General features: G+C 67.9%; 53 protein-coding genes, 1 tRNA gene and 1 riboswitch (1 of these 55 cut by a window edge). Of the genes, 27 read left to right on the top strand and 27 right to left on the bottom strand.

Features of this window, described 5'->3' with window-relative positions; translation table 11 throughout:
* Positions 1-869, top strand: partial view of a fatty acid desaturase family protein gene (locus GD429_RS28335; RefSeq protein ID WP_321574935.1) — the 3' portion only. The gene continues 82 nt to the left of window position 1, outside the view; only the last 869 of its 951 coding nucleotides appear in the window; its start codon lies beyond the left edge, outside the window; it ends in the stop codon at positions 867-869.
* A gap of 187 nt (positions 870-1,056) precedes the next feature.
* On the opposite strand, the gene GD429_RS28330 is transcribed toward GD429_RS28335, so the two are convergent.
* From GD429_RS28330 to GD429_RS28290, 9 genes are all read right to left on the bottom strand, one after another.
* Positions 1,057-1,133 (bottom strand) — tRNA-Lys (locus GD429_RS28330).
* Between the two features lie 127 nt (positions 1,134-1,260).
* The gene (gene ybgF / locus GD429_RS28325) at positions 1,261-2,010 is read right to left on the bottom strand and encodes a tol-pal system protein YbgF (RefSeq protein WP_152861923.1); all 750 of its coding nucleotides are present in this window, start codon (positions 2,008-2,010) and stop codon (positions 1,261-1,263) included.
* A gap of 19 nt (positions 2,011-2,029) precedes the next feature.
* Complete coding sequence (gene pal, locus GD429_RS28320) at positions 2,030-2,539, bottom strand: peptidoglycan-associated lipoprotein Pal (protein ID WP_034182820.1); 510 nt, start codon at positions 2,537-2,539, stop codon at positions 2,030-2,032.
* A gap of 17 nt (positions 2,540-2,556) precedes the next feature.
* Positions 2,557-3,852, bottom strand: a complete 1,296-nt coding sequence (tolB, locus tag GD429_RS28315; RefSeq protein WP_152861921.1) for a Tol-Pal system beta propeller repeat protein TolB — start codon at positions 3,850-3,852, stop codon at positions 2,557-2,559.
* Between the two features lie 111 nt (positions 3,853-3,963).
* On the bottom strand, positions 3,964-5,013 hold the full coding sequence (gene tolA / locus GD429_RS28310) for a cell envelope integrity protein TolA (RefSeq protein WP_152861919.1): 1,050 nt from the start codon (positions 5,011-5,013) through the stop codon (positions 3,964-3,966).
* Positions 5,010-5,459 carry a protein TolR gene (tolR, locus tag GD429_RS28305; protein ID WP_057926179.1) on the bottom strand — a complete coding sequence of 150 codons (450 nt, stop codon included), beginning with the start codon at positions 5,457-5,459 and terminating at the stop codon, positions 5,010-5,012. The genes tolA and tolR overlap by 4 nt, the downstream gene beginning before the upstream one ends.
* Before the next feature lie 10 nt (positions 5,460-5,469).
* Positions 5,470-6,147: a protein TolQ gene (gene tolQ, locus GD429_RS28300; protein ID WP_047899916.1), complete on the bottom strand. Its 678-nt coding sequence runs from the start codon at positions 6,145-6,147 to the stop codon at positions 5,470-5,472.
* A 130-nt stretch (positions 6,148-6,277) separates the two neighbouring features.
* Positions 6,278-6,763, bottom strand: a complete 486-nt coding sequence (ybgC, locus tag GD429_RS28295; RefSeq protein WP_152861917.1) for a tol-pal system-associated acyl-CoA thioesterase — start codon at positions 6,761-6,763, stop codon at positions 6,278-6,280.
* Positions 6,764-6,870: 107 nt separating this feature from the next.
* Positions 6,871-7,617, bottom strand: coding sequence for an SDR family NAD(P)-dependent oxidoreductase (locus tag GD429_RS28290; RefSeq protein ID WP_152861915.1), 747 nt, complete (start codon positions 7,615-7,617; stop codon positions 6,871-6,873).
* A 180-nt stretch (positions 7,618-7,797) separates the two neighbouring features.
* Positions 7,798-7,898: riboswitch (ZMP/ZTP riboswitch) on the top strand.
* A 137-nt stretch (positions 7,899-8,035) separates the two neighbouring features.
* Here GD429_RS28290 and glyA point away from each other — a divergent pair.
* The 7 genes from glyA (at position 8,036) to GD429_RS28250 (ending at position 12,836) form a co-directional block, all read left to right on the top strand.
* Entirely contained in the window at positions 8,036-9,283 is a 1,248-nt protein-coding gene (gene glyA, locus GD429_RS28280; RefSeq protein ID WP_152861913.1) for a serine hydroxymethyltransferase, read from the top strand.
* Positions 9,284-9,289: 6 nt separating this feature from the next.
* The gene (gene nrdR / locus GD429_RS28275) at positions 9,290-9,769 is read left to right on the top strand and encodes a transcriptional regulator NrdR (protein WP_006476792.1); all 480 of its coding nucleotides are present in this window, start codon (positions 9,290-9,292) and stop codon (positions 9,767-9,769) included.
* A gap of 153 nt (positions 9,770-9,922) precedes the next feature.
* Positions 9,923-10,486: a GspH/FimT family pseudopilin gene (locus tag GD429_RS28270; RefSeq protein ID WP_152861911.1), complete on the top strand. Its 564-nt coding sequence runs from the start codon at positions 9,923-9,925 to the stop codon at positions 10,484-10,486.
* A 5-nt stretch (positions 10,487-10,491) separates the two neighbouring features.
* Positions 10,492-10,893: a hypothetical protein gene (locus GD429_RS28265; protein WP_375167718.1), complete on the top strand. Its 402-nt coding sequence runs from the start codon at positions 10,492-10,494 to the stop codon at positions 10,891-10,893.
* The gene (locus GD429_RS28260) at positions 10,883-11,728 is read left to right on the top strand and encodes a PilW family protein (protein WP_152861907.1); all 846 of its coding nucleotides are present in this window, start codon (positions 10,883-10,885) and stop codon (positions 11,726-11,728) included. The genes GD429_RS28265 and GD429_RS28260 overlap by 11 nt, the downstream gene beginning before the upstream one ends.
* A 203-nt stretch (positions 11,729-11,931) precedes the next feature.
* A complete protein-coding gene (locus GD429_RS28255; RefSeq protein ID WP_321574938.1) occupies positions 11,932-12,393 on the top strand; it encodes a hypothetical protein in 462 nt (153 codons plus the stop codon).
* Positions 12,390-12,836, top strand: a complete 447-nt coding sequence (locus tag GD429_RS28250) for a type IV pilin protein (RefSeq protein ID WP_152861903.1) — start codon at positions 12,390-12,392, stop codon at positions 12,834-12,836. The genes GD429_RS28255 and GD429_RS28250 overlap by 4 nt, the downstream gene beginning before the upstream one ends.
* Before the next feature lie 54 nt (positions 12,837-12,890).
* On the opposite strand, the gene GD429_RS28245 is transcribed toward GD429_RS28250, so the two are convergent.
* The 3 genes from GD429_RS28245 to GD429_RS28235 form a co-directional block, all read right to left on the bottom strand.
* Positions 12,891-13,334, bottom strand: coding sequence for a DUF3318 domain-containing protein (locus tag GD429_RS28245; protein ID WP_152861901.1), 444 nt, complete (start codon positions 13,332-13,334; stop codon positions 12,891-12,893).
* A 43-nt stretch (positions 13,335-13,377) separates the two neighbouring features.
* Positions 13,378-13,767, bottom strand: a complete 390-nt coding sequence (locus GD429_RS28240) for a phage holin family protein (protein ID WP_152861899.1) — start codon at positions 13,765-13,767, stop codon at positions 13,378-13,380.
* A gap of 123 nt (positions 13,768-13,890) precedes the next feature.
* Positions 13,891-14,193: a DUF883 family protein gene (locus GD429_RS28235; RefSeq protein ID WP_026044969.1), complete on the bottom strand. Its 303-nt coding sequence runs from the start codon at positions 14,191-14,193 to the stop codon at positions 13,891-13,893.
* Positions 14,194-14,512: 319 nt separating this feature from the next.
* Between GD429_RS28235 and GD429_RS28230 the strand changes: the two genes are divergently transcribed.
* Positions 14,513-15,151, top strand: coding sequence for a peroxiredoxin (locus GD429_RS28230; RefSeq protein ID WP_034182833.1), 639 nt, complete (start codon positions 14,513-14,515; stop codon positions 15,149-15,151).
* A gap of 154 nt (positions 15,152-15,305) precedes the next feature.
* Here GD429_RS28230 and GD429_RS28225 read toward each other — a convergent pair whose 3' ends face one another.
* A complete protein-coding gene (locus tag GD429_RS28225) occupies positions 15,306-16,493 on the bottom strand; it encodes an acyl-CoA dehydrogenase (protein ID WP_152861897.1) in 1,188 nt (395 codons plus the stop codon).
* A 211-nt stretch (positions 16,494-16,704) separates the two neighbouring features.
* Between GD429_RS28225 and GD429_RS28220 the strand changes: the two genes are divergently transcribed.
* Together GD429_RS28220 and GD429_RS28215 are read left to right on the top strand one after the other, a co-directional pair.
* Positions 16,705-17,496 carry an IclR family transcriptional regulator gene (locus tag GD429_RS28220; RefSeq protein WP_152861895.1) on the top strand — a complete coding sequence of 264 codons (792 nt, stop codon included), beginning with the start codon at positions 16,705-16,707 and terminating at the stop codon, positions 17,494-17,496.
* Positions 17,497-17,635: 139 nt separating this feature from the next.
* Positions 17,636-18,046, top strand: coding sequence for a GFA family protein (locus GD429_RS28215; protein WP_152861893.1), 411 nt, complete (start codon positions 17,636-17,638; stop codon positions 18,044-18,046).
* 199 nt (positions 18,047-18,245) lie between these two features.
* On the opposite strand, the gene GD429_RS28210 is transcribed toward GD429_RS28215, so the two are convergent.
* A complete protein-coding gene (locus GD429_RS28210) occupies positions 18,246-19,049 on the bottom strand; it encodes an EAL domain-containing protein (protein WP_152861891.1) in 804 nt (267 codons plus the stop codon).
* Positions 19,050-19,401: 352 nt separating this feature from the next.
* On the opposite strand from GD429_RS28210, the gene GD429_RS28200 reads away from it, so the two are divergent.
* From GD429_RS28200 to fahA, 5 genes are read left to right on the top strand one after another with little or no spacing between them, the layout of a single operon-like run.
* A complete protein-coding gene (locus GD429_RS28200) occupies positions 19,402-21,063 on the top strand; it encodes an FAD-dependent oxidoreductase (RefSeq protein ID WP_152861889.1) in 1,662 nt (553 codons plus the stop codon).
* A 40-nt stretch (positions 21,064-21,103) separates the two neighbouring features.
* A complete protein-coding gene (locus GD429_RS28195; protein ID WP_152861887.1) occupies positions 21,104-21,334 on the top strand; it encodes a DUF2783 domain-containing protein in 231 nt (76 codons plus the stop codon).
* Positions 21,331-22,692: an MFS transporter gene (locus tag GD429_RS28190; protein WP_152861885.1), complete on the top strand. Its 1,362-nt coding sequence runs from the start codon at positions 21,331-21,333 to the stop codon at positions 22,690-22,692. Before GD429_RS28195 ends, GD429_RS28190 begins: the two co-directional genes overlap by 4 nt.
* Before the next feature lie 15 nt (positions 22,693-22,707).
* Positions 22,708-24,042: a homogentisate 1,2-dioxygenase gene (gene hmgA / locus GD429_RS28185; protein ID WP_152861883.1), complete on the top strand. Its 1,335-nt coding sequence runs from the start codon at positions 22,708-22,710 to the stop codon at positions 24,040-24,042.
* Positions 24,039-25,343: a fumarylacetoacetase gene (gene fahA / locus GD429_RS28180; protein WP_152861881.1), complete on the top strand. Its 1,305-nt coding sequence runs from the start codon at positions 24,039-24,041 to the stop codon at positions 25,341-25,343. The genes hmgA and fahA overlap by 4 nt, the downstream gene beginning before the upstream one ends.
* Before the next feature lie 144 nt (positions 25,344-25,487).
* Here the strand turns inward: fahA and GD429_RS28175 are convergent, their stop codons facing one another.
* From GD429_RS28175 to GD429_RS28155, 5 genes are all read right to left on the bottom strand, one after another.
* The gene (locus GD429_RS28175; protein ID WP_152861879.1) at positions 25,488-26,648 is read right to left on the bottom strand and encodes an MFS transporter; all 1,161 of its coding nucleotides are present in this window, start codon (positions 26,646-26,648) and stop codon (positions 25,488-25,490) included.
* A 92-nt stretch (positions 26,649-26,740) separates the two neighbouring features.
* Positions 26,741-27,910 carry an MFS transporter gene (locus GD429_RS28170; protein ID WP_152861877.1) on the bottom strand — a complete coding sequence of 390 codons (1,170 nt, stop codon included), beginning with the start codon at positions 27,908-27,910 and terminating at the stop codon, positions 26,741-26,743.
* A 244-nt stretch (positions 27,911-28,154) separates the two neighbouring features.
* Positions 28,155-28,937, bottom strand: a complete 783-nt coding sequence (gene bluB / locus GD429_RS28165; RefSeq protein WP_152861875.1) for a 5,6-dimethylbenzimidazole synthase — start codon at positions 28,935-28,937, stop codon at positions 28,155-28,157.
* A gap of 236 nt (positions 28,938-29,173) precedes the next feature.
* Positions 29,174-30,172 carry a 2-hydroxyacid dehydrogenase gene (locus GD429_RS28160; RefSeq protein ID WP_321574933.1) on the bottom strand — a complete coding sequence of 333 codons (999 nt, stop codon included), beginning with the start codon at positions 30,170-30,172 and terminating at the stop codon, positions 29,174-29,176.
* A gap of 30 nt (positions 30,173-30,202) precedes the next feature.
* Entirely contained in the window at positions 30,203-31,186 is a 984-nt protein-coding gene (locus tag GD429_RS28155; RefSeq protein ID WP_152861873.1) for a LysR family transcriptional regulator, read from the bottom strand.
* A 740-nt stretch (positions 31,187-31,926) separates the two neighbouring features.
* On the opposite strand from GD429_RS28155, the gene GD429_RS28150 reads away from it, so the two are divergent.
* Positions 31,927-33,138 (top strand): pyridoxal-phosphate-dependent aminotransferase family protein, encoded by a 1,212-nt coding sequence (locus GD429_RS28150; protein WP_152861871.1) that lies wholly within the window; start codon positions 31,927-31,929, stop codon positions 33,136-33,138.
* Positions 33,139-33,195: 57 nt separating this feature from the next.
* Here GD429_RS28150 and GD429_RS28145 read toward each other — a convergent pair whose 3' ends face one another.
* Positions 33,196-34,131: an AraC family transcriptional regulator gene (locus GD429_RS28145; RefSeq protein WP_152861869.1), complete on the bottom strand. Its 936-nt coding sequence runs from the start codon at positions 34,129-34,131 to the stop codon at positions 33,196-33,198.
* Positions 34,132-34,267: 136 nt separating this feature from the next.
* Between GD429_RS28145 and GD429_RS28140 the strand changes: the two genes are divergently transcribed.
* The 3 genes from GD429_RS28140 (at position 34,268) to GD429_RS28130 (ending at position 36,549) form a co-directional block, all read left to right on the top strand.
* A complete protein-coding gene (locus GD429_RS28140) occupies positions 34,268-35,158 on the top strand; it encodes a DMT family transporter (RefSeq protein WP_152861867.1) in 891 nt (296 codons plus the stop codon).
* 84 nt (positions 35,159-35,242) lie between these two features.
* On the top strand, positions 35,243-35,944 hold the full coding sequence (locus GD429_RS28135) for a hypothetical protein (RefSeq protein ID WP_227791775.1): 702 nt from the start codon (positions 35,243-35,245) through the stop codon (positions 35,942-35,944).
* Between the two features lie 80 nt (positions 35,945-36,024).
* Positions 36,025-36,549 carry an RES family NAD+ phosphorylase gene (locus tag GD429_RS28130; RefSeq protein WP_152861865.1) on the top strand — a complete coding sequence of 175 codons (525 nt, stop codon included), beginning with the start codon at positions 36,025-36,027 and terminating at the stop codon, positions 36,547-36,549.
* Positions 36,550-36,647: 98 nt separating this feature from the next.
* On the opposite strand, the gene GD429_RS28125 is transcribed toward GD429_RS28130, so the two are convergent.
* Complete coding sequence (locus GD429_RS28125) at positions 36,648-37,862, bottom strand: MFS transporter (protein WP_152861863.1); 1,215 nt, start codon at positions 37,860-37,862, stop codon at positions 36,648-36,650.
* 349 nt (positions 37,863-38,211) lie between these two features.
* Between GD429_RS28125 and xdhA the strand changes: the two genes are divergently transcribed.
* From xdhA to GD429_RS28105, 4 genes are all read left to right on the top strand, one after another.
* Positions 38,212-39,756, top strand: a complete 1,545-nt coding sequence (gene xdhA, locus GD429_RS28120) for a xanthine dehydrogenase small subunit (protein ID WP_152861861.1) — start codon at positions 38,212-38,214, stop codon at positions 39,754-39,756.
* Positions 39,757-39,774: 18 nt separating this feature from the next.
* On the top strand, positions 39,775-42,138 hold the full coding sequence (gene xdhB, locus GD429_RS28115; RefSeq protein WP_152861859.1) for a xanthine dehydrogenase molybdopterin binding subunit: 2,364 nt from the start codon (positions 39,775-39,777) through the stop codon (positions 42,136-42,138).
* A gap of 167 nt (positions 42,139-42,305) precedes the next feature.
* On the top strand, positions 42,306-42,923 hold the full coding sequence (xdhC, locus tag GD429_RS28110; RefSeq protein ID WP_152861857.1) for a xanthine dehydrogenase accessory protein XdhC: 618 nt from the start codon (positions 42,306-42,308) through the stop codon (positions 42,921-42,923).
* Positions 42,924-43,129: 206 nt separating this feature from the next.
* Positions 43,130-43,531: a nuclear transport factor 2 family protein gene (locus GD429_RS28105; protein WP_152861855.1), complete on the top strand. Its 402-nt coding sequence runs from the start codon at positions 43,130-43,132 to the stop codon at positions 43,529-43,531.
* A gap of 16 nt (positions 43,532-43,547) precedes the next feature.
* Here GD429_RS28105 and GD429_RS28100 read toward each other — a convergent pair whose 3' ends face one another.
* The 3 genes from GD429_RS28100 to GD429_RS28090 form a co-directional block, all read right to left on the bottom strand.
* Entirely contained in the window at positions 43,548-44,495 is a 948-nt protein-coding gene (locus GD429_RS28100) for a LysR family transcriptional regulator (RefSeq protein ID WP_152861853.1), read from the bottom strand.
* Between the two features lie 69 nt (positions 44,496-44,564).
* Positions 44,565-45,203, bottom strand: a complete 639-nt coding sequence (locus tag GD429_RS28095) for a DsbA family protein (RefSeq protein WP_152861852.1) — start codon at positions 45,201-45,203, stop codon at positions 44,565-44,567.
* Positions 45,204-45,287: 84 nt separating this feature from the next.
* Positions 45,288-46,730 carry a TAXI family TRAP transporter solute-binding subunit gene (locus tag GD429_RS28090; RefSeq protein ID WP_152861850.1) on the bottom strand — a complete coding sequence of 481 codons (1,443 nt, stop codon included), beginning with the start codon at positions 46,728-46,730 and terminating at the stop codon, positions 45,288-45,290.
* A gap of 430 nt (positions 46,731-47,160) precedes the next feature.
* On the opposite strand from GD429_RS28090, the gene GD429_RS28085 reads away from it, so the two are divergent.
* The 3 genes from GD429_RS28085 to GD429_RS28070 all read left to right on the top strand — a co-directional run bounded on the left by GD429_RS28085 (position 47,161) and on the right by GD429_RS28070 (position 52,198).
* Positions 47,161-47,520, top strand: a complete 360-nt coding sequence (locus tag GD429_RS28085) for a BON domain-containing protein (RefSeq protein WP_152861848.1) — start codon at positions 47,161-47,163, stop codon at positions 47,518-47,520.
* 138 nt (positions 47,521-47,658) lie between these two features.
* Positions 47,659-49,749: a D-(-)-3-hydroxybutyrate oligomer hydrolase gene (locus GD429_RS28080; RefSeq protein ID WP_152861846.1), complete on the top strand. Its 2,091-nt coding sequence runs from the start codon at positions 47,659-47,661 to the stop codon at positions 49,747-49,749.
* A gap of 610 nt (positions 49,750-50,359) precedes the next feature.
* Entirely contained in the window at positions 50,360-52,198 is a 1,839-nt protein-coding gene (locus tag GD429_RS28070; RefSeq protein WP_152861844.1) for a S10 family peptidase, read from the top strand.
* A gap of 389 nt (positions 52,199-52,587) precedes the next feature.
* Here GD429_RS28070 and GD429_RS28065 read toward each other — a convergent pair whose 3' ends face one another.
* From GD429_RS28065 to GD429_RS28055, 3 genes are all read right to left on the bottom strand, one after another.
* Positions 52,588-53,376: a sulfite exporter TauE/SafE family protein gene (locus GD429_RS28065; RefSeq protein WP_152861842.1), complete on the bottom strand. Its 789-nt coding sequence runs from the start codon at positions 53,374-53,376 to the stop codon at positions 52,588-52,590.
* Positions 53,377-53,682: 306 nt separating this feature from the next.
* Positions 53,683-55,122: a DHA2 family efflux MFS transporter permease subunit gene (locus GD429_RS28060; protein WP_152861840.1), complete on the bottom strand. Its 1,440-nt coding sequence runs from the start codon at positions 55,120-55,122 to the stop codon at positions 53,683-53,685.
* 136 nt (positions 55,123-55,258) lie between these two features.
* On the bottom strand, positions 55,259-55,966 hold a 708-nt coding region (locus GD429_RS28055; protein ID WP_152861838.1), incomplete at its 5' end, for a DsbA family oxidoreductase.

Genomic DNA, 55,966 nt, shown 5'->3' with positions numbered 1-55,966 from the left:
TGAACGCGTTGCGTGTCGGCGCGGCACTGGCCGGCGACTGGCTGATGATCGCCGCTGCGTTCGCGGTGGCGATCGCGTTCCCGCATCCGCTCGTGTACGCGTTTGCCGCGATCGTGATCGCGCGCAGCCAGCTTGCGCTCGCGGTCATGATGCACGAGGGCGCGCACGGGTTGCTGGCACGGAACCGGCGCGTCAACGACGTACTGGGCCAGTTGTTCGCGGCCGGCCCGCTGTGGCTGTCGCTGCGCACGTATCGTGCGGGCCATCTGAAGCACCATCGCGCGCCGATGCAGCCGGACGATCCCGTCGCGCTGCTGTTCGGCGTTCACGACTATCCGGTGACGCGTGGGCGGCTGATCGGCCGCCTGCTCGCGTACGCGTGCGGGATCGGCTACGTGACGAGCGTCGTGAAGCTCGGGCGCGGCGAATTTGCGCATGCGTTACCGAAGGTCCGGAAATCGCGTGCGTATGCGGCGTGGGAAATCGCGTCGATGCTGGCCGGCAACGGCCTGCTGTTCGGCGCGCTTGTGCTGGCCGGACATCCGCTGCTGTACATCGGGTTGTGGATCGTGCCGTCCGTTACGCTGTTGCCGCTCGCCGGGCAGGTGCGCGCGATCTTCGAGCACGCGGGGCTGCCGGCTTGCGAGGACCAGAGCTGCAACGCGCGCACGATCGTCCGGCGTTCGTGGCAGACGTTCCTGTTCGGCCCGCACGCGATCCATTTCCATATCGAACATCATCTGTACACGCGGATGCCGTTCCATAACCTACCGGTCGTGCATCGGCAACTCGCGCAGCAGCAGTTGTTGCCCGACGGCAATCTGTACGCGGGATACGGTGCGGTGCTGCGCGACGTGAGCGTGCGTTGACTTGCGAGCGGGGATGATGCGGTTGTATGCGCAGGGGCGACGGAGGAGGAGGCAAGGATGCCGGATGCTTGCGCACGCAATCGGATACGAAGTGGAAAATTCGATCCCGACACGGCGACACGGCAACAGGCAGACGCAAAAAAGCCTCCACGCGGGAGGCTTCAATTGCAACTATCGAAAAGATAGATGGTAGGGTGGGAGGGACTCGAACCCTCGACTCTCTGATTAAAAGTCAGATACTCTAACCAACTGAGTTACCACCCCACGTTCTCAAAACTGCTCGAGAACAAAAAACGGCTTCAGGTTGTAGCTGATGCGGCTTGGCTAGCGACCCAAAGAGCAAAAGATTATAGCGACGGATTTTCGGTGAGTCAACAATCCGCCACGATAATTATTTGATCGTTTCGAGCTTGCCCTGCGCCGTCTGCGCCGCGTTCGACCCGGCGTACTGCGACACCACCTGTTCGAACGTTTTCTTCGCGGCCGCCTTCTGGCCTTGTTCGAGCTGGTTCGTGCCGATCGCCACGAGGGCGTCGGCCGCACGCGGATGCTGCGGGTACTTGCTGACGATCCCTTGCCACGTCGCCGTCGAGCCGCGGTAGTCGCGCAGCGCGTATTGCGCATTGCCGAGCCAGTACTGCGCGGTCGGCTGGTAGGGGCTCTGCGGATACTTCGCGATGAAGCTGCGGAACGAAGCCGCCGCCGCCTTGAAGTTGCCGTTGCGGAACTGCTGCTGCGCCGCACTGAGCGCATCCGTTTCACCCGGCTGCACGGTACCTTCGACACCGTCGATCGTCGCCTGCTGCGGCTCGAACTTCTTGAGCCGCGTGTCGAGATCCTGGTAGTACTCCTTCTGCTGCCGCTCGAGCGTCGTCAGCCGGTTCGTCAGGTCCTCGTTCTCGCCGCGCAGCGTCGCGACCTGCTGGTTCAGCTGGTCGAGACGGCCGGATTGATCGAGGATCGTACGCTGGGCGGCGGACAACTGGCTCGCCAGGTTGTCGGTCTTGCTGCGCAGGTCGAGCACGGCGCGGCGCGCTTCGTTGTCGTCGAACACGCCGGCGTGCGCCGGCGCGGCCGACCACGCCGCGCCGACGACGCAGATAGCTGCGGCTGCGCGCAGCCAGGTTGAACGATGCGTCATACGGCGATTCTTCCGTTACTTACTGTTGGTAGACGAGGTCGGCGCGACGGTTCTGCGCCCACGATGCTTCGTCATGACCCGTTGCCTGCGGCTTTTCCTTGCCGAGGCTCACGGCTTCCATCTGCGAATCGTTCACGCCGAGCAGCGCCATCGCGCGGCGGACGGCTTCCGCACGCTTCTGGCCCAGCGCGAGGTTGTACTCGCTCGTGCCGCGTTCGTCGGTGTTGCCCTGGATCAGCACGTGGCGCTGCGGGTGGCTCTTCAGGTACTGCGCGTGCTGCTGCATCAGCGGCTGGTACTCGTCCTTCACCGAATAGCTGTCGAAGTCGAAGTAGATGCTGCGCTTTGCGAGCGGGCTGTTCGGGTCGTTCAGCGGATCGACGTTCACTTGCGCGACATTGTCGGCGCTCGGTTGCGTGCTGACCGCACCCGCGTTCGCCTTGTCGTCGAGCTTCACGCCCGACTTGCACGCTGCGAGTGCGCTGATCATCATCACGGCCAGGGCCAGACGAGCCTTATTCGACATCATGGTTACTCTCCTTGTGGTCATTGCATGAAGGGCCCCCACGACGGCTCACGAACTGAGCCGCCCTGGACGGACAGGATTTGCGGCGGCGCGCTGCCGTCGGAGGGCACTGCAGCCAGAACGTTGCGACCACCCGACTGGGTAGCGTACAGAAGGTACTGGCCGTTTGCCGCGAAGCTCGGCGATTCGTCGCGATTCGTATTCGTGATGGCGTTCGCCGCGCCGGATTGCAGATCCTGAACGTACAGCTTGAAGCCCCCACCGGTGCGGGAGATGTAGGCGAGCAGCTTGCCGTCCGGGCTCACACGCGGGCTCGTGTTGTAGCTGCCGGTGAAGGTCACGCGCTGCGCGGCACCGGCGCTTTCGCCCTGTGCGGGCATCCGGTAGATCTGCGGCGCACCGCCGCGATCGCTCGTGAAGTAGATCCAGCGGCCGTCCGGCGAGTAGAACGGCTCGGTGTCGATCGAGCTGCTCTGCGTGAGACGGCGCAGGCCGCCGCCGGTCGAATTGACCGTATAGATTTGCGTATTGCCCGTCAGCGACAGCGCGACGGCGAGCGTGTTGCTGTCCGGCGACCAGGCCGGCGCGCTGTTGTTGCCCTTCTGGTCGGAGACGATGTAGCGGCGGCCGGTCGGCAGGTCATGGATGTAGACGATCGGCTTCTTGCGCTCGAACGACACGTACGCGACCTTCGTGCCGTTCGGCGACCAGGCCGGCGAGATGATCGGCTCGGTGCTCGACAGCGCGATGCGCGCGTTCTGGCCGTCCGAATCCGAGATCTGCAGCTGGTAGCGGTTCCCGGTCTTGATCACGTACGACAGGCGCGTGGCGAACACGCCGCGCACGCCGAGCAGCTTCTGGTAGATGTAGTCGGCGATCTTGTGGCCGGCCGTGCGCAGCGTGGTGTCGGTGGCCGTCAGCGACAGGCCGCCGAGGCTTTGCTGCTTCACGGTGTCGTACAGGATGAAGTTGACCTTGTACTGGCCGTTCGCGTCGCGGTTCACGCTGCCGGCGACGAACGCATTCGCGCCCTTGGCCTTCCATGCGCCGAGATCGACCGATGCGGTCTCGGGCACGGGCGTGCTGCCCGCGTCGATGTTGGTGAATTTGCCGCTGCGGGCGAGGTCGGCACGCACGATCGACGTGACCTGCTGCGGCAGGCCTGCCTCGTTCGCGAAATTCGCGGTGGCAATGGGGAACTGGGTCGAACCGACACCGGTGATCAGCACGTTGACCTGGGCGTTAGCGGCGCCGCCCGCCGCAATCAGACACGAGGCCACGAGTGCCCTGAAACCTAGTTTTGTCATCAAACTCATGCTTCTTGCTTCCCGTATGACTTGGATCGCTGCGCAACCGCAGAGAGACAGTAAAAATACCCGATTCGTTCCCGTCTGACAGCGACGCCCGGAGTGTAAGCGTATTTCCTTTCACTCCGCCGCCTTGAAGGTAATCGTAATGTCCGACGGGGTACGACCGTTAGAATCGGGCGGCAACGGGACCGATGCGTGGATCGCATTGACCACGGCTTGATCCCACCCCGAATTCCCGCTTGAGCGGGAGACCGATGCGCTCAATACGTCACCGGACGGCGTGCACCGAATCTTGACGACGGTGGTCAGGCCTGCACGCTCGCCGCCCCAAACGATGTTCGGCTTGACGCGGCGGCGCACCTTGTCGGCATAGCCGGGCGACGCGGCATTGCCGCCGGAGCCCGTGCCCGTGCCGCTCTTCGCGAGGCCTTCGCCGCCGCCTTCGCCGGCGCCGGACAGGCCCTGCATCTGCGCGAGACGCGCGCTGCGTTCGCGGTCGAGCTTCGCGTTCGCCGCCGCCTCGGCCTTCGCGCGCGCCGAGGCTTCGGCCTTCGCCTTGGCCTGGGCTTCCGCCTTCGCCTTCGCGGCCGCGTCGGACTTCGCCTTCGCCGCCTGCTGCGCTTCGAGCTGCGCCTGCTTCTGCTGCTGGAGTTTCTGCTGTTCGAGCTTCTGCTGCTCGGCGAGCTGCTGTTGCTTGAGCTTGTCGGCCTGCTTCTGCCTGTCGCGTTCCGCGGCCTTCTGCGCGGCGAGCGCGGCGGCCTGCTGAGCTGCGAGTTGCGCGCGCCGGGCGTCCTCTTCCTGCTGGGCCTTCAGTTGCTGCGCGCGGCGCTGCTGCTCGAGCTGTGCTTCGCGCGCGGCCGCTTCCTGCTGCCGCTTCTTCTGCTGCAACGCGATGTCGGCCTGCTCGTCGCGCACCGGGGGAGGGGGCGGCGCGACCTTCGCGGGCGGCGTCACGACGGGCCGCGGCGCGGCGACGTCGGGCACCTCGGTCCACAGCTCGGCTTCGGCGCCGGCCGGCGTGCTGTTCTGCCACTGCACGCCGTGATAGAGAAACAGCGCGAGCAGTACGTGCATCAGCGCGGCGAGCGCGAATGCACGCCAGGTGCCGCGCTCGCGAGGAGGCTGAGACGGGTAGCCGGTGCCGCGCGTGGATTGCTGCCGGTTCATTGCGATTTGACGAGGAGGCCGACGCGCTTGACGCCGCGCGCCTTCAGATCCGACATCACGGTCATGACCGCATCGTACTGCACGGTCTTGTCGGCCGCGATCACGACCGGCTGGTCGGGATGATCGGCCTGTCGGGCCGAGATGAAGCTGTCGAGCTCGGCCTTCGTCATCGTGTCTTCCTGGGTCGCGCCCGCGTCGCCCTTGTACTTGACGCTCATCGTGCGGTCGGCCTTGATGTTGACGACGACGGGCGGTGTCTGCTCCTGCGGCGCGGCATTGCCGACGGTCGGCAGGTTGATGATCGACGGGGCGACGAGCGGTGCGGTGACCATGAAGATCACGAGCAGCACCAGCATCACGTCGATGTACGGCACGACGTTGATGTCGGCCATTGCGCGGCGCGAGCGGCCGCCGCGCATGCTGGATCGGATGGGACTTCCTGCCATGGCGCGCTCCTTACTGGGCCTGACGCTGCAGGATGTTCGAGAACTCTTCGATGAAGGTCTCGAAGCGGATCGCGAGGCGGTCGATGTCGTGCGCGTAGCGGTTGTACGCGACCACCGCCGGAATCGCGGCGAACAGGCCGATCGCGGTGGCGACGAGCGCCTCGGCGATGCCCGGCGCGACGTTCGCGAGCGTGGCCTGCTGCACGTTCGCGAGGCCGCGGAACGAGTTCATGATCCCCCAGACCGTGCCGAACAGGCCGATGTACGGGCTGACCGAACCGACCGATGCGAGGAACGCGAGGTTCGCTTCGAGCACGTCCATTTCACGCTGGAACGACGCGCGCATCGCGCGGCGTGCGCCGTCGAGCACGAGGCCCGGATCGCTGAGGCGCTTTTCCTTCGCCTTCAGGAATTCACGCATCCCCGATTCGAAGATGCGCTCGAGCGCGCCGATCGTGTGGCGGTTGTTGGCCGCACTCTGGTACAGCGCCTGCAGGTCGCCGCCCGACCAGAAGTCCCTCTCGAAGCGTTCGGTCTGCGCGCGTGCGCGGCGGATCGCAAACCACTTGCGGAAGATGAAGGTCCACGACATCACGGACAGCAGCAGCAGCAGCCCCATCACGGCCTGGGCCAGCACGCTCGCGTTGAGGACGAGGGAAATGATCGACAGGTCTTGAGAAGTGTTCATAGAGGTTTGAGTAACGTCCCTTCGGGGCGCCCGGTATGCGTGCGGCGCGGCGCGCCGGCCATGCCTGGCGCCGAACCTTGCTTAGTATCGAATCAGGAAGGCAAGTTCATAGGCTTTGTCTAAACGGTGCTCACGCGAGCTTCGTTGACAGTACAGTCTGCCCGGCGTCGATGACGGGCCCGCGGTGCAGCGCGTCGAGCACGGCCTGCGGGATGGCCGCGGGCCGGATACCGTTACGGTCGACGCAGCCGAGGCGGATATGTCCGGCCACCAGCAGCGTGTCGCCACACCAGGCTTCCTGCGTGAATTCCACCGATGCACGGCCGATGCGCCCCGGCCGGCTCGTGATCGCCAGCGTGTCGTCGAGTCGCGCCGGCGCGCGGTAGTCGAGCGACGTGCTGCGGACGATGAAGATCGCGCCGGTATCGTCGGCGAGCTGGCGCTGGTCGATGCCGCATGCGCGAAGCCACTCGGTGCGGGCGCGCTCGAAGAACTTCAGGTAGTTGGCATAGAAGACGATGCCGCCTGCATCGGTATCCTCGTAGTACACGCGCACCGGCCAGGTAAAGCCGGAACGCGCTTCCGGGGAGCGGGTAGGCTGAGTCATGGCGCGCATTCTACCGGAACGCAGGAGCCTGATTCGTAACCGTTTCGTAACGGAATGTAGTACGACGCGGCACACCGCGGGCCGGCCGGAGGCCGGCCGCGGCTGTGCGCGATGGGTCAGCCGCGATGGATCGTGAGGCCGGCCGGCGCCTGGGCGACCGGCATCATCTCGATCGTGTTGATGTTCACGTGTGCCGGGCGCGTCGCGATCCAGTAGATCGTGTCGGCGATGTCCTCGGGCGTGAGCGGCTGGACGTTCTGGTAGACGTTCGCCGCCTTCGCGTCGTCGCCGCGGAAACGGACGTTCGAGAATTCCGTGCCGCCGCACAGGCCCGGCTCGATGTCGGTCACGCGCAACGGCGTGCCGATCAGGTCGGCGCGCAGGTTCAGGCTGAATTGCCGGACAAAGGCCTTGGTTGCGCCGTATACGTTCCCGCCCGGATACGGATAGGTGCCGGCAACCGAACCGAGATTGAAGATATGGCCGCGGCCCCGCGCGATCATGCCGGGCAGCAGCGCGTGCGTGACGGTCACGAGGCCCGAGCAGTTCGTATCGATCATGGTCTGCCATTCGTCGAGGCTGGCCTTGTGGGCCGGCTCAACGCCGAGCGCGAGGCCGGCGTTGTTGACGAGCACGTCGAGCGCCGCGAATTCGGCGGGAAGGGCGGCCGGCGCGGCTTCGACGGCGGCGCGGTCGCGCACGTCGAGCTCGAACGGCAGAAGGGCATCGCCGAGTTCGGCGGCGAGCGCATCGAGACGATCCTTGCGGCGCGCGGTGGCGACTACGCGGTGGCCTCCGTTGACGAAGGCACGGGCGATGGCGGCGCCGAAGCCGGCGGACGCGCCTGTGACGAACACGATCATTGCTGCTCCTGGTCGATGACAAAATAGCGGGTGGTATCCCGCAAGCCTACTGAGATTGCCGCACCGCGGCAAGGCGGCAAAGCGTTTCGGCACGGGCACGTAGAGTCCGGCCCCAATTGCTTCCGGCGCACTGCCGTGCGGTTGCCTATTCATGACGCATCCAATACACTAATGCGCTCATCACCCCTGCGTGACTGGCGATAGAACCCTTCGGGTTCAAGGTGGAGCATCCCACCGTGAAGCGCGGGGCGCCGTTTTTGCCGTTCGCCTGGGCAGCCGTTGTGCGCCGTCGCGTGCATCGCCGGTGGCTGTCCTGCCTCGCGTCATACGGATTCTTCCGCCACGTCGAGCTGGTCCCTCCAGCAGCGCACCGTACTCGGCCACTCCGGTCAACCTGTACACACTTAACGGAAACCGTATGTTTGACAGAGCCCAAAGCACCATCGCGAACGTCGATCCCGAAGTCTTTGCAGCGATCGAGCAGGAAAACCGCCGCCAGGAAGATCACATCGAGCTGATCGCGTCGGAAAACTACACGAGCCCGGCCGTGATGGCCGCGCAGGGCTCGCAGCTCACGAACAAGTACGCGGAAGGTTATCCGGGCAAGCGCTACTACGGCGGTTGCGAGTACGTCGACGTCGTCGAGCAACTGGCGATCAACCGCGTGAAGCAGCTGTTCGGTGCGGAAGCCGCGAACGTGCAGCCGAACTCGGGTTCGCAGGCGAACCAGGGCGTGTTCTTCGCGATGCTCAAGCCGGGCGACACGATCATGGGCATGAGCCTCGCGCACGGTGGCCACCTGACGCACGGCTCGCCGGTGAACATGTCGGGCAAGTGGTTCAACGTGGTGAGCTACGGCCTGAACGAAAACGAAGACATCGACTACGAAGCGGCCGAGAAGCTCGCGCAGGAACACAAGCCGAAGCTGATCATCGCGGGCGCGTCGGCGTTCTCGCTGAAGATCGATTTCGAACGCCTGGCGAAGATCGCGAAGTCGGTGGGCGCGTACCTGATGGTCGACATGGCGCACTACGCAGGCCTGATCGCGGCCGGCGTGTACCCGAACCCGGTGCCGCACGCGGATTTCGTGACGACGACGACGCACAAGAGCCTGCGCGGCCCGCGCGGCGGCGTGATCCTGATGAAGTCCGAGTACGAGAAGCCGATCAACTCGGCGATCTTCCCGGGCATCCAGGGCGGCCCGCTGATGCACGTGATCGCGGCGAAGGCGGTGGCGTTCAAGGAAGCGCTGTCGCCGGAGTTCAAGGCATACCAGGAAAAGGTGGTCGAGAACGCACGCGTGCTGGCTGAAACGCTGGTGAAGCGCGGGCTGCGGATCGTGTCGGGCCGCACCGAAAGCCACGTGATGCTGGTCGACCTGCGCGCGAAGAACATCACGGGCAAGGCAGCGGAAGCGGCGCTCGGCGCGGCGCACATCACGGTGAACAAGAACGCGATCCCGAACGATCCGGAAAAGCCGTTCGTGACGAGCGGCGTGCGCCTGGGTTCGCCGGCGATGACGACGCGCGGTTTCGGCCCGGCGGAAGCGGAGCAGGTGGGCAACCTGATCGCCGACGTGCTGGAGAACCCGGAAGATGCCGCGACGATCGAGCGCGTGCGCGTGCAGGTCGCCGAGCTGACCAAGCGTTTCCCGGTCTATCGCTGATCGACGATGCGCTGCCCGTTCTGCCGGCATGACGACACGCAGGTCGTTGACTCGCGCGTGTCCGAAGATGGCGCCGCGATTCGGCGGCGCCGTCGCTGCTCGGCTTGCGACAAGCGCTTCACGACGTACGAGCGGGTCGAGCTGTCCCTGCCGTTCGTCGTGAAGAAGGACGGCAGCCGCACGGAATTCGACCGTCGCAAGATCGTCGCCAGCATGCAACTCGCGCTGCGCAAGCGGCCGGTTGCCGCCGACGCGATCGACGCGGCGGTCGCCCGCATCGAATATCAATTGCTCGCGACAGGCGAGCGTGAAGTGCGTAGCGAGAAGCTCGGCGAACTCGTGATGAACGAGTTGCGCGGCCTCGATACGATTGCCTATGTCCGCTTCGCATCGGTGTATCGCCGGTTCGAGGACGTTTCCGAATTTGCCGACGTGATCGAAGAGTTCCGTCGCGCCTCTCCCGCCAAGACTCCGCGTAAGCGCTGACGCGCTGCGTCCGTTCATCGTCTTCTCCGTTGGTTCAGTTCGCGTCGATTGTGTCGGTTGCGATCGCATGTCGCCAGTCGGCCGTTCGGCAAATGGCGTGCGTCCGCACGTGTCGCTACAGTCGTCGCATCACCTTGGCGGAGGACGACTGCGATGGGACTGCGTTATCCATCCTTGAAAAACGTGGTGCGACGCTCGGGCGGGTTCACGCTCGTCGAGCTGATGGTCGCAATCGCGCTGGCGGCCGGGCTTGCACTCCATGCGGCACCCGCGTTCGACCAGTGGCGCATGCGCGAACGCGTGGATGCGCGCTCGCTTGCGCTGCTCGGGGCGCTGTCGTTTGCGCGTACCGAGGCGGCGCGTCTCGGCGTGCGCGTCACGCTGTGCCGGGCCGGAAACGACGGCGTTTGCCTGCGTGCCGGCGAGCGGTGCGATCCGGCTGAATGGTCGTGCGACTGGCTCGTCAGCGGGCAATTCGACGGGCAGTCGCGCGTGCTGCGGCGCTATCCGCGCGATACCGAAGTGGCTGTCGCGGGCGCTGCGCACGATCTGGCTTTTGCGCCGCCGGTCGGTCAGGCGATCGGCGGAATCCGGCGTTTCGAATTGCGTCCGCGACGCGGCCCGTCCGGGGCTGACGACGCACGTGCGTCGCGTTGCGTGCGGATTGCGGCGGGCGGCCGCGCGCGCGTTGCCGCCGGCCGTTGCGACGCGGCGTGATGGCCATGCGCGACGCAATGCGCGGCACGTCGCTGATCGAGGCAATGCTGGCCATCGCGCTGCTCGCGACCGTGATGCTGGCGGTGGCCGGCAGCCAGCTCGCGATGGCACGCACGCAGCGCGCGACGATCTGGCGTGAACGCGCGCTGTGGCTGGCCGATGCGCGTATCGAGCGCTCGCGCGCTGTCGCAGGGGCCGACGACGGTCTCGCGGCGCTGGCGGCCGCTTCGTTGCCCGGCGGAGCGATGACGCTCGACGACGGGCCGGGCGGCGTCCGGTACGCGATGGTCGGCTGGCGTGGCGGCAATGCGGCGGTTTCGTCGCGATGCGAAGCCGCAGGTACGTCGGCTCAGCCGCCGTCGTGTGTCCGGATTCCATTTCGGGAGGCTGCCGCCGATGAACGCTGATCGCCGCATGCGTGCGCATACGCTGCTCGAGGTGCTGATCGCGATGACCGTCGGTCTCCTCGTGCTCGCGGCGGCCGCTGCGCTGTACCACGCACAGCGCGTCGCGCAGCGGCGTGCGGAGGACGGGTTCCGGATGCGCGATGCGGCCGGCACCGCGCTGATGCTGATCGGCCAGCAGCTCCAGTTGGCAGGATTCCGGCCGCTCGATGCCGAAGGCGCGTCATCGTTGCCGCCGGTGTTCGGTTGTTCGATGGCGCGCGTGCGAGGCGACGGTGCGCAGGCGCGGTGCGAGCCCATACGCGCTTCATCGGACGCGTTGTTGATCCGGTATGTCGGCGATGCCGTGTCGACATGGCCGACGGCGAGCGGCCAGGTGTCGGATTGTCTCGGGCAGGGTGTCGGCGTGTCGGGTGAACGGGCGCAGGTGGAGAGTCGCTTCGATGCGCACGTCAGCCCGTCGACGGGCGAGCCCGAACTGTACTGCGAAGGAAACGGCCGCCCGGGTACGCCACAGCCGGTCGTGTCGGGAATCGATCAATTGCGTGCGCGCTATCTTCGCCGCGGCGGCATGCAGTTCGTCGATGCCGATGCGATGCGTGTCGACGACTGGCGCGATGTCGTGGCCGTGCATGTCTGCGTGCGGGCGCGCGGCGAACCGATGCGTGAACCGATGCGAGATCCGGCTCGCCACGTCGACTGCGATGGTCGCGCCGCGGTTGCACAGGACGGCCGTGCACGTTTGACGCTGCATCGCGTCGTCGCGTTGAGGAATTCCGCGATCGCATTCGACGATTCGTCGCGCGACGCAACGCGCGCGCGCGAGGTGATGCGATGAGCGGAGCAGGACAGTGCGCGCGGGAGATATCGCGATGCGTTGCGGCAGGCGACATGCATGGGCGCATTGTGGCGAACGGTGACGAACCGAGGCAGGCTGCGCGCACGGGAGCCGTGGCAATGAGCCGGCGCGAGCCGCGCATACGTTCCCGGCCAGCCGGCCGCGATTGGCGTCGCGACGCGGGCCTTGCATTGCCCGCGGTGATCGCGGTCGGTGCGGCCGTCGCGGCACTGACAGGCACGTGGTTCGAATCCGCGCTGACGGAATCGCGCCGCACGCGTGCGTTGTCGGATCGGCTGATCGCGTTCCACGCGGCCGATGCCGCGCTTGCGGCGTGCACCGCGCGATTGCTCCGTGGCTCGGCACCCTACGTGAACGAAGGCGAATCGCGCGCGGAGCCCGATGCGTGGCGGCGCACGCCGGCGATGGCGGCCGCCGAAGCGTTCGCGCCGTTTGCCGGATGGCCGATGGCCGCGCAGCCGCCGCGATGCCTGATCGAGGTGTGGCGCGGGGCAGGGCCGGCCGGCGGCCGCGCTTACCTCGTCACCGCACGTGGCGTCGGCGCGCACACGTCGAGCGCCGTCTGGCTGCAACACCAGGTCGCAATACTCGACGGACACATCGTCGCGTTGCGCTGGCGGCGCGTCGCGGCGGTGTTTCGATGAACGGTCGCGCGTCCGCGTACCGATCGGCGGGATTCACGTTGCTCGAGCTGATGATTGTGCTCGCGATCGTCGCGGTGCTGGCTGGATGGGGCATCCCGTCGTACCGCGAGCATGTCGTGCGTGTCCATCGCGCGTCGGCGGTGTCCGCGCTGTACCGGGCGGCCCAATATCTCGAAACGCTGGACGGTGAGCCGCCGCCGGCATTGCCGGACGCGCTCGCGCAGGCGCCGCCGGACGGGCGGGCGATTTATCGATTGACGCTCAGGCGGCCGGACGGCGACGATTCGCCGGTCACCTACGAGCTGGAAGCAATCCCGCTCGACACGGGCGCGATGCACGACGATGCCTGCGGCGCCTTCACGCTGCGTTCGGACGGGACGAAGGGCAATACGCGGCGGGATGGCGCCGACGAACAGGGTGCTGCTTGCTGGGGCGTGCGTTGAACGCGCACGAAAGGCGCGCAACGGCGCATGGCCGTGCGCGCAGGTCGCCGGGTATCAGTCGTCGTGCGCGTCGAGTCCGCGCTCGTCGCGCGATTCCTTCCAGATCCGGTAGACCTCCCATGCGGCGAAGCCGAGCGTGCCCCACTTCAGCGCGGGGCCCGCGCTCGCGCGCAGCAGCGAGCGAACGGGTTTCGCCAGCACGAGCGACGCGAGCGAACTCAGCATCGGATACTGGTTGACGAGGTGGCCGAGGCTCGCGTTCAGGTTCTTTGCGGACTGGCTGAACTTGTTGCTGGAAAGGCCGGGGATGAATACCTTGAGCCAGCTGAAGCGCGTGACGGCCTGGCGCATTTCGCCGGCGGCTTCCGCGAGTTCGAGCCGCTCGACTTCGGATCGCAGGATCAGCAATTCCTTGCGGAGCGCGCGATGCTGCGACGCGCTCCAGTTCGATCGCGACGAATGGGGGCGGTGTGCATTGCCCGTGACGTTCTGGCTCATGGCGCGTCGGCGAAGTAGGTGGGAGGAGGGAACACGACTGCGTTCACGGCTTGCCGCGGAACAGCTCGCGGTCTTTCTCGAGTTCGGCGAGCGTCGCCTCGAACACGGTCGGCGCGGCGCGCAGGCCCGAGCGCGCCTTCAGCGCGCACACGATACCGCCTACGGCATACAGCGCGGTGATCGCTGCGAGCGACTGCCAGCGATAGGTGTCCCAGAACGCGATCGTGACGAGCACGGTCAGGCTGATGAGCGCCATGGTCGCGAGCATCATGGCGGCGAGCCCGAGGAACAGCACGCCCATCAGGCGTTCCTTCTCCTCGGCAAGCTCGATGCCCACCAGTTCGAGGCGCGTTTGCAGAAGCCCGATCGCGGAGCCGACGAGGCGGCGCAGCGGTCCTTGGCCGGACGGCTGCGAGGTGGTGTCTGTCGTCATGGGTGAGGTGCTTGCGCGTGCAGTGAGCAGCTAGGACAAAGCCGGCCGGCGGCAGCCGCCGGCCGGCTTCGACGCCCGCGGGCCGCGCGACGCGGCCCGCGGGACGGAATGGCGCAGCGCGCGTTACTTGCGGTTGATCAGCAGGCCGATCAGCACGCCGACGCCGGCTGCAACGCCGATCGACGTCCACGGATGCTCGTGCACGTAGTCGTCGGTCGCGCGAGCGGCCTTCTTGCCTTTCTCGACGACCACGACCTGGACGTCGGCTGCCTTGTCCTTGGCCTGCTTCAGGCGCGACATGGCTTTCTCGCGCAGCTCGGCCGCACGGTCACCCGTGCTGCTGGCGGCTTGCTTGAGCAGGTCTTCGGCGTCTGCGAGAACGGTTTTGATATCCGACATCAGTTTCTCCTTGTTGATTTCCGACATTGCAACTCCCTTCGTGCTGTCATGCTGCAGGTTCACATCGTAGCGAAACGCCTGCCTGCTGGCGAGCCGGGAAGACACACGGCGGCAGTGCAAAATCGCATGGTAAACGATTTGTAATCGTCAACAGAGCGGCAAACGGGGTGGAAAGTTTCCGTCCTGACCGTTCGTCCTGCCCTGACAGCAGGCAAAAATGACAAAAAAGTATGAATATCAAACGGAATAATCGTTCGCACGGCCCCTTGCTTCCCGTAAGCTGATGGACTGTCCCCGCGCTGTCCAGCGCGCGGTTTCAACCAGCATCGTTCGAGGAGGGAACATCATGAGTCTGCGTCTTGGCGACATCGCACCGGATTTCGAGCAGGAATCGAGCCTGGGGCCCATCAAGTTTCACGAGTGGCTCGGCGACAGCTGGGGCGTCCTGTTCTCCCACCCGGCCGACTACACGCCGGTGTGCACGACGGAACTCGGACTGACCTCGAAACTGAAGGGCGAATTCGAGAAACGCAACGTGAAGGTGATCGCGCTGTCGGTCGACGGCGTCGAATCGCACAAGGGCTGGATCAACGACATCAACGAAACGCAGTCGACCGTCGTCGGCTTTCCGATCATCGCCGATGCGGACCGCAAGGTTTCGCAGTTGTACGACATGATCCATCCGAACGCGAACGAAACGCTGACGGTGCGTTCGCTGTTCGTGATCGACCCGAACAAGAAGGTGCGGCTCACCATCACCTATCCGGCCAGCACGGGTCGCAACTTCGACGAAGTGCTGCGCGTGATCGACTCGCTGCAACTGACCGACAACTACAAGGTTGCGACGCCCGGCAACTGGAAGGACGGTGACGACGTCGTGATCGTGCCGTCGCTGCAGGATCCGGAAGAGCTGAAGAAGCGTTTCCCGAAGGGCTTCAACGCGGTGCGTCCGTATCTGCGCCTCACGCCGCAGCCGAACAAGTAAGCATCGGCGGCGCGTGAACGCGGTACCGGGCCGGCGGCCCGGATCGCGAATCCGATATCCGATGAAAAAACGGCTCGCCCGGCAGTCATGCCGGGCGAGCCGTATCTTTTTGCGCGTGCGCGGCACCGCTGCCGGGCGCGCCGCATCCGGACGATCAGAAGAATGCCTGGATGCCCGTCTGCGCGCGGCCGAGAATCAGCGCGTGGATGTCGTGCGTTCCTTCGTACGTGTTGACCACTTCGAGGTTCACGAGGTGGCGCGCGACGCCGAATTCGTCGGAGATGCCGTTGCCGCCGAGCATGTCGCGCGCGAGCCGGGCGATGTCGAGCGACTTGCCGCACGAATTGCGCTTCATGATCGACGTGATCTCGACGGCCGCCGTGCCTTCGTCCTTCATCCGGCCGAGGCGCAGCACGCCTTGCAGGCCGAGCGTGATTTCGGTCTGCATGTCGGCGAGCTTCTTCTGGATCAACTGGTTCGCGGCGAGCGGCCGGCCGAACTGCTGGCGATCGAGCACGTACTGGCGCGCGGTGTGCCAGCACGATTCGGCGGCGCCGAGCGCGCCCCATGCGATCCCGTAGCGCGCCGAGTTCAGGCAGGTGAACGGGCCGCGCAGGCCGCTCACGTTCGGCATCAGGTTCTCTTCGGGCACGAACACCTCGTCGAGGACGATCTCGCCGGTGATCGATGCGCGCAGCCCGACCTTGCCGTGGATCGCGGGCGCCGACAGGCCCTTCCAGCCCTTCTCGAGAATGAAGCCGCGGATCGCGTCCTTGCCGTTCTCTTCCAGCTTCGCCCACACGACGAACACGTCGGCGATCGGCGAATTCGTGATCCACATCTTCGTGCCGGACAGCGAGTAGCCGCCGGGCACCTTCTTCGCGCGCGTGACCATGCTGCCCGGATCGGAGCCGTGGTTCGGCTCGGTCAGCCCGAAGCAGCCGATCCATTCGCCGGTCGCGAGCTTCGGCAGGTATTTCTGCTTCTGCGCGTCCGAGCCGAATTCGTGAATCGGCACCATCACGAGCGACGACTGCACGGACATCATCGACCGGTAGCCCGAATCGACGCGCTCGACTTCGCGCGCGATCAGGCCGTAGCTCACGTAATTGAGGCCGGGGCCGCCGTATTCCTCCGGAATCGTCGGGCCGAGCAGGCCGACTTCGCCCATCTCGCGGAAGATGGCTGCGTCGGTGCGTTCGTGGCGGAACGCTTCGGTGACGCGCGGCGCGAGCTTGTCCTGCGCGTAAGCCTGCGCGGCATCGCGCACCATCCGCTCTTCCTCGGTCAGTTGCTGGTCGAGCAGCAGCGGATCGTCCCAATGAAAAGTTGCAGCACTCATCGTCTCATCTCCTGTCGGTCAGCGTTAGCGCTTCAGCGCTTACGCGGACCCCATGCTTTGCGGTCGGTCAGCGTTAGCGCTTCAGCACTTACTCTGTGATCCATGCTTTGCGGTCGTCCCCGGTCTGGCCGGGCTCATGCCAAATGATCGCTTGACTGAAGTTCCGCTGTGCGGAACAATGTTTTGCAAATCGAACCCAGTGTAGCACCAGATGACACTTTCAACCATCGACGAAACCACGATCGACGAACGCAAGTTCGTCGTCGCGCTCGCGCGCGGGCTCGACCTGCTGCGCGTCTTCCGACCCGGTGAGACGATGCTCGGCAACCGCGACTTCGCGGAGCGCACGGGGCTGCCGAAGGCGACCGTGAACCGGCTGGCCTATACGCTGACCGTGCTCGGCTACCTGCGCTACGACGAGACGCTCGGAAAGTATGCGCTCGACGCCGGCGTGCTGTCGCTCGGCTACGCGCTGCTGTCGGGCTCGGGGACGATCGACCTCGCGCGGCCGCACATGCAGGCGCTCGCGCGCGAGATCGGCGCGGCCGTGTCGCTCGGCTGCCGCGACGGGCTCGACATGATCTATCTGGAGACGATCCGCAGCGAGACCGCGCTGACGCTCGGGCTCGCGCCCGGTTCGCGGCTGTCGATGCTGACGAGCTCGATGGGGCGTGCGTACCTGGCCGTGCAGCCGGAGGACGTGCGTCGCGCGCTTTATGCGGAACTGCATCGCGCGGCCGGCGGCGCGGCCGACGCCGACGCGCTCGTCGCCGCCGCGCAGCAAGCGGTGGCCGAATTCTCGGCGGGCGGTTGCTGCTATTCGTTTCGCGCGTGGCACATGGACGTGAACGCGGCGGCCGTGCCGTTTCGCGAGCCGCGCGAGGGGCGCTGGCTGATCCTGAGCTGCAGCGGCCCCGCATCGTCGATGGACGAGGACGTGTTCCGCACGCAGGTCGGGCCGAAGCTGAAGGCGCTCGCGCAGCGGCTCGGGCAAACGGCGTGAGCTACGCGGCGCGCCGCCATCGCCGTCGCGCCGCAACCGCTTCGTCTCCGGGGGTGGCGACGGCGCTGCCGCGGTCTCTTGTGCTGCGGTCGAACCGCGCTCATCATCGTTCGCCAGCTTCCCGACGACGAGGTTTGCGATGTCCCACCCGGAATCAATGGAAGGCGGATGCGCGTGCGGCGCGATCCGCTACCGTGTCGCCCACGTTCCGACCGACGCCGGCTTCTGCCACTGTCGGCTCTGTCAGCGCACGACCGGCGCGGCGGTCGTCGCATCGGCATCGGTGCCGATCGACGCGTTCGAATACCTGCAGGGCGAGCCGACCGTCTACGCGTCGAGCGCGTGGGGCGAGCGGCGCTTCTGCGGCCATTGCGGCGCGCAGCTCGAATACCGGCTTGGTGACGCGCCGAAGACGGTCGAAATCAATTATGCGACGCTCGACGAGCCGGCGCGGCTGCGTCCGGCATGGCACGTCTGGTATGGGGATCGTTTCCCGGGCATCGAGATCGGTGACGATCTGCCCAAGTACGACGATGGCGGACGAGCGTAAGCGGTAACCATCGGCGCAGACGCGCAGACGCGCAGACGCGCAGACGCACCAGACGCACCAGACGCACCAGACGGGCCGACGCGCAAACTTCGGGCAGCGGGTCGCGCCACGCGACCCGATCTCGCTATTCCGCAATCAGCACAACACCCGCAACAGGCATCCGGCGCGCAACCCTCCGCGCGCGCCTGCCCCCATCCGCTCAGGCCGTCACGACCTTCGCGAACGCAGGCCCCTGCATGAACCGCACGTCGTGTTGGCGCAGCAGCTCGCACTGCGTCTCGTCGACGACGCCGTCGAAGATCAGCGGAATCCGCACGCGCTGCGCATACGCGACGAGCGCCTTGACCATCCCGTCGCGCAACGCGATGCCCGCATCCATCTTGATGTAGTCGGGTCGCGCCATGTCCGATTCGACCGCGAGGATGCGGCCCGGATCGGGCAGCTTGTCCGCGACCTTGAAGCCGTGATGCTGGTAGCTGCGCGTCAGGTAGCCGAGGAAGGTCTTGTGCGCGACCGCGACCGCCGGCAGCTCGATCACGATCCGCTCGGTCGGCAGCCCGAAGCGCTGCAGCACCGACGAGAAATGCTTGCCGTGGTCGTACTTCACGCTCTTGAGCAGCCGTTCGTGAACGCGCAGGAACAGCAGCCCGTGGCGCTGCGCGCCGAAGAAGTTGATCGCGTGCAGCGCGCGCGACAGGCGGTCGATCGCGACGAGCGTCTGGTCGTCGACGGCCGAGTCGACCGGATCGTGCGTGGCGCCCGTGACGACCGTAACGGCCTGGAAGCCGAGTTCGTCGCCGTAGCGCTCGATCGCGTCGGTGAACGACGTCGATTGCGGCGCGCCGGGCATCGTCACGTCGTAGATCGGTTCGTAGGCACTGCCGAGCGTGCGCTCGGGCAGATTCGCGCTCGCGGTGCCGCCTTCGGCAAGCGCGAGGTGATCCCGCAGATACGGCAGTTGCCCGGCACGGGCGACCAGCTCGGGAATGGTGGGCGGAATCATCGGCGTAAGAAGGAAAAACGGCGGCCGAACGGGCCGCCTCGTATCTGGATATTAGCAGCGCGCGCCACGCTCGGCTCGGCGTTTCGCTCATATGGTTATCCCGTTCTCGAGCCCGCGCCTAGGGTTTACGTTGATTTCACTATTCGTAATTGGTTTTACTATTCGTAAATCCAGGATTTGTCGCCGATCAAGAAATGCGGCATTCGGGCGCCGCTCGACGGCGCCGTTCGCGAATCAACAGGAAGCAAGGAGCGAGACGTGGCGGTTGACAGGAAAGGCGGGCGGGAGCGCCGGCAGGCGACGGGCGGGACGACAGGTGCGCCGGCGCGCTCACGGCAGGGTTGAGGAGCGGATGGCGACCATGAGCATCGATTACCAGACGCTGAAGTTCGAGTACCGTCCGCGCGCGCATGACGCGGCCGTCCACCCGGTGATCGTCGTCGGCGCGGGCCCGGTGGGCCTGTCGGCCGCGATCGATCTCGCGCAGCAGGGCGTGCCCGTCGTGCTGCTCGACGACGACGACACGCTGTCCACCGGCTCGCGCGCGATCTGCTTCGCGAAGCGCACGCTCGAGATCTTCGACCGGCTCGGCTGCGGCGAGCGCTTCGTCGACAAGGGCGTGAGCTGGCACGTCGGCAAGGTGTTCCTGCAGGACGAACAGCTCTACGCATTCGACCTGCTGCCCGAGGAAGGGCATGCACGCCCCGCGTTCATCAACCTGCAGCAGTACTACGTCGAAGGCTATCTGGCCGACCGCGCGTTCGAGCTGCCGAACATCGACATCCGCTGGAAGCACAAGGTGACGGGCATCGAGCAGTCGGCCGAGCATGCGGTGCTGACGATCGAGACGCCGGACGGTGCAGCGACGCTGCGTGCGCAATACGTGATCGCGGCCGACGGCTCGCGCAGCCCGATGCGCGCGATGATGGGCCTCGAAAGCCGCGGCCGCACGTTCAAGGACCGCTTCCTGATCGCCGACGTGAAGATGAAGGCGGAGTTTCCGACCGAACGCTGGTTCTGGTTCGATCCGCCGTTCCACCCGAACCAGTCGGTGCTGCTGCACCGCCAGCCCGACAACGTGTGGCGCATCGATTTCCAGCTCGGCTGGGACGCCGATCCCGTCGCCGAGAAGCAGCCGGAGCGCGTGATTCCGCGCGTGCGCGCGTTGCTCGGGCCGGACGTCGAGTTCGAGCTCGAATGGGTGAGCGTCTACACGTTCCGCTGCCAGCGGATGGACACGTTCCGTCACGGCCGCGTGCTGTTCGCGGGCGACTCCGCGCACGGCGTGTCGCCGTTCGGCGCGCGCGGCGCGAACAGCGGCGTGCAGGACGCGGACAACCTCGCATGGAAGCTGAAGCTCGTGCTCGACGGCCGCTCGACCGACCGCCTGCTCGATACGTACGCGAGCGAGCGCGAGTTCGCGGCCGACGAGAACATCCGCAACTCGACGCGCTCGACCGACTTCATCACGCCGAAAAGCCCGGTGTCGCGCGTGTTCCGCGACGCGACGCTGAAGCTCGCGCGCGACTGCGAATTCGCGCGCAAGCTGGTGAACAGCGGCCGCCTGTCGGTGCCGGCCGTGCTGGCCGATTCGCCGCTGAACACGCCGGACCGCGGCGGCGACGCATTCGCGTGCGCGATGCGGCCGGGCGCGGCGGCAGCCGATGCGCCGGTGCGTGTGCAGGGCGCGGCGGGCTGGCTGCTGCAGCACCTGCGCGGCGGCTTCACCGGCGTGCTGTTCGGGTTGCCGGGCGACGCGGCCGCGCTTGCGCAGGCCGTCGACGGCCTCGCGCTGCCGGTGCGGCCGGTGCTCGTCGTGCCGGCCGGGCACGCGCAGCCGGTGGCCGGCATCGACGTCGTGGAGGACGTCGACGGTCTCGCCGCGCAACGCTACGACGCGAAGCCCGGCACGTTCTATCTGCTGCGTCCCGACCAGCATGTCTGCGCACGGATGCGCACGCTCGACCGTCAGGCGATTGCCGACGCACTGGCGCGCGCGACCTGCGCACGCTGAATACCGCATTGGACACGATAAAGACACCGGAGACCCCGTCATGCCCTCACTCGACACCCGCCCGCGCCTGGCCGATCCGGACGCGTTCTACGAAGCGCTGATCGACATGCATCGCGACCTGTCCGACGCCGACAGCCAGCTCGTCAACGCGAAGCTGATCCTGCTGCTCGCGAACCAGATCGGCGATACCGACGTGCTGCGCGAAGCGATGGCGCTCGCGCGCCAGGGCGTGACGCCGCCCGTGCATCCGGCCGCCGAGGTGGCGCAATGAGCGCGGCGCCGGCCGACGCACGCGTGCTCGAAGTCGAGCGCGTGATCGACGAGACCCATCGACCGGGCTTTCACTGGATGCTGCTCGTGTTGTGCGGGCTGTGCCTCGTGATCGACGGTTTCGATGCGCAGGCGATGGGCTATGTCGCGCCGAGCGTGATCGCCGAATGGGGCGTGCCGAAGCAGGCGCTCGGCCCGGTGTTCAGCGCGAGCCTGTTCGGGATGCTGCTCGGTGCGCTCGGGCTGTCGGTGCTGGCCGACCGGATCGGGCGGCGCCCGGTGCTGATCGGCTCGACGCTGTTCTTCGCGGTGACGATGCTCGCGACGCCGTTCGCGGGCTCGATTCCCGCGCTGATGGCGCTGCGCTTCGTCACGGGCCTCGGCCTCGGCTGCATCATGCCGAACGCGATGGCGCTGGTCGGCGAGTTCAGTCCGGCCGCGCATCGCGTGAAGCGGATGATGATGGTGTCGTGCGGCTTCACGCTCGGCGCGGCGATCGGCGGCTTCATCAGCGCCGCGCTGATTCCGGCGCTCGGCTGGCGGTCGGTGTTCTTCGTCGGCGGCGCGGTGCCGCTCGTGCTCACCGTCGCGATGGTCGCGCGGCTGCCCGAGTCGCTGCAGTTCCTGGTGCTGAAAGGGCGCGTCGCGCAGGCGCGCGACTGGCTCGCGCGCTTCGCGCCGCAGGCCGGCATCGATGCGAACACGCGGCTCGTCGTGCGCGAGCGCGCGGCGACCGGCGCGCCGGTGGCCGAGCTGTTCAGCCACGGCCGCCTGCCGGTCACGCTGCTGTTGTGGGCGATCAGCTTCATGAACCTGATCGATCTGTACTTCCTGTCGAACTGGCTGCCGACCGTGATGCGCGACGCGGGTTATTCGCCGGGCACGGCGGTGATCGTCGGCACAGTGCTGCAGACGGGCGGCGTGATCGGCACGCTGTCGCTCGGCTGGTTCATCGAACGCTACGGCTTCGTGCGCGTGCTGTTCGCCTGCTTCGCGTGCGCGGCCGTGTCGGTGGGGCTGATCGGCTCGGTCGCGCATGCGCTGCCGTGGCTGCTGGTCGTCGTGTTCGCGGGCGGGTTCTGCGTGGTCGGCGGGCAGCCGGCCGTGAACGCGCTCGCGGGCCAGTATTACCCGACGTCGCTGCGCTCGACGGGCATCGGCTGGAGCCTCGGCATCGGCCGGATCGGCTCGGTGCTCGGGCCGCTCGTCGGCGGACAACTGATTGCGCTCGACTGGTCGAACGGTGCGCTGTTCCACGCGGCCGCGGTGCCCGTGCTGTGCTCGGCGCTGTTCGTTCTTGGCCTGGCGGGCGTGACGCGGCGCAACGGTGCGCACGCGCCGAACGCCGCGATGAATTGATGGAGAAAGGAAACGATGACGCTTGACCTGTCAAAACCGGCGACCGCCGGCTACCTGAGCGGTTTCGCGAACGAATTCGCGACCGAGGCACTGCCCGGCGCGCTGCCGCACGGCCGCAACTCGCCGCAGCGCGCGCCGTACGGGCTGTATGCGGAGCAGTTGTCGGGCACCGCGTTTACCGCGCCGCGCGGCCACAACCGCCGCTCATGGCTGTACCGCATCCGCCCGGCGGCCGTGCATCGGCCGTTCGAGCCGTATGCGGGCCCGCAGCGGCTCGTGTCGGAATTCGGCGACTCGGCCGACGTGCCGCCGACGTCGCCGAACCAGCTGCGCTGGGATCCGCTGCCGATGCCGGTCGAGCCGACCGATTTCGTCGATGGGCTGGTGACGATGGCCGGCAACGGCTCGGCGGCCGCGATGAACGGCTGCGCGATCCACCTGTACGCGGCGAACCGTTCGATGCAGGACCGCTTCTTCTACAGCGCGGACGGCGAACTGCTGATCGTGCCGCAGCAGGGGCGGCTGTTCATCGCAACCGAATTCGGCCGGCTCGACGTCGAACCGTTCGAGATCGCGGTGATCCCGCGCGGCGTGCGCTTTTCCGTCGCGCTGCCGGACGGCGACGCGCGCGGCTACATCTGCGAAAACTTCGGCGCGCAACTGCGGCTGCCGGATCTCGGCCCGATCGGCTCGAACGGTCTCGCGAACCCGCGCGACTTCCTGACGCCGCAGGCCGCTTACGAGGATCGCGAAGGCGCGTTCGAGCTGATCGCGAAGCTGAACGGCCGCCTGTGGCGCGCGGACATCGGCCATTCGCCGCTCGACGTCGTCGCGTGGCACGGGAACTACGCGCCGTACAAATACGACCTGCGCTTGTTCAACACGATCGGCTCGATCAGCTACGACCATCCCGATCCGTCGATCTTCCTCGTGCTGCAGTCGCAGAGCGATACGCCGGGCGTCGACACGATCGACTTCGTGATCTTCCCGCCGCGCTGGCTCGCGGCCGAGGATACGTTCCGCCCGCCCTGGTTCCACCGCAACGTCGCGAGCGAGTTCATGGGGCTCGTGCACGGCGCGTACGACGCGAAGGCGGAAGGCTTCGTGCCGGGCGGCGCGAGCCTGCACAACTGCATGTCGGGCCACGGGCCCGACGCGGACACGTTCGAGAAGGCGTCCGCGATCGACACGACGAAGCCGCACAAGGTCGATGCGACGATGGCGTTCATGTTCGAGACCCGCACGCTGATCCGGCCGACGCGCTATGCGCTCGACACCGCGCAATTGCAGGCGGACTACTTCGAATGCTGGCAAGGCATCAAGAAACACTTCAACCCGGAGCAACGATGAGCGACACCCAAGACTGGCGCGCGACGCTCGACCCGGCCCGCAAGAGCTGGGTCGACACGGCGAACGATCCCGCCTGCGATTTCCCGATCCAGAACCTGCCGTTCGGGATCTTCAGCGATGCGAAGCAGGCGGCGCGTCGTGCCGGCGTGGCGCTGGGCGACCAGATCGTCGATCTCGCGGCGCTCGCGCGCGCGGGCCTCGTGACGCTGCCGGCCGGCGCCGATGCGTTCGCCGCGCCGACGCTGAACGCATTCATTGCGCTCGGCCGCGATGCATGGCGCAGCGTGCGCGTGCAACTGTCGGACCTGTTCTCGCGCGACAACCCGCGGCTGCGTGACGATGCGGCGCTGCGTGCGCAGGTGCTCGTCGCGCAGCGCGACGCGACGCTGCATCTGCCGGTCGAGATTCCTGGCTACACCGATTTCTATTCGTCGAAGGAGCATGCGACCAACGTCGGCTCGATGTTCCGCGATCCGAAGAATGCGCTGCTGCCGAACTGGTCGGAGATGCCGATCGGCTACAACGGCCGCGCGTCGTCGGTGGTCGTGAGCGGCACGCCGGTGCGGCGCCCGAACGGGCAGTTGAAGCTGCCCGACCAGGAGCGTCCGGTGTTCGGTGCGTGCCGCAAGCTCGACATCGAGCTGGAGACGGGCTTCATCGTCGGCAAGGGCAACGCGCTCGGCGAGCCGATCGCGTGCGAGGACGCGGAAGCGCATATCTTCGGGATGGTGCTGCTGAACGACTGGAGCGCGCGCGACATCCAGCAGTGGGAATACGTGCCGCTCGGCCCGTTCAACGCGAAGACGTTCGCGACGACGATCTCGCCGTGGATCGTCACGCTCGACGCGCTCGAACCGTTCCGCACCGCGCAGCCGGAGCAGGCGCCGCAGCCGCTCGCGTATCTGCGGCACGCGGGCAGGCATGCGTTCGACATCGCGCTCGAAGTGACGCTGCGCGCCGAGGGCGCGGCAGAAGCGACGTCGATCTGCCGCACCAACTTCAAGCACATGTACTGGACCATGGCGCAGCAGCTCGCGCACCACACGGTCGCGGGCTGCAACACGCGGGTCGGCGACCTGATGGGCTCGGGCACGATCAGCGGGCCGACGAAGGATTCGTTCGGCAGCCTGCTCGAACTGACGTGGAACGGCAAGGAGCCGGTTGCGCTGGATGGCGGCGGCAGCCGCGCATTCATCGAGGACGGCGACGAGCTCACGCTCGCCGGATGGTGCCAGGGCGACGGCTATCGCGTCGGCTTCGGCACCTGCGCCGGCAAGATCCTGCCGGCGCGGGGTGCGTGACGGATCGCAGCGTGACACGTAACGCGTAGTCCGGCAGGACAGGGCGGCCCGCTTTGCGCGGGCCGTTTTCGTCTTGCCGGCGCGTGGCGGTGCGCGTGCGCCGATGTGTGACGCCGCGCACGAGTGTCTGTGCCAGCGTCTGCGTCAGACCGCGCGTTGCAACGCGGCGCGGCGCTCCCACAGCGCGGCCGCGACGAACGCCGCGACGCAGACGACCAGCACGCCGACCAGCGCGTTGCTGCCCAGTTGCTCCATCAATGCGCCCGCAACGAGCGGGCCGCCGAAGCTCGCGGCGCTCCACGACGCCGACACGAGCGAGCTCGCGGTGACGAGCGCCGCGCCGCGGAAGCGTTCGCCGCACGCGACGAGCGACAGCGTGTAGATGCTGCCGGCCGCCGCGCCGAGCACGAACAGCAGCGGCCAGCACAGCCACGGGTTCGCGATCACGAGCGGCAGCAGCGGCAGGCCGGCCAGCACGATCCAGCCCGCGCCGAGGTGCACGCGTTCGCGGCCGAGCTTGTCCGCGAGCCAGCCGATCGGGAACTGCATCGCGGTATCGCCGAACAGCATGATCGACGCGAGCAGCACGGCAGTCGCGCTCGCGACGCCGTGATCCATCGCATAGAGCGGCAGCAGCGACAGCGCGAGCGTATCGAACAGCGCGAAGAACCCGGTGCCGATGATCAGCGCGGGCATGCGCGGCAGCACGTCGAGCCAGCGACCGTGTGCCTCGTGATGCGCGTCGTCGCCCGCGAGCGGCGCGCGCCGGATCGTCGCGAGCGTCGGCAGCGCGAGCAGGAACAGTGCGCCGCACAGCGCGAAGCGGATGCTCGTCGCACCGGCGATCTGGCTCACGAGCACGGGGCCCGCCATCTGGAACAGCGTGAAATTGGTCGCATAGATCGCGACGACGCGGCCGCGCGTCGAATCGTCGGCGAGCTGGTTGACCCAGGCCTCGCCGATCGTGAACAGCAGCATCAGCGCGGCGCCGCACAGCACGCGCAGCACGCCCCACAGGATCAGGTTCGACGTGAACTGCATCAGCGCGGTGGCTGTCGCGAGCAGCACGACCGACACGACGATCGCGCGGCGCGAGCCGATGTGCCGCGCGAGCGCGGTGACGAACGGAACGATCGCGAGGCCGCCGAGCGCCTGCGCGGCCGTCAGCATGCCGACGACGTTGGTGCCGTGTCCGGCTTCGGTCAGTGCGAGTGCGGTGAGCGGCAGCGTGGCGCCGGTCCCGAGGCCGACGACCGCGACGCTCAGGATGAGCGCGAGGAAATCACGATTGAGAATGGCTTTCATCGGCCGGGATGCTACACCGCGGACCTTGAAAGGTCCATGAAGGCCGTCAGGTTCGAATGGTGTTGCGCGCGCAACGAATGCGCGCCGTTGCGTTACACGTATTCGGTCGGCGCGGCCAGCGGGCGGCGTTCGAGCGACGCCGACCACAGCGTGAGCGCCAGCGCCGCGACGGCCATCGCGACGCCGACCCACGGCAGGTTCACGAGCGACACGCCGGAGCCGATCGCCATCCCGCCGAGCCACGCGCCCGTCGCGTTGCCGAGGTTGAATGCGCCCTGGTTCAGCGTCGACGCGAGGTTCGGCGCGTCGCTCGCGCGATCGACGATCAGGATCTGCAGCGGCGGCACGATCGCGAACGCGAGGATGCCCCACACGAAGATCGTCGCGAGCGCGGCGAACGGCAAATGCATCGTGCCCGCGAACAGCGCGAGGACGATGCCGATCAGCGCGAGCGTCGCGATCAGCGACGGCATCCGGCGCCAGTCGGCGAGCCTGCCGCCGAGCGTACCGCCGACCGTCAGGCCGAGGCCGAACAGCAGCAGCACATAGGTGACCTGACGCGGCGAGAAGCCCGTCACGTCCTCGAGGATCGGCGTGATGTACGTGAACACGCTGAACAGGCTCGCGGACGCGAGCACGCTGATGCCGAGCACCATCAGCACCTGCGGGTGCTTCAGCACGCTGAATTCGCGCATGATGCTCGTGTCGGGCATCGCGAGGTTCTTCGGCAGGCAGACCGCGAGCGCGGCGGCCGCGGCGATGCCGATGCCGGTGACGGCCCAGAACGTCGCGCGCCAGCCGAATGCCTGGCCGAGCGCGGTGCCGAGCGGCACGCCGAGCACGTTCGCGAGCGTGAGGCCCGTGAACATCAGCGCGATCGCCTGCGCGCGACGGTTCGGCGCGACGAGGTTGCTCGCGACTACCGAGCCGATCCCGAAGAACGCGCCGTGGCAGAACGCGGTGACCACGCGCGCGGCCATCAGCACCGCATAGCCCGGTGCGATCGCGCAGAACAGGTTGCCGGCGATGAACAGCCCGATCAGGCCCATCAGCGCGCGCTTGCGCGGCATTTTCGCGGTGACGATCGCGAGGATCGGCGCGCCGATCGTCACGCCGAGCGCGTAGCCCGACACGAGCATTCCGGCGGCCGGAATCGACACGCCGAGGTCGCGCGCGACGTTGGGCAGCAGCCCCATGATCACGAATTCGGTGGTACCGATTCCAAATGCGGCGACGGCGAGGGCGAAAAGAGGCAAGGGCATCGCGGTAGGCTCGGGGAAAGCCGCCGCTCGGGCGGGCGCAGGATGCGCGGGACGGGCGGACGGGAAGGCGAACGACAGCGCGATTCTACTTCAGTGAAAACCCTTATGCTCGGGGCCAAAACGGATGTTGCCGGCGTGCGACGGCGCAGCCGGCGGGAAGCTCACAATGTGGGATTTGGCGGCGGTTTGTCTGCGGCGTGTGACCGTGCCGGGGTCGGAACGATGGTGGCTACCGCGCCGTGTTTCAGGCCAGCCGTTCGGGTGAACCGTCGGGGAGCGCGACGGATTGTGCGGGTTCGGCGATCGCGTCCGATGCGTGTCGCGCGTTCGGGTCCGCTGCGGCGTTCGTGTTTGCGGGCGACGCAGGCGATCCGGCGGCGTCGAGCGCGGCCGGATCGTCCCAGCCGTTTTCGAACAGACACGCTTCGATCGGCATCCGCGCGGCCCAGCGCTCCTGCTCGAGCATCGGCTTCGCATAGAACGCGTCGACGTGCCCGACGCACAGCACGGCGATCGGCTTCGCGCCGTCGGGCATCCGCAGCAGCGTGCGCAGCGCATCGACGTCGAACAGCGACACCCAGCCCATCCCGAGCCCTTCCGCACGCGCCGCGAGCCACATGTTCTGGATCGCGCACGCGGCGGACGCGAGATCCATCTCCGGCAGCGTGCGGCGGCCGAACACGTGGCGCTCGCGGCCGTCGGCGAGCGCGACGACCAGCAGCTCGCCGCATTCGCGCACGCCTTCGACCTTCAGCCGCATGAATTCGTCCTGGCGCTCGCCGAGCGCGTCGGCGGTCGCGCGGCGCTCGGCCTCGACCAGCGCGTGGATCGCGGTGCGCAGCGCGGGATCGGTGATGCGGATGAAGCGCCACGGCTGCATGAAGCCGACGCTCGGCGCGTGGTGCGCCGCGCGCAGCAAGCGCGCGAGCACGACCGGATCGACGGGCGCCGGCGTGAAGTGGCGCATGTCGCGCCGTTCGAAAATGGCGCGGTAGACGGCGGCGATGTCGGAGTCGTCGAAACGCATGAGCGGCAAAAGCAGGAGATGCAGGGGATGACGTCGGCGCAACGATAGCAGACCGCGCGCGGGCCGCGTTACATCAGTCGAAACAAAACCCGGAATTATTGATGGCGCGCGGATGCGGCGCCCGGACGCGATATCGGCCGGCAAGCGAGCGGCGCGCGGCGGGTGACCTTACCCCGTCGAGTACACCATTCGCAAGTTAGTGGGCTCGCCGGTCGAGGCTGGCCGCGCGCCAGGCGTCAGCGATTCGGGCTCACCACGTTTGCGGGCGTGCCCGCGTGCCAGGCCTCGATGTTCAGCAGCGTCGTGTGCGCGATCTCTGCCAGCGCCTCGCGCGTGAAGAACGCCTGGTGCGACGTGACGATCACGTTCGGGAACGTCAGCAGGCGCGCGAGCACGTCGTCCTGCAGCGGCAGGTCGGAGTGATCCTCGAAGAAGAGCCCGCTTTCCTCCTCGTACACGTCGAGCCCGAGATGGCCGAGCTGGCCGCTCTTGAGCGCGTCGATCAGCGCCTGCGCATCGACAAGGCCGCCGCGGCCGGTGTTGATCAGCATCGCGCCGTGCTTCATCCGCGCGAGCGTCTGCGCGTTGATCAGATGGTGCGTCGACGGCAACAGCGGACAGTGCAGGCTGACGATGTCGGCCTGGTGCAGCAACGCGTCGAGCTCGACATATCGCGCGCCGAACGCGATCAGCTCGTCGTTGTACGGCGGCACCGAGTGCGCGAGCACATGCATCCCGAAGCCCATCATGATCTTCGCGAACACGCTGCCGATGATGCCGGTGCCGATCACGCCGACGGTCTTGCCGTGCAGGTCGAAGCCGAGCAGGCCGTTCAGCGAGAAGTCGCCTTCGCGGGTGCGCGCGACGGCGCGCGGCAGGCGGCGGTTGAGCGCGAGGATCAGCGCGACCGCGTGCTCGGCGACCGCGTGCGGCGAATACGCGGGCACGCGCACGACCGCGATGCCGAGCCGCTCGGCGGCCGCCAGGTCGACGTGGTTGAAGCCCGCCGAGCGCAGCGCGATCAGGCGCGTGCCGCCGTCCGCCAGCCGCTCGAGCACGGCCGCGTCGACCGTGTCGTTGACGAACGGGCAGACGACGTCATAGCCGTGCGCGAGGATCGCCGTCTCCGCGTCGAGGTGCGACGGCTGGAAGTGCAGCCGATAGCCGAACTGCCGGTTGGCGGCGGTAAACGAATCGTCGTCGTACTGCCGGCTGCTGAACAGGATCACGCGCACGCTGCACCTCCGATGGCTGACGCGCGCAGTTTACTGCAGGCCCGTGACGATGTCGGAGCGGTCGGGCCCGCGCGACGGGCGCAGGAAGCCGTAATCTTTCCGCTCGTGGGCCGTCTGCGCGCTGAAGTGGTCGAGCGCGTGCTCGACGAAGCTGCGCGTGCGGGCCGGCACGTACTGGCGGTTCGGATAGACGAGCGACAGTTGCGCGTCCGGGTCGTCGATCCGGTAGCCGGGCAGCAGCCGCACGAGCGTGCCGTTGTTGAGCGCATCGGCGACGCACGGCTCGGGCAGCACCGCGATACCGGCGCCGGCAATGGCGGCCGCCTGCACGAGCGCGAGCTGGTTGACCGTGCAGGCCGGGCGCACCGTGACCGAATGCGCGACGCCGTCGTGGCCGACCAGCTGCCACGCGGGCGCATGCTGGTGCGGCGCGAGCGTGACCCAGTCGTGGCCCGGCAGGTCGTCGGGCGCGCGCGGCTCGCCGCGCCGGTTGAGATAGGCCGGCGCCGCGCAGGCGACGAACGGGTTCGGTGCGAGCGCATGGCCGATCAGCGCCGGGTTGCCGTCGAGCCGGTTGCCCGTGACGATGCCCACGTCGTAGCCCGAATCAAGCACGTCGAGCGGCCCTTCGGCGACGGTCAGCTGCACGCGCAGCTCCGGGTAGCGGAGCCGGAAGCTGCTGACGAGCGGCGTCAGCGCGAGCGGCGACAGCAGGCCCGACGCGACGACGCGCAGCGTGCCGGCCGGTTCGCGCACGGCATGCGCGACGGACGACTCGAGGTGGTCGAATTCCTCGAGCAGCGCGCGGCAACCGTCGAGGTAGCGCACGCCGGCCTCGGTGAGCGACAGGTTGCGCGTGGTGCGGTGGATCAGCCGTGTGTTCAGGTGGCCCTCGAGCATCGCGATCGAACGCGTGACGAGCGCGTTGGACACGCCGAGATGGTGCGCTGCGCGCCGGCAGCTCTGCTGCTCGGCGACGCAGACGAATACACGCATGGTCTGAATCTGGTTCATGGCTTGTGTATTTCTGGCCCGGTTGATTGATTATGGTTGTGGTTTTTCGCCGTGCAACCTCGAAAACGCGTTGCGCGGCACCCAGTTCTCCCTCGTATCGAAAAATCGGTTTTCGATTCCGCAGACGATTGTTAAATACAGTTGCGATATCCGTCAACCTGAGAAAACGGGCGGGTTGCGGAAAATCGAAATCGCGAGTACTGGTTAAATGTCGGGCTGTCTCGTGTCCCTACCGTTCAAAGGCGGCAGAGTATTGGAATATGCATCGTGGCGGCGAATAATTCGTATGTTAATCAATTGGTTGTTCGTGATTCGATCGGGTTTGTTCCGGTAATTTAGGGAATCGCTCCCCAATACATGCTGCAGTAATGGATGTTTTTACCCGTGCGCGGATTTTGCGTATCACATTCCGTGCGGAGATTTTTATCGAACATCCGGTCTATTCCGTTCGATACGCAAGTCGCGCTGAACCGTCGGCATCGATGAAACGCGGCGATATTGGCGGAGAAAATCGCGTGCATGGAACCGTTTCGCAACCGGCGGGCAATGCCATTCCAATCCGGAACGCCGGCGCGCGATGCCTGGGCGGCCGGCTGGCCCGGTCCGGCGACCGGGCCACCGTCGCGCTGTCCGGCCGCGCGTGCCACTTGCGCGAGGCCGCGGAACGCGGAATGATCGATCAGTTCGCCATGCAGTCCGGCTGGCGTCCGTGCATTCCCTTTCCTCGACTTTTACCTGCCATGTCCATCGATTACTCGCCGATTCCCTGTCCCGTCGTCGTGCCGCTCGACGCGATCCTGCCCGAAGAACCGCTGCTGATGATGGGGGCCGGCCCGGTTCCGATCCCGGCCGCCGTCGCGAAGGCGAACACGATCGTGATCAACCACCTCGGCGCGACGATGGCGAAGATCATCGAGCAGGTGAAGGAGATGGCGCGCTACGTGTTCCAGACCCGCACGAAATGGGTGCTCGGCGTCGCGGGCCCCGGCTCGGCCGCGATGGAAATGGCGATCTCGAACCTCGCCTGGCGCGGCACGCGCGTGCTGTCGATCCGCAACGGCTTCTTCAGCGCGCGGATGGCCGAGATGGCCACGCGCGTCGGCGCCGACGTCGCGACGCTCGAAGTGGCCGACCGCGCGGTCGCGAGCCTCGACGAGATCGCGGATGCGATCGCGCGCGAGCGGCCCGAGATCGTCACGATCGTGCAGGGCGAGACGTCGAACACCGTGTGGAACCGCGACCTGCGCGACATCGCGGCGCTGGCGAAGGCGGCCGGCGCGCTGGTGGTCGTCGACGCGGTGTGCACGCTGTCGACGATGCCGCTCGACATGGATGCGTGGGGCATCGACGCGGTGATCACCGGCGGCCAGAAGGGGCTGTCGTCGATCCCGGGCGTGTCGCTGATCGCGTTTTCCGACGCCGCGTGGGAGCGCATGAAGCATCGTCCCGAGCCGAATACGCACTGGTGCCTCGACATGGCGCTCGCGGAGAACTTCTGGCACAACGCCGGTTATCACTACACGGCGCCCGTGTCGGGCGTGCTCGCGCTGCACGAGGCGCTGCGGCTGGTGTGCGCGGAGACGCTGGAAAGCCGCTTCGCGCGCCACCTGCGCTGCTCGCTCGCGCTGCAGGCGGGCGTCGAGTCGATGGGGCTCAAGCTCTATGCGCCGAAGGACTGCCGGCTCAATTCGGTGGTCGGGATCGAGACGCCGGAAGGGCTCACGCCCGGGATGGTCTGCGGCCATATCTCGAAGCAGTACCAGGTCGAGATTTCGGGCTCGTTCGGGTTGCCGATCGTGCGGATCGGGCAGATGGGCGAGCAGTGCCGCGAACACAACCTGTTCCGCACGCTGCATGCGTTCGGCCGCACGATGGTTGACCTGAAGGTGCCGGTCGACCTGCCGGCCGGCGTCGCGGCGCTCGAACAGGAACTGTCGCAACGCGGCGCGTAACGCCGCACGCGGCCGACCGGCGTCGGGGGTGGGCTGGCCGCGATCGGTCGATCGCGCTCAGCGGCCCTGCATCGCGCGCCGGTACGTATTCGGCGTCGTGCCGTGCGCGTCGCGAAAGCGATGGCTGAAGTGGCCGGCGTTCGCGTAGCCGCAGTCGGCCGCGACCTGCGCGAGCGGCAGCGACGTCGTGCGCAGCAGTTCGCGCGCCCGCGCGAGCCGCTGTTCGGCGACCCACGCGTGCGGCGCACGGCCGAACGACAGCCGGAACATCCGCGAGAAGTGGTATTCGGACAGCGCGGCGACGTCGGCCAGTTCGCCGAGCGTCAGCGGCTGCGTCAGGTACGTGTCGATGTAGTCGCGCACACGGCGGCGCACGGCCGGTGCAAGCCCGCCGCGGAACGACACGTCGGTGCGCGTCGTGCTCTGCCCGCGCAGCAGCAGGCTCAGCACCTCGTGCGCGGTCTCGTTCACGCGCAGCCGCTCGTCGGCATCGTCCCAGCCGTCCAGCGCGAGCGAGCGCAGCAGCGCGGCGACGCGCGCATCCTCGAAATAGGTGCGGTCGGCGAGCTTCAGCTCGCGCGGCTCGCGGTCGAGTTCGCGGATCGCGCGCTGCGTGAAGTGCTCGGGCAGGAAATACAGGTGGATGAAGTGCATCTCGCCGCGCACCCACCAGCGCGATTCGTGGTCGCCCGGCAGCGCGCACAGCAGGCTCGGTGCGCCGTAGCGCGGCACGCGTTCGCGCTCGGTCCGGTAGCCGCCGTCGAGGTAGCACGACAGCGTGTGATGGCCGGGCTGCTCGTAGATCGTCTCGCTTTCGTCGGTGATCCGCGTCCATTCGGCGATCGCGAGATGGTCGCCGAGCCACGCGAAGCGCTCGAGCGTCGCGTTCGCGTCGGCGAGCGTGCGGCAGACCGACTGCAGGCCGAACGGCAAATCGCCGCCGGCCAGTGCGGTGGCGCGGTCGACGGGCGGGGCGGAGAGGGAGAAGCTCATGATTTGGCGAGTATAAGCGGGCGCGCCGCACCGGGTGCGGCAGCCGGAAAAAGACCGCAATTCCGGACAATCGGCGCGCGCCGCGCGGCGGCATAGTCGGGATCCCGTTTCATCCGATTCCTGGACCATCGCCGCCATGAACCTGTCGCTTTATTTCGTCACCGTGCTGATCTGGGGCACCACCTGGATCGCGATCAAATGGCAGCTCGGCTCCGTGCCGCCGCCCGTGTCGATCGCGTGGCGCTTCTGGCTCGCGGCCGCCGTGCTGTTCGCGCTGCTGCGCGTGATGCGCCGGCCGGCGCGCCCGCCGCGCGAAGCTTGGCGCTACCTCGTCGCGCAGGGCTTCGCGCTGTTCTGCCTGAATTTCCTGTGCTTCTACTACGCGGAGCAGGTCGTGCCGAGCGGGCTCGTCGCGGTGATCTTCTCGACCGCGCCGCTGCTGAACTCGATCAACGGCCGGCTGTTCATGGGCCGCCCGCTGCGGCCGTCCGCGATTGCGGGTGCGCTGCTCGGCCTGGTCGGCATCGCATGCCTGTTCTGGCAGCAGATGGCCGGCCATCTCGACGATCACGCGACCTGGATCGGGCTTGCGATCGCGTTCGCGGGCACGATGTGCTTCTCGGCCGGCAACCTGCTGTCGAGCCGGATGCAGTCGATGGGGCTGCATCCGCTCGCGACCAACGGCTGGGCGATGCTGATCGGCGCGGCGATCCTGACCGTCGGCAGCGCGGTGGCCGGGATGCCGTTCACGCTCGACATGAGCCCGCGTTATCTCGGCGCGCTCGTCTACTTGGCCGTGCCGGGCTCGGTGATCGGCTTCACCGCGTACCTGACCCTCGTCGGCCGGATCGGGCCGGAGCGCGCCGCGTACTGCACGGTGCTGTTCCCGATCGTCGCGCTGGCCGTGTCGACGGTGTTCGAGGGCTACCAGTGGTCGCCGCTCGCGGTGATCGGGCTGCTTCTGGTGGTGGCCGGCAATCTCGTCGCGTTCGATCTGACGCGGAAGCTGTTTCTCCGGACGGCGTGACGACGGCCGGACGGGCGACGCGCTGCATGGCGCGACCAGGTATCGGGTTGACTTGGTTGACTTGGTTTCGATTCGAGGCTGGGCTTGAACCTCCGGTTGGGTAAGGAGGCGGAGATGGTCAGGCAGGCTCATGCACTTGAAAGCGCGGCTGCGATTCTCGATGTCGAGACCGAGGAGGCGTTGCGCAGCGCCGTTGGTGCCGCGACCATGCTGGGTCCCGATCGGGCGCGTGCGCTGCTCAAGCTGTCGGACGAACAGCTCGGGCACCTGTTCAAGATCGGCATCGCCCAGGTCATCGATCTGGCGGGCACGATCACGTTCGGCATCGCTGCCGCTGCGACCCGCGACAGGCAACCTTCCGGCCGCACGAAGCAGCATGCGAAGCCGGCGGCACGCGCGGATGCTGCGGCCGCTGATTTCGAGCGGCGCGCGCTGGCCGAACGGCGGGCGCTCGTCGCGCAGGGCGCGCTGCTGCCGGCCGCGGAGATCTGGGCAAGGCTCGGCATGACGCGGCAGGCGCTCAGCAAGGCGGTCGTGTCCGGGCGCATCTTCACGGTCGACGTGGGGGCGGTGCAGTACTACCCGGCCTTCTATCTGACGGGCGATATCGATCGCAAGACGCTGGGAAAGGTGACGCAACGCCTGGGTGATTTGCCGGGGTGGAGCAAATGGCAATTCTTGACGACGCCCAAGGCGTCCCTTGGCAACGTCACGCCGCTGAAAGCACTGTCGCAAGGAAGGCGTGAAGAGGTGGAGCGTGCCGCAGCGGCGTTCGCGGAGCGCTAGGAGGTGCGGTTGACGTGACGTCACCGAGCGAACACTTCGCGAATGCGACGCTGGTTACGCGGGAGATTGCGCCGTCGGCGATGGTGCGCGTCTCCCGATACGAGACAGGCGAGCCATACTTCGGCAAGTCGGGCGGCAACCGTTTCGACGACCCGCGCCAGCGGCGCCGGTATGGCGCCAGCTATTTCGGTTTCGACCTGCACTGCGCGTTCGCCGAGACGGTGCTGCACGACGAAGTCGCGGATCTCGCTGTCGGTGGCTTCCCGCTCGTGACGACCGAGCTTGAGCGCTTTGTGCTTTCGTTCACCGGCTCGCCGCTGACGGTGGCCGTCCTGCACGGCCTGCCGCTGAAAAACCTCGGCGGCGACGGGGCGCTGTCGACCGTCGTACCGTACGATATCCCGCAGCAATGGTCGCTCGCCGTACACGGGCATGGTCGTCGGGTCGACGGCTTTCTGTATATGTCGCGTCATCTCAACACGTCGGAAGCGCTTGTGCTCTTCGATCGTGCCGAACCCAAACTCAAGCTCGAGCGCGCCGTTCCGTTCCGGCGCCACACCGAGGCTGCCCGCGTGCTGCGGGACTTCAACATATTGCCGCGTTAAGCCGCGTATCGCCGGCCGCCTGACGGGCGGCTTCAGACGGCTTCGGACGGCATTCCGTCAGAAGGGACGGCGCGCGCGATTCCTCGCGGCCCGGGTGTTCATGCCGCCGCGCCGCTCCCGGCCACACGCGCCTGCCGCTGGTACAGCACCATCGACAGCGCGACGCCCCCGGCGGCCGCCACCGCCGCGAACAGGAACACCTGCGGATAGCCGAACGCGCCCGCGACATAACCGGCGAGCGGGCCCGTGATGCCGAGCGACAGGTCGAGGAACACCGAGTACGCGGACAGCGCCGCGCCGCGGCTCGCGGGCGGCACGAGCGCGACGGCCTCGACGCCGAGCGCCGGGAAGATCAGCGCGAAGCCGAAACCCGTCAGCGCGGCACCGACGAGCGCGACGTGCGGCACCGGCGCGAGCCACAGCAGTACGAGGCCCGAGCATTCGAACGCGAACGACACGATCGCGACGCGGAAGCCGCCGTAGGTCTTGATCGTGTTCGCGAACAGCAGGCGCGCGCCGATGAACAGCGTGCCGAACACGGTCAGCGACAGCGCGGCGTTCGGCCAGTGGCGCGCCGCGTAGTACAGCGTGACGAAGGTCGCGATCGAGCCGAAGCCGGCCGAGCCGAGCGCGAGGCCGAGGCCGTGCGGCAGCACCCGCGTGAACACGCTCGCATACGACATCCGTTCGCCGTGCACGAGCGGCACGGAATCGATTAGGCGCGCGAGGTAGAAGCCGGTCGCGGCGAGCGCGATCACGATCACGCCGATCAGCGCCGGATTCAGCGTATGCGCGATCGCGACGCCGACCGGCGCGCCGAGCGCGAGCGCGCCGTAGGTCGCGATGCCGTTCCACGAGATCACCTTCGCGTTGTGCGCGACGCCGACCCGCCCGATGCCCCACAGGATCGCGCCGGTGCCGCACAGGCTCTCGCCGACGCCGAGCACGAGCCGGCTCGCGACCAGCAGCACCAGGCTCGCGACCGGCCAGTGCGCGAGCAGCAGCGCGACGAGCAGCAGCACACCCGACACACCGCAGCCGACCAGCCCGCGCAGCACCGTCTGTTTCGGGCCGAGCGTATCGGCGAAGCGCCCGGCGAGCGGCCGCGACGCGAGCGTCGCGAAGTACTGGACGCTGATCGCGCCGCCCGCGACGATCGCGGAAAAGCCGAGGTCGTCATGGACGAAGCCCGGCAGCACCGCGAGCGGCAGGCCGATGGTCAGGTAGCAGATGAACGTGAAGCAGACGACGGACACGATTTGCAGCGTGACCGCGAACCCGCTGCGCGGTGGTGTGGCGGAGTCGGTAGACATGGGGTCGGAACGAATGAGCGAAACGGAGCGTGACGACACGGAAGACGGCACAAAAGGGAATCGGGATTTTCCCATGGAACCGGTTTTCACGCAGGTACCATTTAGTTAATCGCGACCCGTTTTCGCGCGCAACGGATCGGTGCCGGCATGCCGGGAAGGCATGCGGTGCACCGTGCGGAAAGGGCGCCGGGTGGCCCCGGCGCACATATCGCGGCAGTTATATGGGCCCCATGCGTGATGGGCTATGGGTTGCGAAATTTGATGGTGATAGCGTGCAAACTGTCAGAAAGACGTCGGTCGGGCGCTCCGCGCAGACCGCCTAGCCCCCCAATTGAAGAACCATAGAGACATGAGTGAGCCGATCCGCTTCTACCATCGTCACGCGATCCGCGAAGTCAGCGGCGCGGACGTCACCCGCACCGTGCTGCAGTACTTGCGCGAGGACGCGCATTGCACCGGCACCAAGGAAGGCTGCGCGGAAGGCGACTGCGGCGCGTGCACGGTCGTGGTCGGCGAGCTGACCGACGCCGGCGCGGTCGAGTTCAAGGCCGTCAACGCATGCATCCAGTTCCTGCCGACGCTCGACGGCAAGGCGCTGCTGACGGTCGAGGATCTGCGCCAGCCGGACGGCGCGCTACATCCGGTGCAGCAGGCGATGGTCGACTGCCACGGTTCGCAATGCGGGTTCTGCACGCCCGGCTTCGTGATGTCGATGTGGGCGCTGTACGAGAAGCACGGCCACGAAGGCTGCGGCAGCGCGTGCGCGAAGGCGAAGGACGTGCCGACGCGCACCGAGATCGCCGATGCGCTGACGGGCAACCTGTGCCGCTGCACCGGTTATCGCCCGATCGTCGATGCCGCCGTGCAGATGTTCGATGCACCGGCGCCGTCGGCACCGGTCGACACGGCCGCGCTCGCCCGCACGCTCGCGTCGCTCAAGCGCGACGACACATTCGACTACGCGACGCCCAACGGCGCGCGCTTCGCGGCGCCGCGCACGCTCGACGCGCTGGCCGCGCTGAAGGTCGAACGGCCCGACGCGCGGATCCTCGCGGGCAGCACCGACATCGGCCTGTGGGTCACGAAGCAGATGCGCCGGCTCGACGACCTGATCTACGTCGGCCAGATCGCCGAACTGCAGCGCGTCGTGGAGCGCGACGACTGGATCGAGATCGGCGCGGGCGTGACGGTCGAGAACGCGTATGCGGCACTGGCCGGCACCTATCCGGAGCTGACCGAGATGTGGAAGCGCTTCGCATCGCTGCCGATCCGCAACGCGGGCACGTTCGGCGGCAACGTCGCGAACGGCTCGCCGATCGGCGATACGATGCCGGGCCTGATCGCGCTCGGCGCGCGCGTCGTGCTGCGCGGCGGCGACACGGTGCGCGAGCTGCCGCTCGAGGCGCTCTACACGGGCTACCAGCAGAAGGACATGGCGCCGCACGAATTCGTCGTCGGCGTGAAGGTGCCGACCCGCACCGGCGCGCGCGAGAAGCTGCAGTTCCGCACCTACAAGCTGTCGAAGCGGTTCGACTCCGACATCTCGGCCGTCTGCGCGGCGTTCGCGTTAATCGCGGACGGCGACACGATCCGCGAGCCGCGCATCGCGTTCGGCGGGATGGCCGCGACGCCGAAGCGTGCGACGCACACCGAAGCCGTGCTCGACGGCGCGCTGTGGCACGAAGCCACCGCGCAGGCCGCGATGCAGGCGCTCGAGCGCGACTACCAGCCGCTGTCCGACATGCGCGCGACGAGCACGTATCGCCTCGATACCGCGAAGAACCTGATGTACCGATTCTGGCTGGAGACGCGCCCGCACGACCCGCTGCCGCCGCAAGCCCTGAATGTGCGTGAAGTGGCCGCCGAAGCCGGCGCCGACGCGGCGCGCGTCTGAAGACGGAGAACACCGAAGATGAACCAGCAAGCAGAACCGTTCCTGAGCACCCTCGACCCGCAAGCCGATGCCGCGCAGGTCCACGTCTCGCGCGCGCACGAATCCGCGCACCTGCACGTGAGCGGGCGTGCCACCTACACCGACGACATTCCGGTCGTCGCGGGCACGCTGCACGCGGCGCTCGGATTGTCGGCGAAGCCGCACGCGAAGATCGTGTCGATGAACTTCGACGCGGTGCGCGCGACGCCGGGCGTGGTCGCCGTGTTCACGGCCGACGATATCCCGGGCGTCAACGATTGCGGCCCGATCATCCACGACGATCCGGTGCTCGCCAAGGGCATCGTGCAGTTCGTCGGCCAGCCGATGTTCATCGTCGTCGCGACGTCGCATGAAACCGCGCGGCTCGCCGCGCGCCGCGCGCAGGTCGACTACGAGGAACTGCCCGCGATCCTGACCGCGCAGGAAGCGCGTCAGGCCGAAACCTACGTGATCCCGCCGCTGAAGCTCGCGCGCGGCGACGCGGCCGCGCGGCTCGCCGCCGCGCCGCACCGCGAGTCGGGCGAAATGCTGCTCGGCGGCCAGGAGCAGTTCTACCTGGAAGGGCAGATCGCGTACGCGGTGCCGAAGGACGACGACGGGATGCACGTGTACTGCTCGACGCAGCACCCGAGCGAGATGCAGCACCTCGTCGCGCACGTGCTCGGCGTCGCGTCGCACAACGTGCTGGTCGAATGCCGCCGGATGGGTGGCGGGTTCGGCGGCAAGGAATCGCAGTCGGGCCTGTTTGCGTGCTGCGCGGCGCTCGCCGCGTGGAAGTTGCTGTGCCCGGTGAAGCTGCGCCCGGACCGCGACGACGACATGATGATCACCGGCAAGCGGCACGACTTCCATTACCGCTTCGACGTTGGCTACGACGACGACGGTCGCCTCGACGGCGTGGCGCTCGAGATGACGTCGCGCTGCGGCTTCTCGGCCGACCTGTCGGGCCCGGTGATGACGCGCGCGGTGTGCCACTTCGACAACGCGTACTGGCTGGGCGACGTCGACATCGCCGGCTACTGCGGCAAGACCAACACGCAGTCGAACACCGCGTTCCGCGGCTTCGGCGGCCCGCAGGGCGCGTTCGCGATCGAGTACATCCTCGACGACGTCGCGCGCTCGCTCGACCGCGATCCGCTCGATGTCCGCTACGCGAACCTGTACGGCAAGACCGAGCGCAACGTGACGCCGTACGGCCAGACGGTCGAGGACAACGTGCTGCAGGAGCTGCTCGGCGAACTCGAGACGACGAGCGACTACCGTGCGCGGCGCGCGGGCGTGCGCGAATTCAATGCACGCAACACGGTGCTGAAGAAGGGCATCGCGCTCACGCCGGTGAAGTTCGGGATCGCGTTCAACGTCACGCACTTCAACCAGGCCGGCGCGCTGGTGCATATCTACACCGACGGCTCGGTGCTCGTGAACCACGGCGGCACGGAGATGGGGCAGGGGCTCAACACGAAGGTCGCGCAGGTCGTCGCGCACGAGCTCGGCATCCGCTTCGGCCGGATCCGCGTGACGGCGACCGACACGAGCAAGGTCGCGAACACGTCCGCGACGGCCGCGTCGACGGGCTCGGACCTGAACGGCAAGGCCGCGCAGGATGCGGCGCGCCAGTTGCGCGAGCGGCTCGCGGTGTTCGCGGCGAAGCAGTACGGCGACGGCAAGGTCGATGCGGCCGACGTGAAGTTCGGCAACGACGTCGTGTGGGTCGGCGGCCAGGGCGTGCCGTTCGGCGAAGTGATCGTGAAGGCCTACCTTGCACGAGTGCAGCTCTGGTCCGACGGCTTCTACGCGACGCCGAAGCTGTACTGGGATCAGTCGAAGCTGCAGGGCCGGCCGTTCTACTACTACTCGTACGGCGCGGCCGTGTCGGAAGTCGTGATCGACACGCTGACGGGCGAGATGCGCACGCTGCGCGTCGATGCGCTGCACGACGTGGGTGCGTCGCTGAACCCGGCGCTCGACATCGGCCAGGTCGAAGGTGCGTTCATCCAGGGGATGGGCTGGCTGACGACCGAGGAGCTGTGGTGGAACAAGGGCGGCAAGCTGATGACGCATGCGCCGTCCACGTACAAGATCCCGACCGTCAACGACACGCCGCCCGAATTCAACGTGCGGCTGTTCCAGAACCGCAACGTCGAGGACAGCATCCACCGGTCGAAGGCCGTCGGCGAGCCGCCGCTGCTGCTGCCGTTCTCGGTGTTCTTCGCGGTGCGCGACGCGGTCGCGGCGGTCGGCGACTACAGGGTGAACCCGCCGCTCGACGCGCCGGCGACCGGCGAGTCGATCCTGCGCGCGGTGAATGCGGTGCGCGCGGCTCGCGCGGTTCAGGCAGGCTGACATGAAACGACCGCCACGCTTACTTCGTTCGTTGCCCCCCGAGGGGGTGGTCAGCCTCCTTGGGGCGGCCCGGCGGAGGCTGAGATGAAACGACCCCCACGCTCACGTTGTTCGCTACCCCCCGAGGGGGCGGTCAGCCTCCTTGGGACGGCCCGGCGGAGGCTGACATGAACGGACCCGCACGTTCGCTTCGTACCGCGTCGACCCCGACGTTCGCGCCGGGCACCGGCCGGCGCAACCGCGCGACCGGCGCGCCGGCGCCGATGCACGTTGTGCTGTTCGGCGCCGGGCACGTCGGTCACGCGCTCGTCACGCTGCTCGGCGCGCTGCCGTGCGTCGTGCAGTGGGTCGACACGCGCGACGAGCTGTTCCCGGACGAATGTCCGCCGAACGTGCAGCCGGAGCCGACCGACACGCCGGAGGCCGTCGTCGACGCGGCGCCGCCCGGCGCGTACTTCCTCGTGATGACGCACAACCACGCGCTCGACTTCTCGCTCGCCGCGCAGATCATGCGGAGGCGCGACTACGCGTACTTCGGGATGATCGGCTCGCGCACCAAGCGCGTGAAGTTCGAGCGCCGGCTCGCCGCGCGCGGCGTCGATCCGGCGCGGCTCGTGGAGATGGTGTGCCCGATCGGCGTCGCGGGCATCGTCGACAAGACGCCGGGCGCGATCGCGGTGGCCGTGTGCGCGGAACTGCTGCAGGCGCGCTCGGGCATGCCGGTGGCCGATGCGAAGGCGGCTGCATCGGGGCGCGCGCGGGACGACGTATCTTGCGCGCGGTAACGTCGCGCGTCGCTTGTTTGGCTCGGCCAAACGGCGCTCCTTGCTTCTTGCTCGCGCCCCGAGGGAAGTTCCCTTCGGGGACAGCCGGCAAGGCACTTTCGCAAGCCCGTTATTAGCGGGAACAGGCCCTGGCGCACGGCCGCGCGTTTTTGCATACACTGCACGGCAACGCGCGGCATCGGGCCGCGCCTTTCCGTGCAGGCGCCATGTCCGATCATCCGATCTATTTCGACGCGCTCGATGCGAGCCTCGTCGCCATCGAGCGCTGGCTGTCCGGCGTCGATACCGCGCCAGCGGCGCTCGACGCGCTGCTCGCGCCGTTCTCCACCGCTTTCACGATGATCCTGACCGACGGCCGCGTAGTCGACCGCGACGGCACGCGCGCGCTGTTCGCGAAGCTCGCCGGCGCGAAGCCGGGGCTGCGCATCACGTTGTCGGAGATCCGCGTGCTCGCGGCCGACGCATCGCATGCGGTGATCACCTATCTCGAAGCGCAGCACGCGGCATCGGGCGAGCTGCCCGCGCGGCGCGCGACCGCGGTGTTCGAACGCGACGCGGCGGGCGTCGTGCGCTGGACCCATCTGCAGGAAACCTTCTGCACGGCCTGAGCGGCCGCGCCGCGTATCAACGCTTGCGAGTGCGGGCGACCGTCAGCTCGTCGGACACGCTCTGCATCAGCGCGCACAGCCACGCGATGTCGGTCGGGCGGTCGGGCTGCGGATGCGTGAGCAGGTAACTCTTGATGCGCGGGAACGGCACGGGCGGCGTGACGACGACGAGCGGCAGCAGCTGCGCATAGTGCGTCGCGAAGCGGCGCGTCGTCGTGAAGATCAGGTCCGACTGCAGCAGCACCTGCGGCACGATCCCGAAGTAAGGCAGCATCGTCACGATGCGCCGCGTGAGGCGCGCGCGCGCGAGGCCGATCTCGATCGCGTTGCGCTTGTCGCCGGTGTATGGCGTCGGCGCGACGTGCGCGGCCGACGCATACGCTTCGCGCGTGAGCGGCACGTGCGCGAGCGGGTGCGCTTCGCGCATCAGGCACACGATCGTGTCGGAGAACAGGTCCTGGCGCGCGAACTGCGGGTCGGGTTTCGGCCAGTTGCCGATCACGAGATCGAGCGCGCCCGATTCGAGCGCGCCCGCGTGGTCGAGCGCGGGATTCAGCGAATCGATTTCCAGGTGCGCATGCGGCGCGGCGTCGCGAAAGCGCTCGATCAGCGTCGGCATGAAGAAATCGTTCAGATAGTCGGGCGCGGCGACCCGGAACGTGCGGCGCGCGGACGAAGGGTCGAAGTCGCCGTGCGGCGTCGCGATGAAGTCGACCTCGCGCAGCGCGCGCTGCGCGGCTTCGAGCAGCGACGCGCCGTATTCGGTGGGCACCATCCCGGATTTGCCGCGCACGAGGATCGGGTCGTTCAGCGTCTCGCGCAGCTTGCGCAGCGCGGTGCTGATCGCGGGCTGGGTCTGGTTCAGCCGCAGCGCGGCCTGCGTGACGCTGCGCTCGAGCAGCAGCGTGCGCAATACGCGCACGAGCCAGATGTCGAGCGAGGCGGTACGGTCGTCGTCTTCCATCGGTGCGGGGTGATTCGGCAGAGGCGTAACCTTACCGCAGCCGCGCGTCGCCGGGCGTGATACCGGCCATCACGCACGACCCTTCGGCAGCGCGCTGATCCGCTTGACCTCGCCCGATTCGAGCCAGGTCGGCGTGCGCGCGCAGTACAGCACCATCGGCAGCGCGTCTTCACCCCAGAACAATTGCTGGTTCATCCAGAACGTCGGCACGCCGAACACGCCGAGCGCGATCGCGTCGGCGTTGTTGCGGGCCAGTTGCGCACTCGTCTCCTCGAATTCGATCAGCTCGTCGCCGTGGCCGACGCCGACGCGTTCGCACAGCGCCGCGAAACCGTCCGGCGTCGACGGATCGTTGCCGTCGCGCCAGATGAAGCGGTACATCTCCAGCACGGTCGCGATATCGGCGCGCAGCGCGATCGCGAGGCGCAACACCTTGTCGGAATCAAACGGGTGCGCGGGCGGCATCTTGAAGCGGATGCCGAGCTGTTCCGCGCGAAACAGCGCGTGACGGTACGTGAACACGCGCTTGGCCGGCACGTCGGCGCTCGGGCGCTGCCCCCAGTGGCGCTGCAGGTCGATGAGCGACACGGCGACCGGTTCGAACGGCACGTCAGGCCATTTGTCATGCTGTTCGAGCAGCAGATAGGAGAACGGCGACACGAAGTCGAAGAACCAGGCGGGCTGGGCGGTGTCGAGGCCGGTTGTCATGACGATCTCCAGAGGGTGGGGCGTACGGCGGCCTCCATGGTACGCGGCGGTGCGCGCATGCGGCAATGATCGCGGATCGTTCGCTCACGCGGAACCGGGAGTCGCCCGGGGGGGATCGCCGGCCGGCGTCGCGGCACCGCTGCGTGCGAGCGGCTGGCCGACGGCGCCGGGCGGCCCCGCCGGCGTTTCCTGGTCGTGCGCGGTGAGCCGTTCGCGCACGAAGCCGATGTGCTCGCGCAGCACGTAGAACTGCCCGGCGTAGGCGAGCGGCATCTTCATCCGGTTCACGGCTTCCTCGATGTCGTCGAGCTCGTCGAGCAACCGGACGCGATCCTCGGCCGTGTGCTCGCCGAGCGCGCTGCGCTCGAGCGCGATCAGCGCGCCGTACCAGCGATAGATGCGCGAGCGCACGCGCCAGCCGTACAGCGACGGCACGAGCCGCAGCCCGGGGATCAGCACGACGATCAGCGGCACGATCACGACGAGCAGCCGGTCGACGAGGCTCGCGACCCAGAACGGCAGCCGGCGGTACAGGAAGGTCTTCCCCGACTTGTAGTAGCGTGCGGCGTCGTCGGAGAGCTGGAAGCCGCGCGTGACGGGCGACGGGAATTCGCCCGCGTGCTGCAGGATCGTCGCGTGGCCGTGCACTTCGCGCGCGGCCTCGATCAGCAGGTCGGACAGCGCGGGGTGCAGCGAGTCGCGCGCGACCAGCTCGATCGTCGGCGCGACCGTATGGATGTCGGCGGGCGGCAGGTTCAGGCCGAGATCGTAGACGCCCATCGGCAGCGTGATCGCGGTCAGGTACGGGAAGCGCCGCGCGTACGCCTCGGCCTGCGTGAACGAATACACGTGCACGCCGGGCGCGCGGAACAGCTTCGCCATCACGGGGATCTGCGTCGAGTCGCCGGACAGGAATGCCGCGTCGATCTTGCCGTCGAGCAGCGCGGTCGCGGCGTCCTCGCCGGCGGTCGGCAGCAGCTCGGTAGGGCCGCCCGGCACGATGCCGTTCATCTTCAGCAGCGCGAGGCTCAGCTCGCGCGCGCCGCTGCCTTCCGCGCCGAGCGCGAGCCGCTTGCCCTTGAAGTCGGACAGGCGCGCGACGACCGGGCCGCGATACATGATCGCGAGCGGCACGTAGCCGATGCTGCCGAGCGATACGAGTCGTTCGTCGCGCTCCTTCGGGCCGATGCCGCTCTGCACGAAGCCGACGTCGACCGGCGCGTTCGGGTTCGACAGCCGCGCGAGGTTCTGCGCGGACCCTTCGGACGATTGGACGTCGAGCGTGACGCCGTTCTTCGCGAGGATGGCCTTGTATTTCTGCGCGGCGTTCCAGTACGTGCTGCCGGGCGGCCCGGCCGAGATCACCAGCGTGGACGGCGGCGCCGGCTGGATCAGCCTGACCGCGAGCCAGACGGCCGCAGCCGCGAGTAGCACGGTGGGGCCGATCGACAGCGCGAGGTCGCGCCACGACACCGCGACGAAGCGGGCGAGGATGCGGCGAGGCGGGCGAGGGCGGGCAGGCTTCATGGGATCGGCGGGGGACGCTGGCGTGACGCATCGATGACGGTCGTCATGGACGATGCACATTCTCGCGGCGATGGTACCCGGTTTCGCCGCGCATGCGTGAGTCGGGCGCGGTCGCGCGGCTCCGCGGCGACGGCGGCGGGCGCCGCCGCGTCAAAAGCTTTGCGCTTCCGCGGGCGCTGGATTACATTGTGCGACGCAGCCGCACCCGATTCGCGCGCGACCCGGCACACAAAGAGACCGGGCGTGTACGGCCGGCGGCTGTCCGGCCCGGCCGGCCCGCTATCGCGCGCGCCGGCTGCCGGCCCGTCTCGCCTCTCTCGCATCGCCGTGGAAATCACCGGCTGTCCCGCCCGTTCGCGCGCGGGACGGCTGTCTTTGGGGGTATCCGGCCGTACTGTGCACGGCCGTTCAGAAGTGACAAGGAGATAGCATGAAGTCGATCGTGTTGAGAGCGTTGGGTGTCGCCGCCGTGGCGGCCTGTCTGTCCGGCAGCGTATACGCGCAGTCGAGTGAGCCGGCGGCAGCTGAAGCGCCGGCCGCGAGCGCGCCGAAGGCCGCCGCGAAAAGCGCGAAGAAGGCGAACCGCCAGCTCGGCTACGCGGTGCGCAAGGCGATTTCGAAGGAACAGGGCGTCGACGTGTCGAACCTCGTCGTGCGCTCGAAGGGCGGTGCGATCTCGCTGCAGGGCACGATGCCGGATCAGGCACAGATCGACAAGGCCGAAGAGGCAGCCAAGGGCGTGAAGGGCGTGACGTCGGTGTCGAACAAGCTGACGGTCCAGCAGCAGTAATGCCGGTCGGGCGGCGCGATAGCGCCGTCCGCGCCCGCTTTCAGGCGGGCCTCGGCGCTGCCGGGGCCCGTTTTCGCTTCAGAGGCCGCCAGCCGCGCGACGCGGCGGTGGACCGATAACGAGATCGAGAGGGCGGCAATGACGACGCACGGGTGGGGCAGACGAATTCTTCTCGGCGCGGCGCTGGCCGGCATCGCGATGCTCGGCGCCTGCAACGGCGACGAGTCGGGCGAGCGCAACCGGCTGCCCGGCTTCGTGTCCGGCAGCGTGCGCACGACGGCTTACGACGGCGCGAGCGACGATTTGTTGACGGCCGGCCTCGGCAAGACGGGCCTCGCGGCGGCGAGCGCGCCCGGTTTTGCGAATCCGTCCCGGCCGACGAGCGCCGAGCTGCGCCGTCTCGCGATCTGGTCGAACTACCGCGCGCTCGTCGACATGAGCGCGAACGGCGGCTACGGCCGCTTCTGGGGGCCGAACGTCGACCTCGACGGCAACGACACGCTCGGCGAAGGCAAGATCCCCGGCACCGAATATCTCGCGTATTCCGACGACGGCAGCGGCAGCAAGAACGTGACGCTGCTCGTGCAGGTGCCCGCCAGCTTCGATCCCGCGCAGCCGTGCATCGTCACCGCGACGTCGTCGGGCTCGCGCGGCGTGTACGGCGCGATCTCCGCGGCCGGCGAGTGGGCGCTCAAGCGCGGCTGCGCGGTCGCATACAACGACAAGGGCGGCGGCAACGGCGCGCACGAGCTCGGCTCCGATACCGTCACGCTGATCGACGGCACGCTCGCCAACGCGGTGCTCGCCGGCACCGCGAGCCTGTTTACCGCGAATGTGACGAGCGGCGATCTCGCCGCGTTCAACAGCCGCTTTCCGAACCGCTATGCGTTCAAGCACGCGCATTCGCAGCAGAATCCCGAGCAGGACTGGGGGCGCGTGACGCTGCAGGCGGTCGAGTTCGCGTACTGGGCGCTCAACGAGCAGTTCGGACCGCTGATCGACGGCTCGCATCATGGCGTGCGCTATCGGGCGGGCGACATCACGACGATCGCCGCGTCCGTCAGCAACGGCGGCGGCGCGTCGCTCGCGGCGGCCGAGCAGGACAACCGCGGCTGGATTACCGCGGTCGTGGTCGGCGAACCGCAGATCAACGTGCGGATGGCGCCGAACGCGATCGTGCGCACGGGCGGCCAGCCCGTGCCGTCGTTCGGCCGGCCGCTGGCCGACTACGCGACGCTCGCGAACCTGCTGCAGCCGTGCGCGGCCGCGTCGGCGTCGCTTGCCGATGCGCCGTACCTGAGCGCGCTGCCGGCCGCGACCACGCAGTCGATCCGCACGCAGCGCTGCGCGACGCTCGCCGCGGCCGGGCTCGTGTCGGGCGCCGACACGCAGAGCCAGGCCGCCGACGCGCTCGCGCAGCTCCACGCGGCCGGCTATCTGGCCGATTCCGACGTGTTGCAGGCGCCGATGTGGGATTCGCAGGCGATTCCGGCGATCGCGGTCACCTATGCGAACGCGTACACGCGCTCGCGCGTCACCGACAACCTGTGCAATTTCAGCTTCGCGACGACGAACGCGGCGACGGGTGCGGTCGCCTCGCCCGCCGCGTCGCCGATGACGGCCGTGTTCGGCGTCGGCAACGGCGTGCCGCCGACGGCCGGCATCAACCTCGTGTTCAACACGGGCGCGGGCGTCGACCACCGGCTCGCGACGCCCGATGGGAGCTTCGCGGGCGCGCTGTGCCTGCGCCAGCTCTGGACCAACGGGATGCTCGGGATGCCCGCGAACGTCGACGCGGTGCGCGTGAACGCGAACCTGCAGGGCAAGCCGGCGATCATTGTGCAGGGCCGCAGCGACGCGCTCGTGCCGGTGAACCACGCGTCGCGCGCGTACGTCGCGCAAAACAGCATCAGCGAACGCGGGCGCAGCCAGCTCGTGTTCTACGAGGTGACGAACGGCCAGCACTTCGACGCGTTCCTGCCCGTCGCGGGCTTCGACACGCGCTTCGTGCCGGTCCACTACTACGACCTGCAGGCGCTGAACCTGATGTGGCGGCACCTGAAGAACGGCGCGCCGCTGCCGCCGTCGCAGGTGATCCGCACGGTGCCGCGCGGCGGCACGCCGGGCGCCGCACCCGCGCTGACGGGCGCGAACCTGCCGCCGATCTCGGCCGCGCCGGGTGCGAACGCGATTTCCGCCGGTGCCGGAGCGATCGACGTGCCGCTCTGACGGCGCCCGCCGCACCGCCATCACGAAGCCGGACAGCCGTCCGGCTTTTTCTTTTGCGTCGCTGGAATCGGTCCCGTGCCGCCTTTTATCCGAATGGCGAGCGCCGTAACAAATTATTACTTTACGGCGATAAATCCGGAACCTATTATGCGCCGGTATTTTCACTTAATTTAATAAATTCCAGATACGAGATATTCCTTTCCATTTAGTTAATCGATCCTTTCGATTTTATTAAATCGGCTCGAGCTGCGATTGGTCGCCGTTTTGCGATTAATCGATATCTCGCCGACAGGGATTGTTCGTCTGTTCGAAGCGAGGCGGCCTTGTCGGGCGGGCTTCGCGGGGCATGCTTTTGCCGTCGATTTTGTGTGCCAGCGGATATGCGCAATGAATTCGCATTGTCGCGGATTATTGAATCGTCGTTTGCAATGGAATTGATTCCATTGTGCGATCGAAAAATATGGGTGGGGTAAATCGTGCCGATCGGTATTCGCCGATCCGGTAAAAAACTCGGAGTGCGTCGCATAACGAATGCATTCCCGGTGCGGAGCGCCGGCGCAAATGATCCTTTGCGGCCGGCGGTATTTATCGTTCTGTTCGAGAGGCAATAATGACGACACGGAAGTCCTTGAAAGACGGTTTCGCGCTATTCGGAACGACTCTGAGCATGCCGCTCGCCGCAGCCGCGGCCGCGGCGCTGCTGGTCACGGGGTGCGGCGGCGACGACGGGCCGAGCCCGTCCGCTTCGGCCGCAGCCGCGGCCGCGACGACGTCCGGCGGCAGCACGTCGGCCAGCACCGACGCAACGGCCGCCGCCGCGGCCGACCAGCCGTACGTCGACGACGACGTGTACGGCACCGGGCCGAACGACGCGGTCACGGATTCGACGGAAGGCGCCGCGGTCGTGCACCGCCAGGTCACGATCGGCGGCAAGACCGTCAAGTACACGGCCACCACGGGCCACCTGACGACGATCGACCCGATCACGTCGGCGCCGAACGCGAAGATGTTCTACGTCGCGTACACGCAGGACAATCCCGATCCGTCGAAGCCGCGCCCGGTCACGTTCTTCTACAACGGCGGCCCCGGTTCGTCGTCGGTCTACCTGATGCTCGGCTCGTTCGGGCCGAAGCGGCTGCAGTCGTCGTTCCCGAACTTCACGCCGCCCGCGCCGTACAAGCTGCTCGACAACCCCGACAGCCTGCTCGACCGCACCGACCTCGTGTTCATCAACCCGGTCGGCACCGGTTATTCGGCGGCGATCGCCCCGGCGAAGAACAAGGACTTCTGGGGCACCGACCAGGACGCGCGCTCGATCGACCGCTTCATCCAGCGCTACCTGACCAAGTACTCGCGCTGGAACTCGCCGAAATTCCTGTTCGGCGAGTCGTACGGCACCGCGCGCAGCGCGGTCGTGTCGTGGGTGCTGCATGAGGACGGCATCGACCTGAACGGGATCACGCTGCAGTCGTCGATCCTCGACTACGCGAATGCGCTGTCCGCGCCGGGCATCTTCCCGACGCTCGCGGCCGACGCGTTCTACTGGAAGAAGACGACGGTCAACCCGACGCCGACCGATCTCGACGCGTACATGGTCCAGGCCCGCGCGTACGCGGACAACACGCTCGCACCGCTCGCGCAGAAGCCGAACCCGCAGGACGGCGGCTTCGTGAACGTGCGGCTCAACCTGAACCTGCAGACCGCGCAGCAGATGGGTTCGTACATCGGCACGGATCCGACGTCGCTGATCCAGACCTTCGGCAACCCGGCCGCGCTCGGCAACGTGCCGTCGTCGAACGACAACCCGCCGTACACGTTCTTCCTGACGCTCGTGCCGGGCACGCAGATCGGCCAGTACGACGGTCGCGCGAACTTCACGGGCAAGGGCATCGCACCGTACATCCTGCCGAACTCGGGCAGCAACGATCCGTCGATTACGAACGTCGGCGGCGCGTACACGGTGCTGTGGAACAGCTACATCAACACCGACCTCAAGTACACGTCGACGTCGTCGTTCGTGGACCTGAACGACCAGGTCTTCAACAACTGGGACTTCAGCCACACGGACCCGACCGGCGCGAACCGGGGCGGCGGCAATACGCTGTACACGGCCGGCGACCTTGCTTCGACGATGAGCGTGAACCCGGACCTGAAGGTGCTGTCGGCGAACGGTTATTTCGATGCGGTCACGCCGTTCCACCAGACGGAGCTGACGCTCGCGCAGATGCCGCTCGACCCGGCGATCAAGGCGCAGAACCTGACGATCAAGAACTACCCGTCGGGCCACATGATCTACCTGAACGACGCGTCGCGGACCGCGCTGAAGGGTGATCTCGCCAACTTCTACGACGGCATCCTCGCGAACCGCACCGCGCTGCAGCGCGTGCTGAAGCTGCAGGCGCGCACGCAGCAGCTCAAGCAGCAGCAACTGAAGCAGCAGGGGCAGTAAGTGACGCGGGCGGCTTTGTGCCGCCTGAAGTGACGTAAAAAACACCGGCCGATCACGCGCCCCAGCTCTTCACGTGGCGTGTGTTGATGGCGGTGCTGCAGTGCTCCAAGGTGCCCCGCGAGTCATGGACTTCCGGGGCATCGTCTTGTCCGAGGGCAGATTCGTCACCCCCTGAGGCCAGCGGTGACGGCGTTGAGAATCCTCAAGAAGGGGATGAATAGCCCTCTATTGAGGATTCGTCGAAACAAATACCCGCCCGTTGCGCATACGCTGACCGGTACACCGTGAGACGCCTGGAAGTAACGGCTGGGTTACGAGCGGGGATGGTGTTTTTCGTTAGGGGCGGGAGGGTGTCGATGCGACGCTGCGGGGGCGTCGCGCCGCGCCACTTACGCGAGCACGAGCCGCACGCCGACCGCGACGAGCGTCGCGGCGAGCAGGTTGCGCAGCAGCCGCTCGGGCGCGCGCGCCGACAGCAGGCTGCCGAGCACGATGCCGGGCAGCGAGCCGAGCAGCAGCGACAGCAGCATCGGCCAGTCGACCGAGCCGAGCAGCCAGTGGCCCATGCCCGCGACGAGCGTGAGCGGCACCGCGTGCGCGATGTCGGAGCCGACGATGCGGGTCGTCGCGAGCAGCGGATACAGCAGCAGAAGCACGGTGACGCCGATCGCGCCGGCGCCGACCGACGTCATCGACACGAGCGCGCCGAGCACGGCGCCCGTCAGCACGGTCGACCACAGCGTGCGCGCGGGGCTCGGCGCGAGCGGGTTGCGCGCGGCGAACGCGGTGAGCTGCGGCCGGAAGATCAGCGCGAGCGACGTGAGCAGCAGCGCGATGCCGAGCACGAGCTGGATCATCCGCGCGGTGCCCGGCGTGTTCATCCCGTGCGTATGCAGCCACCACAGCGTGAGCGTCGCGGCCGGGACGCTGCCCGCCGCGAGCCGGCCCGTGATGCGCCAGTCGATCGATCCCTTCAGGCCGTGGACGAGCGTGCCGGTAGCCTTGGTTGCGGCCGCGTACAGCAGGTCGGTGCCGACCGCCGTCGCGGGGTGGACGCCGAACAGCAGCACGAGGATCGGCGTCATCAGCGAACCGCCGCCGACGCCCGTCAGGCCGACGAGGATGCCGACGAACAGGCCGGACAGGGAGTACAGCAGATCGATATGGGGAAGCGACATCGGAAGCAGGCGGTTATGCGGCGTTCGGCGGCGGCGCGCGGCTGCGGCGCGCGCGTCAAAGTCCGCCATTGTCGCAAAAGTGGCGGGTTGATGTACGACTGCGTTAAAAATCGGCCGCGAAGGCCCGTGCGGCGGGCGGCCGGACGGGTGTGAAACGGGCGTTTGAACGAGGGCGGGGCCGATGGTGGTCATCAGCGCGAAAGGTATGACGAACCGGGAATGCGCGCCGTGCCGGGCGCGCGCAAAAAAGGGCGCGACACTGCGCGCCCCGGTTCGGTGCCGGCGATCGGTTTCGTCTGCCGGCGGTCAGTGCATCGCGGGGCCGACGCCTTCGACGCCGTTCTGCGGCCGCATGCGCAGTGCGAGGCCGATCAGCGCAGCCGCGGCGGCGAACGCCGCGCCGAACGCGAATGCCGCGTGGTAGCCGCCGTTCAGCGCGTCGAGCGGCGCGGCCTGCGCGGCCGCGAGCGCGTCGGTGCGGGCGGCCGCGAGGCTGGCAAGCACCGCGAGGCCGAGCGCGCCGCCCATCATGAACGCGGTGTTGACGATCCCCGACGCGAGCCCGGAATCGGCCGGATCGACGTCGCTCATCGCCGCCAGCAGCATCGGGTTGAACGCGACGCCCGCGCCGATGCCGAGCAGCGTCATGCCGGGCAGCACGTGCCAGACGAAACCGCCGTCGGCCGGCGCGCGCGAGAACAGCGCGAGGCCGCAGGCCGCGATCAGCAGGCCGGCCGCGATCGGGCCGCGGACCCCGAAGCGCATCACGATGCGCGCCGACAGCCCGAGCGAGAACGCGGCCATGATCAGGTTCGCCGGCAGGAACGCGAGGCCGACCTGCAGCGGCGCGTAGCCGAGCACGCGCTGCATGTACAGCGCGGACAGGAAGAACCACGCGAACATCGCGGCGGCCCACAGCACGGCGATCACGTTCGCGAGCGCGACGTTGCGCGCGGCGAACAGCGTGAGCGGCATCAGCGGATGCGCGGTGCGTGCCTCGATCGCGATGAACAGCGCGAGCAGCGCGACGGCCGCGCCGATCAGCGCGACGGTCTGCGTCGACAGCCAGCCGGCCTCGTTGCCGCCGACGATCCCGTAGACGGCCAGCATCAGCGACGCGGTCACGGTGATCGCGCCCGCGACGTCGAGCCGCGCGGCGCCGGCCGGCGCGCGCATGCGCGGCAGCAGCGCGGCGCACATCGCATAGACCGCGATGCCGATCGGCAGGTTGACGAGGAAGATCCAGTGCCACGACAACGAACTCGTCAGCAGTCCGCCGAGCAGCACGCCGATGCTGCCGCCGCCCGCGCACACGAAGCCGTAGACGCCCATCGCACGCGCGCGTTCGCCGGGCTCGGTGAACAGGTTCATGATCAGCGACAGCGAGACGGCCGACACGACCGCGCCGCCAAGCCCCTGCACCGCGCGCGCGGCGATCAGCATCGCCTGCGATTGCGCGAGGCCGCACGCGAGCGACGCGAGCGTGAACACGACGAGGCCCGCGAGGAACATGCGCCGCTGGCCGTACAGGTCGCCGAGCCGGCCGCCGAGCAGCAGGCAGCCGCCGAACGTCAGCAGGTACGCGTTGACGACCCACACGAGGGCCGTCTCGGTGAAATGGAGGTCGGTGCTGATCGACGGCAGCGCCACGTTCACGATCGTGCTGTCGAGCACGATCATCAGCACGCCGAGGCAGAGCACGATCAGCGCGTACCAGCGCTTCTCGCCGTGAATCCCGTGTGTCATGGGCCTGCAGCCTTCCGATAGTTATTCGAAAGGAAGCATTGTAGACGTCATCGGCGCGGGCTTCCTGTCGGTTTGTGGCAGCAGCGACGCGTAGTGGCGCGTCCGTGCGGGATGCGCGGGATGGGCGTCGTGTGCGTTACGAGCGCGCCGGCAGTTCGCAGCCGTCGGGGCCGCACGCGGCCGCGTCGCTGCCGGCGAGTTCGACGATGCCGTCGCGCCACGCCTGATCGAGCGCCTGTGCGAATGCGTCGGCCGGCTGCGCGCCCGACACCGCGTAGCGGCCGCCGAACACGAACAGCGGCACGCCGCGCCCGCCGATCTGCGCGGCGCGCGCGATGTCGGCCTCGACTTCGTCGCGGTACGCATCGCTGCGCAGCACGGCTTCGGCGGCTGTGCGTTCGAGCCCCGCTTCGACCGCGAATTCGGTCAGTTCCGCGTGATCGAACAGCGAGCCGTGCTCGCAGAAATACGCGCGATACAGCCGCTCGGTCAGCGCGTGCGCGCGGCCCGTCGCTTCCGCGAGCTTGACGAGCCGGTGGCCGTCGAGCGTGTCGCCGACGAGCGTGCCGGGCAGGTCGTAGCGCAGCCCGACGCTAGCGGCCGCGTCGGTCACCTGGCGCAGCATCTGGTCGACCTGCGCGGGCGACATCCGGTACTTGCCCGCGAGCATCGCCTCGACCGGCTCGACCGGCTGGCCGGGCATCAGCCGGTACGCGCGCAGCGCGACGTCGACGCGGTCGGCGTGCGCGAACGCGGCGAGCGCCTCGTCGAAGCGGCGCTTGCCGATCCAGCACCACGGGCAGATCAGGTCGGACCAGATTTCGACGGTCAGGGTCGGGCGGGC

Origin of the sequence: Burkholderia sp. BE17, assembly GCF_009362305.1 — a bacterium.
GTDB lineage: Bacteria > Pseudomonadota > Gammaproteobacteria > Burkholderiales > Burkholderiaceae > Burkholderia > Burkholderia pyrrocinia_C.
Note: the sequence above shows the minus strand (reverse complement) of the source record. Positions and strands in the feature narration are given on the sequence as shown.

Bases quoted from the DNA above. Each gene is read 5' to 3' on its own strand.
- GD429_RS28215 (WP_152861893.1), top strand. From the start codon at position 17,636: ATGTCCCACCCGGAATCAATGGAAGGCGGATGCGCGTGCGGCGCGATC.
- GD429_RS28140 (WP_152861867.1), top strand. From the start codon at position 34,268: ATGAACCTGTCGCTTTATTTCGTCACCGTGCTGATCTGGGGCACCACC.
- GD429_RS28085 (WP_152861848.1), top strand. From the start codon at position 47,161: ATGAAGTCGATCGTGTTGAGAGCGTTGGGTGTCGCCGCCGTGGCGGCC.
- bluB (WP_152861875.1), bottom strand. From the start codon at position 28,937: ATGCGTTTCGACGACTCCGACATCGCCGCCGTCTACCGCGCCATTTTC.
- GD429_RS28150 (WP_152861871.1), top strand. From the start codon at position 31,927: ATGTCCATCGATTACTCGCCGATTCCCTGTCCCGTCGTCGTGCCGCTC.
- ybgF (WP_152861923.1), bottom strand. From the start codon at position 2,010: ATGACGCATCGTTCAACCTGGCTGCGCGCAGCCGCAGCTATCTGCGTC.
- GD429_RS28265 (WP_375167718.1), top strand. From the start codon at position 10,492: ATGCGCGACGCAATGCGCGGCACGTCGCTGATCGAGGCAATGCTGGCC.
- glyA (WP_152861913.1), top strand. From the start codon at position 8,036: ATGTTTGACAGAGCCCAAAGCACCATCGCGAACGTCGATCCCGAAGTC.
- ybgC (WP_152861917.1), bottom strand. From the start codon at position 6,763: ATGCGCGCCATGACTCAGCCTACCCGCTCCCCGGAAGCGCGTTCCGGC.
- GD429_RS28125 (WP_152861863.1), bottom strand. From the start codon at position 37,862: ATGTCTACCGACTCCGCCACACCACCGCGCAGCGGGTTCGCGGTCACG.
- pal (WP_034182820.1), bottom strand. From the start codon at position 2,539: ATGATGTCGAATAAGGCTCGTCTGGCCCTGGCCGTGATGATGATCAGC.
- GD429_RS28080 (WP_152861846.1), top strand. From the start codon at position 47,659: ATGACGACGCACGGGTGGGGCAGACGAATTCTTCTCGGCGCGGCGCTG.
- GD429_RS28155 (WP_152861873.1), bottom strand. From the start codon at position 31,186: ATGAACCAGATTCAGACCATGCGTGTATTCGTCTGCGTCGCCGAGCAG.
- GD429_RS28290 (WP_152861915.1), bottom strand. From the start codon at position 7,617: ATGATCGTGTTCGTCACAGGCGCGTCCGCCGGCTTCGGCGCCGCCATC.
- tolQ (WP_047899916.1), bottom strand. From the start codon at position 6,147: ATGAACACTTCTCAAGACCTGTCGATCATTTCCCTCGTCCTCAACGCG.
- GD429_RS28270 (WP_152861911.1), top strand. From the start codon at position 9,923: ATGGGACTGCGTTATCCATCCTTGAAAAACGTGGTGCGACGCTCGGGC.
- tolB (WP_152861921.1), bottom strand. From the start codon at position 3,852: ATGAGTTTGATGACAAAACTAGGTTTCAGGGCACTCGTGGCCTCGTGT.
- GD429_RS28245 (WP_152861901.1), bottom strand. From the start codon at position 13,334: ATGAGCCAGAACGTCACGGGCAATGCACACCGCCCCCATTCGTCGCGA.
- GD429_RS28145 (WP_152861869.1), bottom strand. From the start codon at position 34,131: ATGAGCTTCTCCCTCTCCGCCCCGCCCGTCGACCGCGCCACCGCACTG.
- fahA (WP_152861881.1), top strand. From the start codon at position 24,039: ATGAGCGACACCCAAGACTGGCGCGCGACGCTCGACCCGGCCCGCAAG.
- GD429_RS28170 (WP_152861877.1), bottom strand. From the start codon at position 27,910: ATGCCCTTGCCTCTTTTCGCCCTCGCCGTCGCCGCATTTGGAATCGGT.
- GD429_RS28235 (WP_026044969.1), bottom strand. From the start codon at position 14,193: ATGTCGGAAATCAACAAGGAGAAACTGATGTCGGATATCAAAACCGTT.
- GD429_RS28200 (WP_152861889.1), top strand. From the start codon at position 19,402: ATGGCGACCATGAGCATCGATTACCAGACGCTGAAGTTCGAGTACCGT.
- GD429_RS28250 (WP_152861903.1), top strand. From the start codon at position 12,390: ATGAACGGTCGCGCGTCCGCGTACCGATCGGCGGGATTCACGTTGCTC.
- GD429_RS28130 (WP_152861865.1), top strand. From the start codon at position 36,025: ATGGTGCGCGTCTCCCGATACGAGACAGGCGAGCCATACTTCGGCAAG.
- GD429_RS28175 (WP_152861879.1), bottom strand. From the start codon at position 26,648: ATGAAAGCCATTCTCAATCGTGATTTCCTCGCGCTCATCCTGAGCGTC.
- nrdR (WP_006476792.1), top strand. From the start codon at position 9,290: ATGCGCTGCCCGTTCTGCCGGCATGACGACACGCAGGTCGTTGACTCG.
- tolA (WP_152861919.1), bottom strand. From the start codon at position 5,013: ATGAACCGGCAGCAATCCACGCGCGGCACCGGCTACCCGTCTCAGCCT.
- GD429_RS28195 (WP_152861887.1), top strand. From the start codon at position 21,104: ATGCCCTCACTCGACACCCGCCCGCGCCTGGCCGATCCGGACGCGTTC.
- tolR (WP_057926179.1), bottom strand. From the start codon at position 5,459: ATGGCAGGAAGTCCCATCCGATCCAGCATGCGCGGCGGCCGCTCGCGC.
- GD429_RS28095 (WP_152861852.1), bottom strand. From the start codon at position 45,203: ATGACAACCGGCCTCGACACCGCCCAGCCCGCCTGGTTCTTCGACTTC.
- xdhC (WP_152861857.1), top strand. From the start codon at position 42,306: ATGAACGGACCCGCACGTTCGCTTCGTACCGCGTCGACCCCGACGTTC.
- GD429_RS28220 (WP_152861895.1), top strand. From the start codon at position 16,705: ATGACACTTTCAACCATCGACGAAACCACGATCGACGAACGCAAGTTC.
- GD429_RS28070 (WP_152861844.1), top strand. From the start codon at position 50,360: ATGACGACACGGAAGTCCTTGAAAGACGGTTTCGCGCTATTCGGAACG.
- GD429_RS28105 (WP_152861855.1), top strand. From the start codon at position 43,130: ATGTCCGATCATCCGATCTATTTCGACGCGCTCGATGCGAGCCTCGTC.
- xdhB (WP_152861859.1), top strand. From the start codon at position 39,775: ATGAACCAGCAAGCAGAACCGTTCCTGAGCACCCTCGACCCGCAAGCC.
- GD429_RS28100 (WP_152861853.1), bottom strand. From the start codon at position 44,495: ATGGAAGACGACGACCGTACCGCCTCGCTCGACATCTGGCTCGTGCGC.
- xdhA (WP_152861861.1), top strand. From the start codon at position 38,212: ATGAGTGAGCCGATCCGCTTCTACCATCGTCACGCGATCCGCGAAGTC.
- GD429_RS28090 (WP_152861850.1), bottom strand. From the start codon at position 46,730: ATGAAGCCTGCCCGCCCTCGCCCGCCTCGCCGCATCCTCGCCCGCTTC.
- GD429_RS28190 (WP_152861885.1), top strand. From the start codon at position 21,331: ATGAGCGCGGCGCCGGCCGACGCACGCGTGCTCGAAGTCGAGCGCGTG.
- GD429_RS28260 (WP_152861907.1), top strand. From the start codon at position 10,883: ATGAACGCTGATCGCCGCATGCGTGCGCATACGCTGCTCGAGGTGCTG.
- GD429_RS28230 (WP_034182833.1), top strand. From the start codon at position 14,513: ATGAGTCTGCGTCTTGGCGACATCGCACCGGATTTCGAGCAGGAATCG.
- GD429_RS28060 (WP_152861840.1), bottom strand. From the start codon at position 55,122: ATGACACACGGGATTCACGGCGAGAAGCGCTGGTACGCGCTGATCGTG.
- hmgA (WP_152861883.1), top strand. From the start codon at position 22,708: ATGACGCTTGACCTGTCAAAACCGGCGACCGCCGGCTACCTGAGCGGT.
- GD429_RS28225 (WP_152861897.1), bottom strand. From the start codon at position 16,493: ATGAGTGCTGCAACTTTTCATTGGGACGATCCGCTGCTGCTCGACCAG.
- GD429_RS28065 (WP_152861842.1), bottom strand. From the start codon at position 53,376: ATGTCGCTTCCCCATATCGATCTGCTGTACTCCCTGTCCGGCCTGTTC.
- GD429_RS28240 (WP_152861899.1), bottom strand. From the start codon at position 13,767: ATGACGACAGACACCACCTCGCAGCCGTCCGGCCAAGGACCGCTGCGC.
- GD429_RS28210 (WP_152861891.1), bottom strand. From the start codon at position 19,049: ATGATTCCGCCCACCATTCCCGAGCTGGTCGCCCGTGCCGGGCAACTG.